Below are 55,048 nucleotides of genomic sequence, written 5' to 3'. Positions count from 1 at the left end.
TAATCGTTGCGCCAGGGGCAGGGGGTGCGCAGCCCTTCAGCCAGCCCAGGGCCGAGCGGCGGCCTGCTTCTTGGCGAAATAGGCCTCCACGGCATCCAGCAGTTGCTGCTGTGCGGGGCTGGCAGGCGGCGTGATCTGCGCAGCGCCCAGCATCACGGCGCGCAGCGTCTGCACGTGGTAGTCAGTGAATTTGTCCGCGCTGCGCTCCAGCACAGCGGGCACTTCGGCAGGTGCCAGTGCGCGGTTGCGCAGCATGTGGGAGCTGGCCACCCAGAGGCTGTTGGCATCGGAGTCCGCCAGCGCCAGGTGCTGGCGCAGCAGGGCCAGCACACCGTGCTTTTGCTCGACGGTCACGGCGCCGGTGGCTTGCACCATGGCCAGCGCCATCACGGCGACCACATCCACCGGGTGCTCCAGCGTGTACAGCGGCGGCGTTGTCACCTTCTTGGCCCAGGCGCGGCGGCGGAAAAACGCCAGCGGATTGAGCCAGCCCACGTCAATACCAAAACGGCGCAGCGCCTCCATCGCCATCGTGAAGGTAATGATCAGCCCCAGGATCTGCAGGATCACGCCCATGGTGGGTCTCCCTCTCTGTCGGTTGAACCGTTGTATTGACTGCCGTGGCTTGCTTCTTCTTGTTGTTGGCTCTTCTGCTTTTTTGTTCTTTTTTTCTTTGCGTGGCGCGGGCCGCGCCGCTATCTCTTCACGAAGGCTGCTTCGGCAAACGGAAACGGCGGCACCGCCAGGTAGCCGTCCATCATGCCCACGCTCAGGCGCGCGGCCTGCGCCAGCGCATGCCCCCATTCCAGCGCGGGGCGGCCAGCGGTCAGGAACTCATCATTGTTCTGGGTCCTGGGGCGCAGCAGGCGGTGATCCACCAGCGCGTCCACCACCACCAGGGCGCCCGCATCGGTGGCGTAGCGGTAGCTGAGGTGCGAATAGGGCTGGGCCCAGGAGATCTGCTGGGCATCCACCCAGCGGGCCAGGTCTGGCTGATTCTTCTGCAGCCACTGGTCGCTGCTGGCCCAGCGCTTGAAGCGCAGGCAATCTGCGCGCACCGGGCTCTCTTTGGCGGCGTCGTCCACCGTCACGTCCTGCGCACGCGGGCATTCGCCGGACCATGGCGCACCGCCGCTCAGGGTGGTGCCACGGTTGGTCTGCACCCGGAGCACTGCCAGCCACTCGCCTTGCGCCCCGCGCAGTCCTACTGAGCGGGTTTGCAGCGGCGCGCGGCCCACGGCCTCGTCGACACTGCCCAGGTCCTGCCATTGGCCTGGGGGCAACACCAGGCGCGCACGGCCGACGGGGTACTCCGCCTTGGGCGGGACGGTGAGGGGCGCGCACGCCACCATCATCACCGTCACGGCGCAGGGCAACAGGCACCGAAACTTCGAAATCATCAGAGTCATGGACAAAGGTTCAAACACTTTCTGCGGCACCCGCCCCGGGCAAACTGACCGCGAGCTTACATGAAGAATTTCTGCGCACTGTCGCGCAGGAGAGATGTAGAGGGAACTCCCCAGCCCTCGCACACCGCGGCCCACCGGGTAAACCCGGCCTTTGATGCTGCGGAGACGAAAAAGCCCGGGCGCTGCCGCGGCCGGGCTGGGACGTGAGCGAAATCCGCCGGTTCGGCCGACGGCAGGCGATCAGTTAACCACCTGCGCCAGTTCGCCGCGCGCGTACTTGGCGGCCACGACCTGCAGGCTTTCGCCCTTGATCTTTGCCGCCTGGCCTTCGCAGCCGAACTCCAGATAACGCGCCTTGCAGACCAGCTTGGCAGCCTCGCGGGCGGGCTTGAGCCATTCGCGCGCGTCGAACTTGTCGGGGTTCTCGGCCAGGAACTTGCGCACCGCGCCGGTCATGGCCAGGCGGATGTCGGTGTCGATGTTGATCTTGCGCACGCCGTGCTTGATGGCTTCCTGGATCTCCTTGACCGGCACGCCGTAGGTCTGCTTCATCTTGCCGCCGTACTGGTTGATGATGTCCAGCAGGTCTTGCGGCACGGACGACGAGCCGTGCATCACCAGGTGAGTGTTGGGGATGCGGGCATGGATTTCCTTCACGCGGCTGATGGCCAGGATGTCGCCCGTAGGCGGCCGGCTGAACTTGTAGGCACCGTGGCTGGTGCCGATGGCGATGGCCAGCGCGTCGAGCTGCGTGGCTTTGACAAACTGTGCGGCTTCTTCGGGGTCGGTCAGCATCTGGCTGTGGTCCAGCTTGCCTTCGGCGCCGATGCCGTCTTCCTCGCCGGCTTCCCCGGTTTCAAGGTTGCCCAGGCAGCCCAGCTCGCCTTCCACCGTCACACCCACCTTGTGGGCCATCTCCACCACCTTGCGGGTCACCTCGACGTTGTATTCAAACGATGCAGGGGTTTTGCCATCTTCCATCAGCGAGCCGTCCATCATCACCGAGCCGAAGCCCAGATGAATGGCGCCCGCGCAGACCTTCGGCGATGTGCCATGGTCCTGGTGCATGACCAGCGGAATGTGGGGGAAGGCTTCCACGGCCGCCTGGATCAGGTGCTTGATGAAGGGCTCGCCCGCGTACTTGCGCGCACCGGCGCTGGCCTGCAGGATGACGGGGGCGCCCACTTCATCGGCGGCGGCCATCACGGCCTGCACCTGTTCCAGGTTGTTGACGTTGAAAGCGGGGATGCCGTAGCTGTTGGCAGCGGCATGGTCGAGCAGTTCGCGCATCGAAACGAGGGGCATGGTCGTAGGGTCCGTTGAGGGTTGAGGAGGCGCTCTGTAGGCCTGGTCGAGGCCGGCGTGGCGGCGGTAACCGCTTGGTAACTCGCAATTTTAACCGGCGCGTGTGTCCGCAGGCAGCGGTAAATCCAAGCGGTAGCAGGTGGTAAACGACGCTGGCGCCCCCGCAGTTCCAAAGCGGCCCCCATGGATGTCGGCCACGCGCCGCAGGATTTCATGGCCCAGGTGCAGGCTGTCCACCGGTGCCGAGCCGCTTTCGTGTGCCTGGTCCTGGGCGTCGGCTGCACCCCGCGCCCCGTCGTCGCAGACCAGCAGCCAACAGGCCCCGCCCTCCCGCGCCACCCCCAGCTGCACCGTGATGCGTGTGCCGGGTGGTGTGTGCTTGAGCGCGTTTTCCACCAGGTTGCGCGCCGCCAGGTCCAGCAGCACCGCGTGGCCCAGTATGGTGATGGAGGACGGGGCTTCCACGGCCAGCTCGTACCCCCGCTGCCATGCCGCCTGGGCGTAGTCGGCGCACACGGTGCGCGCGATTTCGCACAGGTCCACGGCGGTCTTGGCCCCATGCAGCTCGGCGCGGCTTGCGCGCGCCAGCGCCAGCAGCTGGCTGAGCACGTGGCCTGCGCGCAGCGCGTCCTGCCCGATGCGCTGCACTGCCTGCGCACGCGCCTCGGCATCCAGTCCGCCAGCCAGGGCGCTGGCCTGCAGCGCTATTGACGACAGCGGAGTGCGCAGCTCGTGCGCCACTTCATTGGCCAGGCGCCGCTCGCGCACCAGGGCCTCATGCTGCCGGTCCCGCAGCGTGTTGATGGCGTCAACCACTGACTCGAATTCCCCCCAGGCATGGCGCGACGCCAGGCGCTGCGTGCTGGCAGGGTCCAGCGCGGCCACATCGGCAGACAGCGCATACAGGGGCCGCAGGCCGCGCCACAATGCCAGCCCGAGTGCAAGGGCCACCACGGGCAGCAACCACAAGCCGGGCTCGATCATCTGCTCCGCAATGTCTTCCGCCAAGACATCGCGCTCGCTCAGCGCGAGCAGCACCATCACCTTGCGGGTTCTGCCTGCGTCCCACTGTGAAAAGCTGCGCCACACCGCAGCCTCCGGCCCCAGCGCCAGGTTCGCAAAACCCTCAGCTGCCGAGAAGGCGGGAACAGGCGCGGCGCCAATGGATGCCAGGAGCCGGCCCTGGGCATCCCACTGCACCACGCTCAGCGACTGCTGGTAGTCGTGCGACTTGAGCCAGGGGGTGGGTGCGCGCAGCGTCAGCTCCGCACCCGCTACAGGCTCTGCGGCGCGCAGGTTCAGCAGCAGGGCGGCCACGCTCGCCAGATGCCCGTCGGTCAGCTCGTCGGCCTCGTGCACGCCCGTCTGGTAGCCAATGACCACAAAACTGGCCCACACCACCACCAGCGCGCCCAGGGACCAGAGCAGCAGTTGGCGGGTCAGCGAGGGGCGGCGCAGGGCAGCCACGGCAGTGGGCGCCCCGCTCATCGCGCCTCCGTGGGCATGAAGTAGCCCACGCCCCTCATGGTCTGGATGCAAGCGCCGCCCAGCTTGCGGCGCAGGTGGTGGATGTGGACCTCGATGGCGTTGCTCTCGATGGCCGCGTCCCAGCTGTAGAGACGCTCCTCGATCTGCTGGCGTGAGAGCACGCGCCCGCGCGCCTCCATCAGCACCAGCAACACCGAGAACTCACGCGGGGACACATCCACCAGTTTCCCGCCCTGTCGCACGGTGCGCGCCGCGGGGTCCAGCTCGATGTCGCCTTGACGGAGCGTGGGTGAGGTACGCCCGGCTGCACGGCGCAGCAGAGCGCGCAAGCGGGCGTCCAGCTCGTCCACGTCAAACGGCTTGGTAAGGTAGTCGTCGGCACCCAAATCGAGTCCGGCCACCCGCTGGTGTACCTGGTCACGCGCGGTGAGGATGAGCACCGGCGTGGCCGGGTCCGGCAGCGGCGGCTGCGCGGTGTCGCCCGCGCCAGGGCTCAGGCGCAGGCGGCGCAGCAGCTCGCTGCCATCGCCATCGGCCAACCCCAGGTCCAGCAGAACGGCGTCAAACCGCTCAGCGCGCAGTGCGCTCCAGGCACCGGACACGCCATCGCACAGGTCCACCGCATATCCGCGCTGCTGCAGCGTTGTGCGCAGGCCTACAGCAATGCCCGCATCGTCTTCCACCACAAGGATTCGCATGTACGGCATTGTCGCCTTGCAACGAGCAAGGTGCGCATGGAGCCGCTTGCAGGCAGAGCAGCCGGCGGAACGCCATAGCGTCCTGACCGACGCATTAAGACGGCGTTAAGGGCTGCCACCTAAGGTCCGTACCCATGCCCGCACACGCCGCGCCCGGGGCGCCCCTCCCCGCTTTTCGCTACAGCACCTTGTTCTGGACGCTGACCGGTCTGGTATGCCTCATCGCCTGGGACGTTTCCGGCAGAGATTTGACACTGGCCCACCTCTTCGGCGACGCCCGAGGCTTTCCCATGCGAGACCATTGGTTCTTTGTGCAGGTGCTGCACGAAGGTGCTCGCCGCCTTGGATGGGTGCTGGTACTGCTGTTGGCGCTGGGCGTCTGGTGGCCTCTGGGCGTGCTGCGGCGGCTGGACACCGTAGGGCGTCTACAGATGGCCTTGAGCGCCTTGCTGGCCCTGGCCGCCATCAGCATCACAAAGAACCTCAGCACCACGAGCTGCCCGTGGGACCTGGCGGAGTTCGGTGGCGTGGCACGCTACGCGTCGCACTGGGCGCTGGGCATGCTGGATGGGGGAAGTGGGCGGTGCTTTCCAGCAGGCCATGCGTCGGCCGGCTTTGCTTTCGTCGGCGGCTATTTCGCGCTGCGCCGCCACGAGCCCACCGCCGCGCGCTGGTGGTTGGTGACAGCGCTGCTGTCCGGCTTGGTGCTGGGGGCTGCGCAACAGGTGCGCGGGGCTCATTTCATGAGCCACACGCTCTGGACGGGGTGGATCTGCTGGACCACGGGCGCGCTGTGCAATACAGCTGTGGAACATCTGCGGACAAGGGCCCCTTACTTGCTGGCCACCCGGCGCATCACCACCGGCAACGCGGCAGTCAGCCCGCCACGCAGATCTTGAGCATGTTCGTGCCGCCGGGCGCGCCCATGGGTTCGCCGCAAGTAATGGCGTACACGTCGCCCTTGGCCACAATATTGCGGCTCTTGAGGTGGCCCTCGGCCTGCTCCAGCGCGGTGTCACGGTCGGCGCTGGTGTCCATGAGGAGGGGGCGCACATTGCGGTACATGGCCATCTTGCGCTGCGTGGCCACCTTCGGTGTCAGCGCGTAGATGGGGATGTCGATGCTGTGGCGGCTCATCCACAACGCGGTGGCGCCGCTGTCGGTCATGGCCACGATGGCCTTGGCGCCCAGGTGGTGGGCCGTGAACAGCGCCCCCATGGCGATGGACTGGTCGATGCGGCCAAAGGTCTGGCCGGTGAAGTCAGCGTCCAGCTGGTGGTCTTCGGCGGCCTCGGCGGCGGCGCAGATGGTGGCCATTTCTTCGACGGTCTCCAGCGGGTAGCGGCCCGCGGCCGTCTCGGCGCTCAGCATTACGGCGTCGGTGCCGTCCAGCACGGCGTTGGCCACGTCGCTCACCTCGGCCCGCGTGGGCACGGGGTTGGTGATCATGCTTTCCATCATCTGCGTGGCGGTGATCACCACCTTGTCCATGTCGCGCGCCATGCGGATCATCTTTTTCTGCAGCGCGGGCACGGCGGCGTTGCCGACCTCCACGGCCAGGTCGCCCCGGGCCACCATGATGCCGTCCGACACGCGCAGGATGGATTCCAGGTGCGGGATGGCTTCGGCCCGCTCGATCTTGGCGATCAGCCCCGGCTTGTGGCGGAACTCGGACGCAGCCACATTGCACAACTGGCGCGCCATTTCCATGTCGGTCGCGTTCTTGGGAAAACTCACGGCCACATAGTCGGCCTGGAAGCTCATCGCCGTGCGGATGTCCTCCATATCCTTGGCCGTGAGGGCCGGTGCTGTGAGGCCGCCGCCCTTCTTGTTGATGCCCTTATTGTTCGACAGCTCGCCGCCGACTTTCACGGTGGTGTGCACTGCTTCACCTCGAACGGCATCCACGGTCAGGACGATCAGTCCGTCATTGAGCAGCAGAACGTCGCCCGCCTTCACGTCGCGCGGCAGTTCTTTGTAATCCAGGCCCACGCCTTCAATGTCACCCAACTCGGTGCGCGATGCGTCCAGCACGAATTGGGCGCCCGACTCCAGCATGACCTTGCCCTCGGCGAACTTGCCCACGCGGATCTTGGGACCCTGCAGGTCGGCCATGATGGCCACCTCGCGGCCCGCGCGCTGGGCTGCAGCGCGCACCGTGGCCGCGCGGTCGATGTGGTCCTGCGCCTTGCCGTGGCTGAAGTTCAGCCGCACCACATTCACGCCCGCGCGGATCATCGCCTCCAGCAGCGCCGGGTCGCTGGAAGCGGGGCCGAGGGTGGCGACGATCTTGGTGGCGCGGCGCGTGGGCATGGGGAGGTCTCCTGGTTTCATTCGAGGCAATCGGTTCATGTAATTGAATTTCAATTCTCACATGAAGCGGTTACACCCCAGTTACCCACCCTCGCCGCGGCGCCGCGCAGCACGCGGCTATCTTTCATGCGTCGAAGTGAAAGACCTTGCTCACGATCTGCCACCGCCCCTCCACCTGCACCAGTGTGAGGAAATCGGTGAAATGCCGGGGTGCGATCGAGCACTGCACGCAGGCAAAGGCCGTGACTGGCCCCGCGAACGCGATGGACAGGATGCGGTCGGTGCGTGCCTGGCCTGTGCCTGCGGGCGACGGGCGCTGGTCCACCACCGCAAAGTAGTGCTTCATGTCCCAGACCAGCAGATTCCCACCCGAAGCGGTGCAGTAGCGGGCCAGCGGATGAAACACCTGGGCCAGCCGGACCGTGTCGCTGTGGTACAGGCCGTCGAAGTAGGTCTGCAGCACCGCGCTCACGCCGGCAAAGTCGGACGCGGCCGTCATGACGCCGCCTGCTTTCTGAACTCGGGCACGGGCAGGCCGCCCACGCCCCAGTTGTCCAGTTCGATTTCCTGGATCACCACGTGCGTAGTGGCGGGCTGCTTGTCCAGCACGCGCACCAGCAATTGCGTGACGCCGGCAATGAGTTCGGCTTTTTGCGCCGGGGTCACGCCTTCGCGGGTGACCTGGATGTTGACGTAGGGCATGTGCGGTCCTTCAGCCCAGGCGGCGCACGGCCTGGGCGATGCGCTCGCCGAACAGCCTGGCGGTGGCCAGGTCGCCCGGCGCCATTTCATCGGGCGAGGCGTCGGCCGGCGTGGTGGCCATGAGGCCCGCGAACGAGGCCAGGTAGTTGATGTCGTCGCGCCCGGAGGCTTTGGTGTTGCTGGGCGGAAGCGCTGTGCCGGCCCAAAGCATGCCGTGCTGCTGGGAGAGCGAGAACAGGGTGTACAGCGTCGTGAGCTTGTCGCCGTTCATGCCTGCGCTGTTGGTGAAGCCGGCGGCCAGCTTGTCCTTCCAGCCCTGCCGCGCCCACACGGACGCGCTGGCATCGGCAAAGCGCTTGAACTGCCAACTCACGTTGGCCATGTACGTGGGCGAGCCGAACACGATGGCCCGAGCAGCGCCCAGCTGCGCCCAGCCGGCGTCGGACAACTGGCCTTGATCATCCAACGCCAGCAGCGCGCCGCCGCTGCCCTCGGCAATGGCTTGCGCGACTCGCTGTGTGTGGCCGTAGCCGCTGTGGAAGACGATGGCAATGGACGGGGATGGGGAGGATGGGGAAGCGAGCGAAGCCATGGGTTTCCTTTGAGCAAAAACGAAGAACAACGAGGAAACCGCAGGTTATGGAATACCCATGCATGGGTAAACTCATTCGAACGCACTTCATTTTTTACCCCATGTAATTTATGGCACGCGATTTTGGCGATGTGATGCTGGGCAGCATTGAGCTGTTCTGCCTGGCGGCGGAAGCCGAGAGCTTTACCGAGGCGGCCCTGCAGGCCGGCATCACGCCGGCTGCGGTCAGCCGCTCGGTGGGGCGGCTGGAAGAGCGGCTGCAGGTGCGCCTGTTTGTGCGGAGCACCCGCAAGATCCGGCTCACCGACAGCGGCCGTACGTACTTTGACCACTGCCGCCAGGCGCTGAGCCGCCTGAGCGAAGCCGAGCGCGAACTGACGGGCACACAGGCCGAGCCCGCAGGCACGGTGCGCATGAGCGTGCCTACCACGCTGGGGCACTACCGCGTGCTGCCCGCGCTGGTGCCGTTTCGCGCGCGATACCCCAAGGTGCAGGTGGAGGTGGAGTTGAGCAACCGGAATGTCGACTTCACCGCCGAAGGCTTTGACCTGGCCGTGCGTGCACGGGTGCAAGCCGACTCTGGCCTGGTCGCGCGCAAGCTGCTGGATGCGGAATTGGTGGTGGTGGCCACACCGGACTACCTTCGGCGCGCCGGCCGCCCTGCATCCCCCGACGACCTGGCTGCGCACGAGTGCATCCAGTTCCGGCTGCCCAGCACGGGCCAAGCGGTGGATTGGGTCTTTCGCCGGGACGGGCGGGACTTTGAGGTCCGCACGCCGGGCGGCCTGCACTGCGCGGGTGATGTGCTCGGGGCGGCAACCCTCGCGCGCCACGGCGCGGGGCTGGTGCAGACCTACCGCTTCCTGGTGGAGCAGGACCTGGCCGAGGGCCGACTGGTGGAGGTGCTGCAGCCGTTTGCCGGCCCGTCACGGCCGTTCTCCATCATCTACCCGGCGGCGCGGCACATGCCGCTGCGCGTGCGGGCGCTGATCGACCATCTGGTCGCGCACGTGGGCGCGCCCCACACCATTGCCAGGGCCGCTGCACGCGCGCTGATCGCGACCACGACAAAACCGAAGAGGAAAAAGAGTTGAGTTGAACGGTGTGCGCTCGCCCCACAGCTACAGCCAGAGGTGAGACAGCGCATGCGCCAGCACGTGGGCCAGCATGGCCGCTTCGAGCCCCCAGCGCGCAAACAGAGCACCGGCCACCAGGCCGAACGCGGTATTGCCAACCAGCACAAAGACCAGCACCTCAGGCGTCAAGGCTCCGGCCATGGCCCGCGCTGCGGGCAGGTGCCCTACGGCAAACAAGAGCGCACTCAGCACCACCGCCAGCACCACCCACGACAGCCGGGGCACACCCTGTCCGCGCTGCAGAATGCGCCACGCCAGCCACAGCACCAGACTCATGGCGCCCCAGCGCACCAGCAGCTCTTCGGTGATGCCACCGTACAGCAGCTTGACCAGCAACGGCATGGCGCTGGCGGGGTCGGCGGGGCGAAGCACGGCCGGGGCGGTATTTGACAGCAGGACCAGCCAGACGGCACCTGCCGCGCCGCCCACAAAACCCGGCACCCACTGCGGCCGCAACGCGGCAGCCACAGGCTGTCCGGCCACCCATGCAGACAGTGCGGGTGCGCACAACCCCACCCGGGGCGCCAGCACCGTGCCCACAGCAACGGCAGCGGCCAGCAAGACAGCCGTCTGCAGTCCGCTGAGCAGCACCACCGCCCAAAGGGGCAGCGGAAGCAGCGCCTCGTTGGCGGCCAGCGGCGGCAGCAGTGACCACACCACGGCCACCACACCAGGCAGGCCCAGCAGCCACAGCCACACCCCCAGTCGCCATCCCGCCCGCGAACCGGGCGCCGCGAGGGCCGTCATCGCATCAGCGCCTCGATCTCATCGGCCTTCACCGGCACGCCGCGCGTGATCAGCTCGCAGCCAGTGTCGGTGACGATGGCGTCGTCTTCAATGCGAATGCCGATGTTGTGGAACTGCTCGGGCACACCGTCGGCCGGTCGCACGTAGATGCCGGGCTCTATGGTCAGCACCATGCCAGGGCGCAGCACGCGGCTGGGGCGGTTGGTAATGGTCTCGCCAGAGAGTGGGTCCTTGCGCTCGCTGGCCAGCCCCACCTCGCCGGGCTCCACATAGCTGCCGCAATCGTGCACATCCATGCCCAGCCAGTGGCCGGTGCGGTGCATGTAGAACTGGAAGTAGGCGCGCTTTTCGACCACGTCCTGCGCTGTGCCCACCTTGTTCTTGTCGAGCAGCCCCAGGTCCAGCATGCCTTGCGCCAGCACGGCCACGGTGGCGTCGTGAGGGTCGTTGAAGCGGGCTCCCGACTTGGTGGCCGCCACGGCGGCGTCCTGGCTGGCCAGCACCAGGTCGTACAGCGCGCGCTGGGGGCCGGTAAAGCGGCCGTTGGCCGGGAAGGTCCGCGTGATGTCGCTGGCATAGCCATGCAGCTCGCAGCCCGCGTCAATCAGCACCAGGTCGCCGTTGCGCACCGGCGCTGCATCCGCCTGGTAGTGCAGCACGCAGGCGTTGGCACCGGCCGCCACGATGGAGCCGTAGGCCGGGTACTGCGAGCCGGCTTCGCGAAACGCGTGCAGCAGCTCGGCGTCCAGGTGGTATTCGCGCACATCTTCGCCCGCGCGCAGCATGCGGGCCGAGCGCTGCATGGCGCGGATGTGGGCCTGCGCGCTGATGGCGCCAGCGCGGCGCATGATGTCCTGCTCGTGCGCGTCCTTGATGAGGCGCATCTCGTCGAGCAGCGTGCACAGATCGTTCTGTTGCGCGGGGCACAGCGCGCCGTAGCGAACGCGGGCGCGCACGGCATTGAGCCAGCCTTCCACACGCGCTGCCAGGCCGCTGTGGATGGCAAAGGGGTACCACACGCTGCTGCGGTTTTCGAGCAGACGGGGCAACTGGGTGTCCAGCTCCGCCGCCGAGTGCGCGGCATCCACGCCCAGGGCCGCAGGGGCTGCGGCCGGGCCCAGGCGGTAGCCGTCCCAGATTTCGCGCTCCAGGTCCTTGGGCTGGCAGAACAGGGTGCTGCGGCCGTCGTGCGCCACCACCAGGCAGGCGCCGGGCTCGGTGAAGCCAGTCAGGTAGTAGAAGTAGCTGTCGTGGCGGTACAGGAAGTCGGTGTCACGGTTGCGCGGACGCGCAGGCGCAGTGGGGATGATGGCAATGCCACCTTCGCCAAGCAGGGAGGCTAGGCGGGCGCGGCGCTGGGCATAAAGGGGGTTGGGTTGGCTCATCCGCGCATTTTGGGGCCATCGGCTGGCGCCGGTGCGCGCCGGGGGCAATCTTGTGGATCTTGCTGGTATGTGGTGCGTGCGCCGCGCCCCGGCTGCGGACCTGCGGGCCCTCCCCCGAGCCGTGGCAGACTCTGGCCACCTTGGGGCCCGCCCGGCGACCCCTTTGCCATCCTTTCACCCGCCCGCGCCATGCCGCTATTTCTGTCCACACTGCTGAACTTCATCTTCGCAACGTTCATACCCATGGTGGGGCTGGTGTTGACCGGCGCCCTGCTGGTGTATGCCGTCTATGTGCGGTGGATCGATATTCCACAGAAGTGGCTGCTCACCACACGCGCCCTGCAGGTGCTGATTGCCGTTGCCGTGGTATGCAATGCCTGGCTGGGAGTGCGGATGTACCTGACCCACAGCACGCAGCAGGCCCGGGTGGACGGCGCGAGCGTGCGCGCCAGCCGCGAGCGTTTTGTGCTGCCGCAGGATTTCCAGTATGGCGAGCTGCTGATCCCTGCAGGCAGCCTGATCAACCGCCGCGACCCTTTTGACAAGGGCGAACCCAACCGCCCCCTGGCGCTACATGGGCTGGAGGCCGTGCGCTTTGCGCAGCCTGTGGAGCTGGCGGGCGTGCAGGCCACTGCGCTGCAGGTGCTGCCTGCGCGGGTGGAGCTGGCCCAGGACCAGCGCCTGGGCCCCGTATACCGCTACGACAGCGCCACCCAGAGCTGGGTGCCCAACAAGCTGATCTCCGGGCTGGCGTGCCGCAAGGGCCAGATCGCCGTCTTCCAGGTGCCGCCCATCGAATACGACGTGCAGGCCGAGGTGGGCAAGCCCGCGCCCGACGGGCCGGATGCCCGGTTTGCCCCCAGCCAGTGGCTGCTGCGCGCGTGCGAGAACGGGCCCGCCATCACGGTCGAGCCGGCCTTTCAGCCTGCTGCGGGCTGACGCGCGCTCTGCGCCTCTACCGCGCGGCCCCGTCAGCGGTTGAGTTCGGCCAGCCTCTCGGGCGTGCCCACGTCCGTCCAGCGGCCGGTGTACAGCGATGCGGACACCCGGCCCGCATCCATGGCACGGCGCAGCACGGGCGCCAGGGGTGCCTTCACGCCGGTCGGGTTGCCCGGGGGGATGTCGCACCAGGGCGGCGCAAACAACTCGGCACGCAGCAGGGCGATGGTGCTGTACGTATAGCGCGGCGCGGGGTCGTCTGGGGGCAGGTTCAGCGCCAGGCCGTCGGCCGAAAGGCCGAAGTCTCCCCGCGGGTTGTGCGCCGGATTGGGCACCAGCCACAGGTGCGCCAGGCTGTGGCTGCGTTCAAACGCCTGCACGGCCGCCATGTCGAAGACAAAGTCCGGCGCAAACACGTCACCCGCCGCCAGCCAGAACACCTGGCCCAGCTGCGGCAGCGCGCGGGCAATGCCGCCCGCCGTCTCCAGCGCCCCGCCAAAATCAACGCCCTCGTGCGAGTATGAAATTGATAGCTGCTGGCGTTTTCCAGATAAGCGCTGGAGGCCAAAAACACTTGAAAAACGGTCGCTGATCTGCTCCCCCAGCCAGGCGGTGTTGATGACCACCCGCGTCACCCCCCCGTCCTGCAGCGCCTGCAGGTGCCACTGCAGCAGGGGCAGGCCTTGCACCGGCAGCAAGGGTTTGGGGGTGGTGTCCGTCAGGGGCCGCATGCGTTCGCCGCGGCCAGCGGCAAGCAGGAGGGCAGGAGGTGCGTCTGTCTTCATGCCCGCAGTGTAGGTCTGGGCTGTCCGCTGTAAGCTACAGCGCCACGCTCGATGCCCGCCATGAAGATCCTTCTTGCCGATGACCATGCGCTGTTCCGCGAAGGGGTGCAATACCTGCTGTCCTCGCTGCACGCGGACGCCACAGTGCTCCACGCGGGAGATTACGCCAGCGCAGCAACGCTGATCAAAGAGCATCCGGACGCCGCGCTGGCACTGATCGACTTGGACATGCCGGGCCAGGCGCAGGCAGGCGGCATTGCGCCGCTGCTGAGGCTGGCGCCCACACTGCCCGTGGTGGTGCTGTCGGCGTGCGAAGACCCCGTCGCCATCCGCAGCGTTCTCGACGCAGGCGCAATGGGCTTCATCCCCAAGCGCGAACAGGGCGCCGTGATGCTGAGTGCACTGCGCCTGGTGCTCGCCGGTGGCGTCTATGTGCCGCCGCTGCTGCTCGCGGCACCGGCGAGCCCGGCCAGCGGCGGCACGCCGCTCACACCACGCCAGACGGAGGTGCTGCAAGCGTTGGCGCAGGGAAAGCCCAACAAACTGATCGCACGCGCCCTGGGCATGACGGAGGCCACGGTAAAGGCGCACACCGGTGCCATTTTCCGTGCGCTGGAAGTGGACAGCCGCGCTCAGGCCGTCCTGGCGGGGCGCCAGCGGGGCTTGCTGGCGCCGGACTAAACGCCGCCTCGCCCCGCGTGCCGCAAGAATGCACGCAGACGCGCGGGCGACGCCGGCTTGTGCAGCACCGGATGACCGCTGGCCGCCGCCTCCCGCAAACGGTCGGGCGCCGTATCCCCCGTGACGATGAGCGCCGGGATGGCCTGGCCCCAGACGGCGCGCACGGCAGCGATGGCCTCGCCGCCTGTCTCTCCCGCGCGTAAGCGGTAGTCGGCCACGATGGCTTGCGGCGGTTGCGCCAACTGGTCCAGTGCGTCCCGTGCGCCGGCCGATGCGACCACCTCGTAGCCCCAACCGCGCAGCAACAGGGCCATGGCGGCGCGCACCTCCGCTTCGTCATCCATCACCAGCACGGGCGGCGCGGGTGCCCCGACCGCCAATTCCTCGCCCAATGTGGAGGGATCGGCCGGCTGCTGCGGCAACGGCATCTGCTGCAAACTCAGCGTGAAAGTGCTGCCCTGGCCCGGCACCGAACGCATCTCCAGCCCGTGGTCCAGCAAGCGCGCCAGCCGATCGACCACCGCGAGCCCAAGTCCCAAGCCCTTGGCCCGGTCCCGCTCGGAGTTGTGCAACTGCACAAACTCCTTGAACACATCCTGCTGGTGCTCCGGCGCAATGCCGATGCCGGTATCACAGACCGAAAGCGCAACCCTGCGCGCAGTGCCTTCCTGTGTGTCGGCATGCCAGAGCAGCGCCACTTCGCCGTGCGGGGTATAGCGCACGGCGTTGGAGAGCAGGTTGCGCAGCAGCGTTTCCAGCAGGGCCGGGTCGGACAGCACGGCCACATCCGGGCCTTCACAGCGCCATGCCAGCCCTTGCGCCTGTGCCAGCGGCCCGAACTCCGCGCCCAGGCGGTGCGCCAGCGCGTGCAAGAGCACGGGCGCGCATTGCGGATGCAGCACGCCCGCGTCCAAACGCGACACATCGAGCAGCGCGTTCAGCAGCCCCTCCAACGCCGCGACACTGGCGCCGATGCGCTCGGCCAGTGGCTGCAACGGGGTGGCGACCGCGCGCTCGTGCAGTGCCTGCGCAAACAGTCCCAGCGCGTGCAGGGGCTGGCGCAGGTCGTGGCTTGCAGCAGCCAGAAACCGGGACTTGTCTGTGTTGGCCTGCACTGCCACTTCCTTCTGGCGCTGGAGATCGGCCAAAAGCGCGTCCTTCTCAAAGCGCAGACGGATGGTTTCGGTGGTCGCCGCATGGGCCTGCACCATGATGCCGTGCAGGATGCCCAGGTAAACCAGCAGCCCCAATGCCAGGCCCCAGCCGCTCTCGCCCCCGCGCAACGCAAGCCCCAAGGCGGTGAGCCCCACCGACGGCAGCGCAAAGGCGTACTCGGTGCGCGGCCAGAACGAGGTCACGAACACCGACCCAGCCGAAATGCCGACTATCAGGGTCAGCAGCAGCATCTGCAGCGCGGGCGAATCGGTGGCAAGGAAGAAAAAACCCGCAACACCCCAGGCCAGCCCGTCGACAGCTGAAGACACCGTCACCTCGTTGGCCCAGCGCACGGCCTGGGCCTGGTGGGTCACGCTGGCCCGGTAGCGCCGCACCAGCAGCCCGCGCAGCGCAGGCGCGAGCAACGCTGCCGTAAGCCACAGCCCCAGCCGCCAACCGCCGTGAACCGGCCACAGCGCAGCCGCCGCAATGCACGGCAGAACCGGCATGAGCGGCAGCGCGCCCACCAGCATGGACTTCATGCGGCGGATGGCTTCCATCTCGATCTGCGGACCGGCAGTCATGGCACGGAAGCGGGTCGTACGACGCGTGCCGCCGGGTCGTACACCTTCAGTCGAATGTTCAACAACCGGGCGGCTCCACAGAATTCGCGGCAACCTTTTTCACGGGAGCCTTGCGTATGTTTTTGGGTACGTTCACACCTTTCAACGCGCCGCGCCATGCGGCGCTGGCCACCTTGTTCAGCCTGGCGCTTGCCGCCTGTGGCGGCAGCAGCAATGGCGATGGCGGCGGAGGCGGCAGCGAGGCTCCGCCGCCGCCAGCCTCCTCGGGCGGCGTGCCCACCGCCACCGGCAACGCCGCCGGCACGGCCGTCAGCCAAACCATGGGAGCGGCCGGCGGGCGGCTGGAGCTGGAGGGCGGCCGGGTCACCCTCGACGTGCCCGCTGGCGCGCTCACCCAGGACACCACGATCACCGCGCAACCCATCACCAACCACGCGCATGGCGGAACCGGCCAGGCTTGGCGCTTCAGTCCTGAAAACGTGCGCTTCGCCAAACCCGTGGTGCTCAGCTTCCGCTATGGCGACAGCGAGCTGGAAGGCTCCGCGCCCGAAGCGCTGGGTATCGCTTTCCAACGCCCGGGCGGCGTGTGGGAATGGGTGGGAAGCCCGCGGATCAACACCACCGCCCGCACGGTGAGCATCAGCACGGACCACTTCAGCGACTGGTCTCTCGTGCAAGGCATGCAACTTCGCCCTGTCAAAGCCAACGTGGCCGCAGGGAAGACGCTGGCTCTTCAGGTCATGAACTGCTTCACTGACTACGATGATCTCCTGGCCCCCATCGTGGGTCACCCATGCAGGCCCGAGCCACCCACTGGAGGGAAGATCAAGGAGTGGGCCGTGAACGGCCAGCCGGGAGGCAGCGCAGGCGTGGGCACCATCGGCGGGGACCAGCAGGGCGCGACCTACACCGCGCCCGGCGTGCCGCCCAGCCCCCACACCGTGACGGCCAGCGCGCGCGTGGATCTCAAACGCAGCGGCCAGATGCTGCTGCTGTCGCACATCACGATCACTCCGGAAGCCGACTACGTGGGTACGGTGACCTTCGACCACATCAGCCTGGGCGGCAGCATCAAGGGCACCGCGAATGTGTCTTGGAAGTTGCTCGAAACGATGTCGTCCGGTCAGACCGCGATTCGGTACTACGCCCCCAGCGGAACAACCGACCTGGATCTGCAGCTGGAAGGCTGCGACCCACGGAAGTTGTCCCTGCCCATCGACGGCAGCTTTGCAGCCAGCCAGTCGCAGGGCGCCCCCTTCCTGCGGGTGAATACCGTGGACAAGGTGTACCAGTTCACGCTTCGCCATGCGGGCACGGTCACCCTGCAATGTGGTGAGCCACGCGAGCCGTTCGAACTGGCGGGTTCGGACATCGCGCTGGCCATGGGCTTCGCAGGGGCCGGCTCGTGCGAGAACACGCTGCCACCCTTCCCCTTCACAAACCTCGACGAACTGTCCGGCCAGGGCGTCTGCCCCGACACCGTGAGCGCAAACTGGCGGTTCCTGGCGGGGAAATAGCTGTTCGAAAATCGGCCTTCGTGCCCCATGGCGCCAGAGCACCGCGCGCACCCGCTCTGGCACCGCCCCGCCGCCGTGCGGCACCAGCCTTTGCCACGCGCCTGCCCTGCGCCGCGGCGGCCCGCTCTGCGAGGCTCCTCTTAACTTCCCGCTTCGGCGTTCCCACGCATCAGGGCATTTCTGTGCACCGCCGCCGGCTGGAACAGCGCCAGCAGCGCATCCATCAGCCCACGGGCCTTGTCCGAATGGTCCGCCCCGAAGTTGCACACATACACGTCGAGCGTGACGGCAGCGCGCTCGGGCCAGGTGTGTACACACAGGTGGGACTCGGCCAGGAGCACCGTGGCGGTCACGCCGCCCGGCCCGTGCTGCGACGCCGGAAACTGATGGAACAACTGCCCCACCGGCTGCAGCCCCGCCGCGTGCACCGCCGCCACGCAGGCCTGGCCCAGGGCGGCGGCGTCCAGCAGCCACACGGGGGCGCAACGGCAGCCATGGAGATCGGCGGTGAGGTGCAGTCCTTGCATGGGGCTGCACTGTAGTACACCGCGCCAAGCCCGGGGCTTCCGTCGGCCAGCCCGACCTCATCGGTTCGCCAGGCATTCCTGCAGGTCGCGGCGGGTGGCCACGCCCAGCGCTGCGTAGAGCTGGCGCCGGTGGTACACCACGGTGTTCGCGCTGATGCCCATGTGGTCGGCAATGAGCGATTCCGGGAGGCCGCGCGCAAGCCAGTAGGCCAGCTCGCGCTGGCGAGGCGGCAGGGCGGTCTCGGCCAGGGCCTCCAGCAGCCGCACGCTGTGGGCCAGGCGCTGGGTGATGTGCAGTGCGACCGCGTCGCCATGCCCGGCGCAGGCGGCCAGACGGCGGGCGCGCAGCTCAAACGCTCCGTGTGCGTTGCGCAACGCCATGTGGTGCGCAGGCGCACCGGGCAGCTCCAACTGCTGTATCAGCAACTGCAGCGCGTGCGGCAGCGGCGCGCTGCCCAGGCTGCGGCCGTGCGCGCGCCAGCGCCAGCCCAAAGCGTGGGCGAGCAGAGCTTCAGCCTCGGGCGACGCCCACAGCGGCTGGCCCCGGGGCGACACGATCAGCAGCCCTTCCCGCACTACGTCGCCACAGTCCTGAGCGTCAGCGCCTGGGGCCCACAGCGCGCGGGTCAGGCCGGGCTGCAGCCGTGCCAACATAGCCAGTTCGTCGGCACTGAAAGGCCGCGATCGCGCGGGCCGGAACAGAAACAGCATGCCCACGGCCTGCCCTTGCGGCGCGCGCAGCGGCAGGCTCAACCAGTCCGCCACACCGGCGGGCCGCATGACAACGTTGTAGTAGTCGCTGCGCAGCAGTTCGGCCGGGGGCACGCGCAGCATCTGCGCCAGCGTCTGCGGGCCGCTGGGGTGGTGGGCGATGTCGCCCGGGTGCTGCAGCACGTTGCGGAACACACGCGCCTCGCTCGCCAGAATGCGCGGGTCGAAGTGGTCGGGCACGGCAGCCTGCACGGTGGGATGCTCCATGTGCACGTCCAGTTCGCCTGCCGCGCCCGGGTAGAAGTAGCCGCTGGAGTCGAAGCCGATCAGCGCACGGAGTGATTCGAGCACCGGGCCGATCAGCTCGGGGCCGCTGGCGTCCAGCCGGGCCAGGTGGCGCAGATGGGCAAGTGCATTTGTCGCTTGTCGGTGGAGGGCCATGGACGGCCGAATCTATCGGCCATCCTCCCCCGTCGGCCTACCCCTGGGGGGTAGTTGGCAGGGGCGGCAGCAGCCTCTGGGCCAGGTCGCCACGGCCCTGCACGCCCAGGGCTGCGTAGAGCTGGCGGCGGTGGTAAGCCACCGTGTTGATGCTCACGCCCATGCGCTCGGCGACCTGCGCCTCGGGCAGGCCGCGCACCAGCCAGTAGGCCAGTTCGGCCTGTCGCCGGGGCAGGCCCAGCGCCTGCAGGCGCTCCAGCACACGCGCTCCCCGGGGTCTGCGGTGGGTGATGTGGATGGCTGCGGCCTCTGGCGCGCCTGCGCCATCCGCCACACTGGCCAGGCGCGTGGCACGCAGCGCGAACGATCCGTGCGCATTGCGCAACACCAGCTCCGGCAAAGGGGCCGGGGCGCCAGGTGCAGGCCAGAAAAGCCGCTGCACCAGCAGCCGCAGCGCGTCCGGCAGCTCGCTGTCCCCCGCACGCCAGCGCGTGCCCATGGCCAGCGCCAGCAGCGCCTGCGCCTCCGGCGAGACCCACTGCAGTTGCCCGGCAGGGGACACGACCAGCAGGCCCTGGCCGCACACCTCGGCCTCGTCGGTGTCGTGCGTGTCAGCGCCAGCGGGCTGCAGCGCGCGCGCCAGCAAGGGCTCCAGCCGCCCCAGCGCGGCAGCCTCGGCCGGGGTGAAGAGCGGGTCGGCCACGCGGCGGAACAGCCACAGCACCCCCACCCCGTGGCCCGCCGCCGTGCGCAGCGGCAGCTTGAGTCCATCGCCCACGTCGCCGGGCCGCAGCACCACGTTGAAGAAGTCGCTGCGCACCAGCTCGGGCAGGGTCACCTTGACCATCTGGGGCAGCATCTGCGCCCCCTTTTCCACCCGCAGGGCTTCGGCAAAGTGGCGCGCGCCCCGGCGCATCACGCGTGCCTCGCTGTGCTGGATGCGGGGGTCGAAATAGTCGGGCATGGCGGCTTGCAGCGCAGGGTTCTCCATGAACACCTCCATCTCGCCCTGCGCACCGGCGTGGATGAGGCAGCCCGCGTCGAAGCCGATCAGCCGGTGCAGTTGCGCCAGCACGGGGGCAATGGCCTGCGGCCCGGTGGCATCCAGGCAGGCCAGCTGACGCAGGCGGGCGGTGGCGGCCTGGACGTCGCGGCGAAGCAAGGGTGCGGATGCGGGCATGACTTATTTCACGAAAACGCGACTGTAGCGCGCACTGCGGCCACACGACTACCCCGCAGGGGTGGGGCGGCGCAGGCGCCGGGCTTCTAGCCTAGGCCGCACCTTGACCACCACCAGCACAGGCCATTTGCCAACTTCGAAATTGATAGCTGACAGCGCTTATCCATCAAGCGCTAGAGGCACTTTTTATTCAACAACTGACGCTTGAAGACTGTCATGCCCACACCTCTGACCCGCACCCTGGCCGGTTTCACCTTGGCCGCCACGGCGCTGATTGCCACCACGACCAGCGCTTGGTCCGCAGGTGCTGCCGATCCGGCGCGCCTGCGCCTCACCCCGACCCTGATGGACCGCATGGAAGCCGCCGCCGCCGATCTGCGCAAGCTGCCCCGAAACGAGAAGAAGGACGATGCGGACGACACCGAGGACGCCGAGTCGGTGGAAGACATCGCCCGCAAGCTCGACGCCCTGCCCCAGGTGCGCGCCACGCTGGCGCGCCATGGCCTGACAAGCCGCGAATACGCCGCCGCCACGTTGGCCGCGCTACACGCCGGCATGGTGCTGGCCGTGGAAAAGGCACCGGGCGCCAAACCCGCCCACGGATTGACGCCCGAGCAGCGCGCCAACGTCGAGGTGATGCGCGCGCGCCAAACCACGAAGCCCGCCCGGTGACGCCGCCGCGCCGCGGTACTGACGAAACCCGCGCCCCTCGGCGGCAGTCCGCCACGCGACCACTCCAGCGCTATGCGCGCCGCTCCGCGCTGCTTCGCCCCGCATTCCCCACAACAACACTGAAGAGGAGTTCTTTCCATGCCCCTGTCACCCCCGCGCATGCGCCGCAGCGGCGCCGCGCTGCGCTCGTTCGCCGCGTCCCTGATCCTGCTGGGCGGCGGCTCGGCCGCGCACGCGGTGCAATGCCAAAGCGGCCAATGGCTGGCCGAATACTTTCCCAACACCACGCTGTCAGGCACCCCGGCGCTGCAGCGCTGCGAGACGGGGCCCGTCGACCACTACTGGGCGGGCGCCCAGGGCAGCCCCGATCCGGCGCGCCTGCCGGTGGACAGCTTCTCCGCGCGCTGGACGGCGCAGTTGGCATTCAACGGCGGCACCGCCCGCTTCGTCACCTTCACGGACGATGGCGTGCGTGTCTTCGTCAATGACCGCAAGGTGATCGACAACTGGACCGTGCACGGCATCACCATGGACGAAGCGCGCGTGCCACTGAACGCGGGGCGCCACACCGTGCGCATGGAGTATTTCGAAGCGGGTGGCGAGGGCCTGGCGCAGCTGGTGGTGGAGGACGATCCCGCCACGCCGCCGCCGCCCGCGCGCCCGCAGATCCAGGCTTTCACCGCCCAGCCACCCACCGTGGACGCAGGCGGCACCAGCATACTGACCTGGAGCACGGCCAACACGGTGGCCTGCACCGCCACCGGCGGCTGGATGGGCGAACAATCCCCCAACGGCAGCGCCACCGTACGCCCGCAAGCCACCACCACGTACGGGCTGACCTGCCGCAACGCAGAAGGCGATGCCACCAGTGCATCGACCACCGTGGCCGTGCGCAACGGCCCGCCGCCTGCGCCTCCAGCCATCGCACGCTTCAGCGCCGCCCCATCGCGCGTGCAGCCAGGCGACAGCGCACGCCTGTCGTGGCAGGCCACAGGCGCGGCGGCTTGCACAGCGTCCGGCGGCTGGAGCGGCCAGCGCGCCCCCGAAGGCGAAGAGGCGGTGCGCCCCGTAACCAGCACCTCGTACACGCTGACCTGCAGTAACAGCGTCGGCCAGACAGCCACCGCCACCACGCAGGTCGCCCTGGATGCCGTGAACCCGCTGCCCTCCGTGGGGGGCCTGAACGGCACCGCGACACCCCAGGGCGTGCGCCTGGGCTGGAACCCCGTGACCCAGAGTGGCAAGTGGGTGACGGGCTACTACGCCGGCTGGTACTGGACCATGTACCCGCCCGAGTCCGTGGACATGAGCACCATGACGCACTTCGTCTTTGGCCGCTATGCGCCCGCGTTGGGCTCGCTGCCCGGCGGCAGCGCCGGCGACCTGCTCGAAGGCGCTGGCAACGCGCATGCCGAGGTCGAAGGCACGCTGATCGCCAAGGCCCACGCCGCAGGCGTGAAGGCCATGATGATGATCGGCGGCGAGAACGATGGCCCCGGCTTCCTGGCCGCCACGGCCAACCCCACCGTGCGGGCGCGCTTCATCCAGAACATTCTGGACAAGGCAGAGCACAAGGGCTACGACGGGGTGGACATCGATTGGGAAGAGAACCTCGACACGCCGCAAGCCCGCGCCCAGGCCCTGGCCCTGCTGCGCGAACTGCGCGCAGCGTCCCAACAGCGTCCCCGCTACCAGGCCGCGCCGCTGGTGCTCAGCTGGCCGGGCTTCTGGGTGAACAAGAACCACCCGGACGTAACGCCCTGGCATGCCGAGGTGGCGGCCGCCGTGGACCAATTCAACCTGATGACCTACAGCATGGCGGGCGACTGGGGCTGGCTGTCGTGGCACCACTCGCCGCTGTTCGGCGCGGGCGACCTGCATCCCACATCCATTGAATCGACCGTGCAAGCCTACCTTGCGGCCGGCGTGCCACGCGCCAAGCTGGGCATCGGCATCGGCCTGTACGGGGCTTACTACAACAACCCCGTCACCGGCCCGCGCCAGAGCCTGGCGGGCATGCAGGGCTGGATGAACAACGGCGACTGGATGAACTACACCCAGCGCCTGGTGGCCGACAACGCCTTCGGCCAGCCCGGCGCCACCTATCACTGGGACGACGTGGCCAAGCAAAGCTACATCACCTACGCCCAGCCCTGGTGGCGATCCAGCGATACGCCCGTGACCTACCTGAGCTACGAGGACGAGCGCTCCATCGCCGCCAAGGGGCAGTGGGTGCGCGAGCAGGGCCTGGGCGGCACGCTGGTGTGGACCGTGAACTACGGCTGGCTGCCGCAACAGAGCGCCAACCCGCAGATGCAGGCAGTGAAGCAGTCGTTCATCGCTGCCAGCGCGTCTGGCTACCGGGTGTACCGCAACGGCGTGGCGATTGCCACCGTGACCTCGGGCACCGCTTACACCGACAGCAGCGCAGCGCGCGGCGGCAGCTACAGCTACCAGGTGGCGCTGCTGGACGCTGAAGGCAATGAAGGGCCGCTGTCAGCGCCCATCGTGGTAGCAGTGCCTTGAGGCGCCGGACATCGCTCCGGGGGAGGACCGGCTGACAATCACTGCAATTTTGATAGCTACCAGCGCTTTCCAAGCAAGCGCTGGAGCCACTTTTTCTTTAAATTTGGGCATACGACCAGCCACGGGCGTCCCTGCAACGCCGGGTTAGCCGCACCGCCGCGCGGCGGGCATGCGCCTGCGCCCGGAGACAGCGGCGACGCGGCGAGCCCTCCCGGGGCCGCAGCAACACCTGGGCGAGAGGGTGGCGCGCAGCAGGCCGCGCGCATCCCCGGCCGGCCAGCCCCGGTAAAATGCCGGGTTTCCCCCGAACCACCCCCACCCAATCCCCTCCCCCATGGCCAACACCCAGCAATCCCAACAGATGGCAAATGCAATCCGCGCATTGGCCATGGACGCCGTTCAACAAGCCAATTCAGGCCACCCCGGCGCCCCCATGGGCATGGCCGACATGGCCGTGGCGCTGTGGAGCCGGCACCTCAAGCACAACCCTGCCAATCCGCAGTGGTTTGACCGCGACCGTTTTGTGCTGAGCAACGGCCACGGCTCGATGCTGATCTATGCGCTGCTGCACCTCACGGGCTACGACTTGCCAATGCAAGAGCTCAAGAACTTCCGCCAGCTGCACAGCAAGACCCCTGGCCACCCTGAAGTAGGCTACACGCCAGGCGTCGAGACCACCACCGGTCCTCTGGGCCAGGGCATCACCAACGCCGTCGGCTTTGCGCTGGCCGAGAAGCTGCTGGCCGCCGAGTTCAACCGCGAAGGCCATGCCGTGGTGGACCACCACACCTACGCCTTCCTGGGCGACGGCTGTCTGATGGAGGGCATCAGCCACGAGGCAATTGCCTTGGCGGGGGCCTGGAAGCTCAACAAACTGATCGCGCTGTATGACGACAACGGCATCAGCATCGACGGCCAAGTGCAGCCCTGGTTCATCGACAACACGGCCCTGCGCTTTGTGGCCTGCGGCTGGAACGTGATCGGCCCCATCGATGGCCACGACGCCGACAAGGTGGCGGCCGCCATCGAAGAAGCCAAGAAGCAGACCGAACGCCCCAGCCTCATCGTGTGCAAGACACACATCGGCAAGGGCAGCCCCAACCGCGCCAACACGGCCAAAGCCCACGGCGAGCCACTGGGTGCCGAAGAGATTGTGCTGACCCGCGAAGCGCTGGGCTGGACCAGCGAGCCATTCGTGATCCCCGAAGACGTGTACGCGGGCTGGGACGCCAAGGCCCAGGGCCAAAGCGCCGAAGCCGCGTGGAACGAACGCTTTGACGCTTATCGCAAGGCCTTCCCCGAACTGGCGGCCGAGCTGACCCGCCGCATGAACGGCGACCTGCCCGCCAACTTTGCCCAGGTGGCCGTGGACACCGTGGTGGCCGCGCACACCAAGGGCGAAACCGTGGCCAGCCGCAAGGCCAGCCAACTGGCGCTGGAAGCCTTCACCGCCGCCCTGCCCGAACTGCTGGGCGGCAGCGCCGACCTGACGGGATCCAACCTCACCAACACCAAGAGCACGCCCAACCTGCGCTTTGACATGCAGGGCGCTGTGGTCAAGACCGAAGCCGCGAATGGCGACAAGGTAGGCGGCCGCCACATCAACTACGGCGTGCGCGAATTCGGCATGGCCGCGATCATGAACGGCGTGGCGCTGCACGGTGGCTTCATCCCCTACGGCGGCACCTTCCTGACGTTCAGCGACTACAGCCGCAACGCCATCCGCATGGCCGCGCTGATGAAGCAGCGCGTGATCCACGTGTTCACGCACGACTCCATCGGCCTGGGCGAAGACGGCCCCACGCACCAGTCCATCGAACACGTGGCCAGCCTGCGCCTGATCCCCAACCTGGATGTGTGGCGCCCTGCCGATACTGCCGAAACCGCCGTGGCCTGGAGCGTGGCCCTGTCCAACCGCAACAAGCCCACCGTGCTGGCCCTGTCGCGCCAGAACCTTCCGTACGCGCCCAAGCGCGACCTGGGCGACATCTCGCGCGGCGCCTATGTGCTGAGCGAGCCCGCCGACGTGGGCATCAAGAAGAAGCCCGTGGCCGTGATCATTGCCACCGGCTCGGAAGTGCAGCTGGCCCTGAAGGCCCAGCGCCTGCTGGCCGACAAGAAGGTGCCGGTGCGCGTGGTCTCCATGCCCAGCACCACCACCTTCGACCGTGAAGACGCCAAGTACAAGAGCAGCGTGCTGCCTGCCGGCGTGCCGCGCGTGGCCGTGGAAATGGGCGTGACCGACGGCTGGTGGAAGTACGGCTGCGCCGCCGTGGTCGGCATCGACACCTACGGCGAATCGGCCCCCGCGCCCGTGCTGTTCAAGCACTTCGGCTTCACTGAAGAGAACGTGGCGGCCACGGTACTCGCGGCACTTCGAAGCTAAATCGTTTACTACGCCCCAAGCATAATCATTAGCATGCGACGTAAAACAGCTTTTCGGCTACTAATCATTCCCGCATTGGTTTTTCCGATTGTCGGCATTTTTTTTATGCTCTGGGCTTGGTCAAGCTTTGATGCTAGTGATGTTAGAGGCGACTCTATTAAATTTTCATTTCTCGCACCAGATTACCTAAAGTCGGTGAAAATAATTGAAAAATGCAGCGAGCCCCTATTTCGTTGGAAAGGGCGCGACGGGGAAGGGTCACCTTTTAGCTCAATAAGATATGGGAGTTTTGCCTCACCCAACCAGCTTGCAAAATACTATACTCTCGAACTTAAAAAAAATGGTTGCAAAGTAGCCAAGCTTCACACCATCTCCCATAATGATCGAGCGATAGATTTTATTTGCACAAATAATCAATTTCACGAGATTCAAATTCAATTTCATGAAAAAAATGACTGCGCCGATGTAGCCATTTTTTTTACAGAGAAAGATTGAGCAGCAAATGAGCAAGCGGGAAGATATTATTAATGAGAGATACGCAGCGACTGCAAATTACGGCCTTGTCTATACACGGCACTTAGGTTGGCTCGACCTCGGACACATGAACCCAAAATCGGACCGTCCACATACGGGTGCCGCAACTTTGTGGAGAGAAATAAACGCGGGAGGTCCAGACGTTCGGTGGTGTAAAGGTGCCCACAGGCAAATTTGCACCACGCCGTCTCGATCCAACGATTTCCCCGCTGTAGGTTTTTCTGATAATGCCACTGGATTCAAGGTGGTCTACAGGCAACAGCAATTCGCGTTAAGAAAAAGAATATCTTCTGGAATTAATCGAGAATACATTGTTCGCCATAAATTATCCAATGAAGATAAGAAATCTGTTGCTCTTGCCATTTTCATGGAAGTCAGCTTGGAATTCGAAGAGCACCAAGAAGCGTTTCCTAAATTCATCACTGACAGTGGTTTTAGCCAAGAGGATCTCGTCTCGAATCTAATTAGTTTCCACATTGCGATTGGAACAGTGACGCAGGCTCAAGTTATGGCACTAGCTGAGCCCGTCTCTCAAGCCACTGCTTTTCAAATTTGGGATCGCTATGGCTCGGTCGGCTCCAACAAAAATCGCGGGTTTAGACCTTTATTTCCACCGAATACAGCGATGATCACCGATAAATGCAGAATAGATGAGTGCGTTAGCGTCGCGCCTCGCATTCCTGAATTTTTAGGGAGCGTCACGCCAGCAAAAAAGGGAATATTGTTTGCGAACAATATACTTGGTAGCTCTTGATCGCAAACGAGCAGATATTCCAGGATTAAATTGTCAAAGCCTTCTTCTAGCGCGCGATGAGAGCAGCCTGTTGCGTTATCTGCGGCATGTGTGCGACACACGAGCAGGGACTGGCGAAGGGCAAATGGGTAGCGTTTGCTGACTGCCAGCGGGAAGGCGCTGCAGCGCTGACACACCCACGAGGGTTCGAATACTTTTGCTCAGCTCACCTGCCCAAAGCAATCGAGTTCAGTCAACTTGCGACAGAGGAAGCGATAGCTCAATTGCTAGGCGTGAAAGATCCGAATTCAAACACCCCTGCTGCCGAGCAGGCACCAACCGGGCTCAAGCGGGTCATCCAGTGGCTGAAGCCATGACCAGCTTGTGCGGTTAGCACGCCCCTTGGAAGCGAACTCATTTCATCAACGTGGAGAAAAGTATGACGATCAAGATTGGTATCAACGGCTTCGGCCGCATCGGCCGCAACGTGCTGCGCTCGGCCATCCAGAACTTCAGCGACATCGAAGTCGTGGGCATCAACGACCTGCTGGAGCCCGAGTACCTCGCCTACATGCTGCAGTACGACTCGGTGCACGGCCGCTTCCAGGGCACCGTGGCGGTCGAGGGCAACACGCTGATCGTCAACGGCAAGAAGATCCGCCTGACGCAAGAGCGCGACCCCGCCAACCTGAAGTGGAACGAAGTCGGTGCCGACGTGGTGATCGAATCCACCGGCCTGTTCCTGGACAAGGTCACCGCGCAAAAGCACATCGATGCCGGCGCCAAGAAGGTCATCCTGTCGGCCCCCTCCAAGGATGACACCCCCATGTTCGTGTTCGGCGTGAACCACGACACCTACGCGGGCCAGGCCATCATCTCCAACGCATCGTGCACCACCAACTGCCTGGCCCCCGTGGCCAAGGTGCTGAACGACAAGTGGGGCATCAAGCGCGGCCTGATGACCACGGTGCACGCCGCCACCGCTACGCAGAAGACCGTGGACGGCCCTTCGAACAAAGACTGGCGCGGCGGCCGCGGCATTCTGGAAAACATCATTCCCTCCAGCACTGGCGCTGCCAAGGCCGTGGGCGTGGTGATCCCTGCGCTGAACAAGAAGCTGACCGGCATGTCTTTCCGCGTGCCCACCTCCGACGTGTCGGTGGTGGACCTGACGGTGGAGCTGGACAAGGCTGCCACCTACGACGAAATCAAGGCCGAGATGAAGGCCCAGTCCGAAGGCGCCCTGAAGGGCATTCTGGGCTACACCGAAGACAAGGTGGTGGCCACCGACTTCCGTGGCGACACCCGCACGTCGATCTTTGACGCAGACGCTGGCATTGCACTGGACGGCACCTTCGTGAAGGTCGTGAGCTGGTATGACAACGAGTGGGGCTACTCGAACAAGTGCCTGGAAATGGTGCGCGTGGTGGCCAAGTAAGCCCTCCCAGAGATTAAAAAAAGTGAACAGCGTCCGCTGACAAAGCCTGCAACTACCGTTGTGGCCGGCCCTCCGCAAGGAGTGGCCGGCTTTTTTTTGGTCCGCGCTTGGCAACACTGCAAGGACTACCGCCGCACCCGTCTGACTCCTACACGGCAGCCATCAACAGCCACCTAGCATGGGCACACCGCGCGTGAGGTGAGCTCAGCTTTGGAGCAAAGACGCACTCGCAGACACCTGGCGCGCACATCCATTGCCACAGGTCCCCCCGTGGGCCATCCACAGAAAGGGGGACATCCATGCCGCACACTCCACGCCCTTCTGCCTTCGCGCGCGCCATGGGCTGGCTTCTGCTGATCGCAGGGCTAGCCATTGCTGCGGGTGGGGCATGGCTCGCCATGCTGGGCGGGTCCTGGTACTACATGGCGGCGGGACTGGCCTGGCTGGGCACCGGGGGGTTGCTGCTGCGCGGGCATCGTGCAGCCCTGTGGATCTTCACCGCGTATTTCCTCGGGACATTGGCGTGGGGAATCTGGGAAGCGGGTCTGGATTGGTGGCCGCTGGCCGCGCGCCTGGGCGTGCCCTTTCTGGCCGGGGCCCTGCTCCTCGCACCCTGGGTGCGCAACGGTATGCGCCGTCCACCCCTGACGCAGGCCTCCATGCACCTCCGGACCGGCGATGCTTCTGCGCTCGAAACACCCGAGGAGCTGCGTGCAGCGCGGCCCATGCGGGCTGCGAAGGATCCCGGAAGCATCGCACTCGCCACATCACTGGCGCTGTTTGCCGCGGTCGCGGTGGCATCCTGGTTTTACGACCCCCATCGCATCCGGGGTGCCTTGCCCGAGCTGGCGCGTACCGGGCCGCCACCCGCGGTCCACGACCCCTTGCCCAACGGAGAATGGCATGCCTATGGCCGCACGCCCTTCGGACAACGCTATTCACCACTGGACCAGATCCACGCAGGCAACATCTCTCAGCTGCAGGTGGCGTGGCAATACCGAACGGGCGATGTGCGCGGCCAGCCCGGCGATCCGGAGGAGACCACGTTCCAGGTCACGCCGCTGAAGATTGGCAACCGCCTGTTCCTCTGCACACCACACCAGTCCGTGATCGCCCTCAATGCGACCACCGGCGCCGAGCTGTGGCGCTACGACCCGAAGATTCAGGGACAGCTTGCGCTGCAGCATCTGACCTGCCGGGGCCTTTCTTACCGACCGGCACACGCCGTGCAGGGAATTGCGCCCGCACCCGAACCATTGGCGTCCGCGCCGGCACCCGATGCTGCAGCAGCGGTGTCCGCGGCGCCTCCCATCGCCGGGCAGCCCGTGGCGGCGCAGTCGGCGTCTGCCACGCGTGCTGACTGTGCCGCCAAGCTCTACATGCCCACGGCCGACGGTCGCATTCTGGCGCTCGACCCCGAGTCCGGCGCCATATGCACCAACTTCGGCAACGGCACGGGCCAGATCGACCTGTGGGCGAACATGCCGAACGTCAAGCCGGGCTCGTACTATTCCACTTCGCCCGTGGTGGCCACGCAGCAATTGCTGATCGTTGGGGGGACGGTGCTGGACAACGTATCGACGCAAGAAGCATCGGGCGTGATCCGCGCGTTTGACGCCGACACGGGTGCGCTGGTGTGGAACTGGGACTCGGGCAACCCCGACAACACCGCCCCCTTGGCGCCGGGCCAGCAGTACACGCCCAACTCGCCCAACAGCTGGTCCATTGCCAGCGCCGACGAGCGCCTGGGGCTGGTCTACATCCCCATGGGCAACCAGCCGCCCGACCAGTGGGGCGGCCACCGCAGCGAGGCCGCCGAGCGGTTCTCGTCCTCGGTGGTGGCACTGGACATCGCCACAGGCCAGGTCCGCTGGGTGTACCAGACCGTGCGGCACGACCTGTGGGACTACGACGTGCCGTCCCAGCCCAGCCTGGTGGACCTGACAGTCAATGGCGAAACCGTGCCGGCCCTGGTGCAGCCCACCAAGCAGGGAGACCTGTTTGTGCTGGATCGGCGCACTGGCGAGCCCATCCTGCCGGTGCACGAGGTGCCCGCGCCGCAAGGCGCCGCCGAGGGCGACTACACCGCGCTGACGCAGCCCAAGTCCGCGTTGTCCTTCGACCCGCCGCCGCTGGCCGAGCGCGACATGTGGGGGGCCACCCTGTTCGACCAGCTGGCCTGCCGCATCGCCTTCCGCAAGCTCCGCTACGAGGGTCAGTACACGCCGCCGTCCGAGGGGGGCTCCCTGGTCTACCCCGGCAACTTCGGCGTGTTCAATTGGGGTGGCATCGCGGTCGATCCGGAGCGGCAGGTGGCCTTCACCACGCCGACCTACCTGGCCTTCACCTCCCAACTGGTGCGCCGCAAGGACGCCACTACCCACTATGTGCAGAACAACGGCGCCCCGCAAGGCAGTCTGCCGGCATTGAACGAAAACCTGGGCGCACCTTTCGCAGTGAAGCTCGCGCCTTTCACGTCGCCACTGGGTCTGCCCTGCCAGGAGCCTCCGTGGGGGTATGTGGCTGCGGCAGACCTCACCACCGGCAAGGTGGTGTGGATGCACCGCAACGGCACGGTGCGGGACCGCGCCCCGGTGCCCCTGCCCTTCCGCATGGGCGTGCCCAACCTGGGCGGGCCCGTCATGACCGCTGGCGGCGTGGCGTTTCTGTCAGGCACGCTGGACTACTACGTGCGCGGTTACGACGTGCGCAATGGCGACGAGATCTGGCGCAGCCGCTTGCCCGCAGGTGGCCAGGCCACCCCCATGACCTACCTGGGCGATGATGGCCGCCAATATCTGCTGGTCGTCGCAGGGGGGCACGGGTCGCTGGGCACGAAGGCGGGGGACCACGTCATTGCGTATGCGCTACCGGGCTCCTGAGCTGGCGGTACAGCACGGCGCAGGTCATGCGCGTACCGCCTGCTGCGTGGGCTCCAGGGCGTCCACCGGCGCCCCGCCTACCGGCATGGGGCGGGCCGGTGCCGGCTTGCCCATGCCGTCCGGCACGCTGGCCACGTGCACCGTGCGGGTGGGGAGCGCAAACTGCACATCCATCGCGGCAAACTCGCGCATCAACCCCAGGTTGATGGACTGCTGCATGTCCATGTACACGCCAAACGCCGGGTCCTTGACGATGTAGACGACCTCGTAATCGAGCGAGCTGGCGCCAAACGCTTTGAAGTGCGCCCGGTCAAAGCGCAGTTGTTCGTGGGACTCGATGAGCTTGCGCACCACGCCCGGGATGGCCTCGGCCTTTTCAATAGGCGTGTCATACGTCACTCCAAACGTGAACACGATGCGGCGCTCCTGCATGGGCCGGTAGTTGCTAATGGTCTGCTTGAGCAGGTCGGTGTTGGACATCACCACCTCTTCGCCCTGCAGGCTGCGGATGCGCGTGGTCTTGAGACCGATCATCTGCACCGTGCCCGCCACACTCCCCACGACTACAAAGTCGCCCACCTGGAAGGGCTTGTCCACCGCGATGGCCAGCGACGCAAACAGGTCGCCCAGAATGTTTTGCACAGCCAGCGCCACCGCAATGCCGCCCACGCCCAGGCTGGCAATGAAGGCGGTGATGTTGACGCCCAGGTTGGAGAGCACGGCGAGGAAAATGACGCTCCAGAGCAGTGTGCGCAGGCCCCAGGACATCAGCGTCGCCGAAGCGCTGATCTGCGTCATGCCCTTGGACGAGTGCCGCTCTACATAGCGGCGCGCACCGATGCCGATGGCGCGCATGCCCCACAGGCCCATCTGCAGCGCCACGGCCACAAACCACAGCTGGCTCAGGCGCGCCTCCCACCGCCCAGGCAAGTCCAGCATGGCCGCCCCCACCAACAGCGCCACCACCAGCATCAGGGTGCGGCTGGTGCCTTCCAGAACATCAACAGCAGCGGTGGCGACGCTGCTGTGCGATTGCGCAGACCACGCCTTTGCGCGCCCCGTCAGCACACGCAATGCCACCAGGATGACGGCATAGGCGACCACTGCGGCGGTCACCGCGATCAGCAGGCTCCACAGCGGGATACCCGCCAGGGTGGTCTCCTGGACCCAGGTGATGAAAGGGGATGGGGACATGCAGGAACTCCTCAATGTTGGTCGGTCAGATTTCACGGCTTGGGGGGGTAGCACCCTTTTCGGGTGCAAGCACCCGCCGCGCAAATTGCATGGCGTCTCGTTGCGATCGCGCCGCTCACAGGCACCTTGGTCGAGGCCCTCACAGCACCAGAGTTCCCGTGGCGCGCCGCCCCCGTCGCCGAATGCAAGCATTCGTAAGACACGCCCCACAGCAATACAGAAGCGGTGCCTACGCCCTCGGGATAGCACCCACAACAAGAATCAGGCCACGCCAGTTCAACACTGGCCGCCCGCGCCCTCAAGCATGAGTCTTGGCATGACGCGGCGCATCACACAACCTTCAGAGGAGTCCACCACACCATGTGCTCATCCCCCTTGATCCGAACCACTGCTGCACTGGCCTTGCTGGGTACGCTGGCCGCGTGCTCGTCCACCCCCGCGCCCACCGAACAGATGGCCGTGACGCGCACTACGGTGGACCGCGTGGCCGCCGCACCCGCCGTCGCTACCAACGCCCCCGTGGAGTTGCAAAAAGCCCGCGAAAAACTCATGCAGGCAGAACGCGCCATGGCCACCGAGGACTACACCGCAGCGCGCCGCCTGGCGGCAGAAGCCGAGGTGGACGCCCGCGTCGCGGAAACCCGGGCAGATGCAGCCCGCAACGCGACCAACCTGGCACAGGTGCAGGACAGCATCCGCGCGCTGCAGGAAGAAATCCAACGCCGTTCACCACGTTGACCCGCAGCGGTCCGCATTGATCCGCGTTGGATCCACTTTGATCCGATCCGGATTGCGGACCGACCTTTCCCATTCCTCCTTCTTCCATTCACTGCGTCCACAGCGTTGTCCCGCACCTCTCTGTTCGTCTGCTGAGACTGACCTGAATTTGCGCCGAGCGCAACGCATCCCGACGCACGAAATCACAGGAAACAACCCATGCGATCCTTTCTCCACCGAACCACCGTTTTGTGCTCCAGCCTCATTGCCGTCGGCCTGCTGGCCGCCTGCGCCAGCACCACGCCCTCGCCCGCGCTGGAAGAAGCCCGCACTGCCGTCAGCACCGCAGCAGGAGACCCGGCCGTCAACCAATACGCCCAACTGGAGCTGAAAGAAGCCACGGACGCACTGACCCGTGCTGACCGCGTTTGGGCAGACGACCGGGACACCTCCGAAACCAATCATCTGGCCTACCTGGCTCGCCAGCGCGCTGAAGTGGCAGTGAACGCTGCGCGCGCCCGGCAGCTGGAAGCCAACATCCAGCAGGCTGGCACCGACGCCGACCGCATCCGTCTGCAAGCCCGCACGCAGGAGGCCGACGCCGCGCGCCTGCGCGCAGAAGCCCAGGCCCGCAACGCGCAGATCGCGCAGCAACAGGCCTTGAGCGCCGAACAGCGCGCTGCACAGCAACAGGCCCAGGCCAACGCCGCCCTGGCACAGGCCAGCGCCGCACAAGACCGCGTTCGGGCACTGGAAGCACAACTGCGTGAGATGGAAGCCCAGCAAACCGAACGGGGCCTGCTGGTGACGCTGGGTGACGTGCTGTTTGCCTTCAACAAAGCGGAGCTGACGGCGCAGGCAGCGCCGCGCCTGGACAAGCTGGCGAGCTTTCTGAAGCAGTTTCCGGATCGCAGGCTGCTGATTGAGGGTTACACCGACAGCGTGGGCGGCGACGCCTACAACCAGACTCTGTCCGAACGCCGCGCCCAGGCCGTGCGCGATGCGCTGGTGCAGCGCGGCGTGGACAGCAGCCGCATCACTGCGCGCGGCTACGGCAAGGCCCACCCGGTGGCTGATAACGCATCTCCTGAGGGTCGCGCAATGAACCGGCGCGTGGAGATCGTGATCGCCGATGAGCAGGGGAACCTGCGCGGAAGGTAAGGGCACGCCCGAGGCCCAGTGGGCCTTCCCCCCGCTCTCGCGCTGCTGCGCGCTGCGCGCTGCGGGCGGGGGACGCCGCCAGCGCACGCAAGCGACGCGCCGCCCATGCGGCTCGGCGGCCCTTGCGCGGTGGCCCTTGCTTAGGCCGCGCTGCCCTCAAACGTTTCGGTGTCCACTTCACTCGCGTTCTGCGCGTTGTAGCGGCTGCCGACCACGGTGCGCTGGTTGATCAGCGCATCCAGCTGCGCCATGGTGGACGCATCCAGACGCACGTTCACGGCACCCAGATCGTCCTGCAGGTGGGGGACCCTGGTGGTGCCCGGAATGGGGATGATGTGCTCACCCCGGTGCAGCAGCCAGGCCAGGGCCAGTTGCGCTGGCGTGCAACCCGCCTCACGTGCGACCTGCAGGCAGCCATCGAGCAGCTTCAGGTTGGCGGCATAAGCCTCGGGCGCAAAACGCGGCATGGCGCGGCGGATGTCCTTAGCGTCCAATGTGTTCACGTCACGCAGCTCGCCGCACAAAAAGCCTCGTGCCACGGGGCTGAAGGCCACAAAGGCAACGCCGAGTTCGCGGCAGGCGTCCAGCACCGCAATCTCGGGGTTGCGCGTCCACAGCGAATACTCTGTCTGTACGGCGGCGATGGGGTGTACGGCGTGCGCGCGGCGCAGCGTGGCGGCCGAGACTTCTGACAGACCAATGCTGCGGATCTTTCCTGCACGCACCAGGTCGGCCAACGCGCCCACGCTGTCTTCGATGGGCACCTTCTTGTCCCAGCGGTGCAGGTAGTACAGGTCGATCACATCGGTCTGCAATCGGCGCAGGCTGTCCTCGCAGGTCTGACGCAGGGTGGCTGGGCGGCCGTCGATCACCCGCACCAGCTTGCCGTCGCCGTTCACGTCCACGCCCTGCATACCGCACTTGCTGGCCAGGGTGAAGCGGTGGCGGTGCGGCTTCATCACCCGGCCCACCAGGGTTTCGTTGGCGCCAAAGCCATATAGCGTTGCGGTGTCGAACAGCGTCACGCCGGCATCGAGCGCGGCCAGCAGCACGCGCTCGCCCTGTTCAGGCGACACCGGTGCACCGTAGGCGTGTGACAGGTTCATGCAGCCCAGGCCTATGGCCGAGACGGAGAAGGGTCCAAGGGTTCGTTGTTGCATGGGCGAAGCTTACGCCAAGCGTTCGTGTGCTAGCGCACTGCGTCGCCACGGGCGCCCTTGCGCCTGACCGCGGGCACATCGGCGGCAAGAGCGTGGCGCTGCAATGCGCTGCGCAGCAGCGCTGCGGCCGCACGCAGCGGCTCGTCGGTGCGGCGGGCCAGGTAGGTGGCGGTGTGGGCCAACCCGGCCGGCCCCAGGGCGCTGGCTGCCAAGGACACCAGATGCTTGTCCGCCAGCTCCCGCTCCACCGCCCAGCGCGGCAGGCGCCCCCAGCCCACGCCAGCCAGAATCAGTGCGCGCTTGGCGTCCTGCGTGCCCACCCGCAGGGTTTCGGGCGACAGCACGCCAAAGTCGCGGCCTTGAGACAGTGGCGTGGGGTCTTCCAGGACCACCTGCAGATGGTCGGCCAAGTCCCGGCTGGACAGCGAGGCCTTGTGGCGGCGCGCCAGCGGATGGCCCCTGGCGGCCACCGCGACGATGGCCACAGGCTGCAGCGCTTCGGTTTCGATGCGTGGGTCCAGAAAATCCTCGCCCGCCAGGATGGCCAGGTCGCAGCGTTTGTCACGCAGGGCCTGCAGCGGGCCGCCCAGGGGCTCGGTGGTCACGCGCAGGCGCACGGCGGGCAGCGCATCGCGCAGATCCTTCAGTGCGGCGGCGACAACGGGCAACGGGTACAGCGTATCCACCACCAACGACAGCTCGGTCTCCACGCCCTCGCCCAGCCCGCGTGCCCGGGCTTTCATGAAATCGACCTTGAGCAGCACGGCGCGCGCGTCCTCCAGCAGAGCCAGTCCCGCCGCCGTGAGCACCGGGCGGTGGCCGCTGCGGTCAAACAGCGCAATGCCCAGTTGGGTTTCCAGGTTGGCGATGGCGTGGCTCACGGCCGATTGAGCACGCAGCAGGCGGCTGGCGCCCGAGCGAAAGCTGCCCGCCTCGGCCACGGTGACAAACATGCGTATCTGGTCGAGGGTCAGCGCGTCGAGCATGGAAAAAAGCGGGGGTTAGATGGTGGCGATGGTCGGCGTCAGACTGATCTATTACATCGATCATGATCAGCAAAATTTTAAGCCTTCCGCAGATCATTCCGACTCCCCATACTCTGGCCATGTTCACACGAAAGGTGCAGCCCATGACCCAGGTTCTGGTTCTTTACTACTCGTCCTACGGACACATCGCCGCCATGGCGTCCGCCGTGGCAGAAGGCGCGCGCAACGCCGGGGCCGACGCCGTCGTCAAGCGGGTGCCCGAACTGGTGCCCGAGCCGGCCGCACGCAAGGCGGGCTACCTGCTCACGCCAGACGTGCCCGTCGCCACGGTGAACGAGCTGGCCGACTACGACGCCATCATCCTCGGCACGCCCACACGCTTTGGCAACATGGCCGCGCAGATGAAGAACTTTCTGGATCAGGCGGGCGGCCTGTGGGCGCGCGACGCGCTGGTGGGCAAGGTGGGAAGCGTCTTCACCTCCACAGGCAGCCAGCATGGCGGGCAGGAGTCCACCCTGTTGTCCACGCACACGGTGCTGCTGCATCTGGGGATGGTGGTGGTGGGACTGCCTTACACATTCAAAGGCCAGCTGCGCATGGACGAGATTACGGGCGGCTCGCCCTATGGCGCATCGACACTGGCCGACGACGGGCACGGCGGCGACCGCCAGCCCAGCGCCAACGAACTGGCAGCCGCGCGCTTTCAAGGCCGCCATGTGGCACGCGTTGCCCGCGCACTGGCGGGCGCCGAACAACTGGCGCAGGTGGTAGCGTGACGCGCGAAGGCGACATCGCGCCCGTGCAGCCGACCACTGACTGGCGCGCCGTCGCGGCCATCGTGGCGGCCGGGGTGGTGTCGGCCTACCACCTGGGCAAGGTGCCGATTGCTGCCATGCAGCTGCAGGCAGGCCTGGGACTGAGCCTGGGCATGCTGGGTGCGCTGGGTGCCACCTTCGCATTGCTGGGTGCGGTGGGGGGCGTGTTGGCCGGCACCGTGGTGGCGCGCATGGGCGACCGGCGGATGCTGGTGGCGGGCCTTGCGGCCACGGTGCTGGGTACCGCTGTGGCGCTGGCGCAGCAGGGCAGCTTTGCCATGCTGCTGGCGTCGCGTGTGGTGGAGGGATTGGGCTTTTTGCTCATCACCGTATCGGGCCCCGCCGTCATCGCGCGGGTGGTGCTGCTGCGCGATCGCAACCGTGCCATGGCGTTGTGGAGCTGCTTCATGCCCGGGGGCATTGCGCTGGCCATGTTGACGGGGCCGTGGCTCGGAGGCTGGCGGTGGCTGTGGGTGGCAGCGGCCCTGGCATCGGGCGTGATCGCGGCGCTGGTGTGCTGGCGGGTGCCCGCCGCTGGACGGGCAGGCGCATCCACATCTGCAGGCACCGGCGACGCCGCCGCGCTTCGCTCGCGCCTGTCGGATGTGCTGCGGTCCGAACCGCTGGCCCTGGCCGCCACCTTTGCGCTGTACAGCCTCATGTTCTTTGCGCTGTTCAGCTTTCTGCCCGTGCTGCTGCAAGAGCGCATGCACGCCAGCCCCGCTGCCGTGGGCTTGCTGACAGCCATCGCCAGCGCGGCCAACATTGCGGGCAATCTGGCAGCGGGCGTCTGGCTGAAGAAAGTGGGCCGCGCGGTGTTGGTACGCACCGCAGCCGCTGCCATGGCGGTGTGCGCGCTCGGCATTTTCCTGCCGGGACTGGATCCGGTGGCTTCTTTCGGGTTGTGCCTGCTGTTTTCAGCGGCCGGCGGGCTGGTGCCCTCCAGTCTGCTCGCGTCTGTGCCGCAGGTCACGGCCACACCCGCCCATGCGACGCTGGCGGTGGGGCTGCTCATGCAGGGCAGCAACCTGGGCCAGGCGCTAGGGCCTGTGCTGGTAGGCACCGCGGTAGCCCGCCACGGGTGGCCGGCCGCAGCGGCATGGGTGGTGGCTGCGGCACTGCTGATGGCATGGGTCGTGCGGTGGCGCGAAGGCGGCGCGATCCCACAGCGAACCCGCTGAGGAACAAGCAGGTCTGCAAACGCCTAAACCCCCTTCAGCGGTAACAAGCCACACAGAATAGGGCGATGGCGCTAGCTAGCCCGCCACCGGCTCGCCCACCTGCTCGGCATGCGGCCCCAGCGGCACCACACACAACAGCACCCCGTCCAGCGTGAGGACCAGCCCCAGTTGCCCACCCATCTGCACTACGCCACTCACGGTGGTGCCAGCGCACGGGGCACAGGGGCGCCCGGGCCGCGTGACCTGCACAGTAGTGCCGCGCAGGGCAAGCGCGCTGACGGGCGGCTGGCGCATCAGGGCCCACAGGTTTTGCGGATCTCGCGATCGCAGCGACTGCAGGTAAAGGCGAAGCAAGGCAGAGTCTGTAACGCTGGGTTCATCGCGCCCGTCGCCTTCTTCGCCCCCAACGCGGTTGCGGGCCTCATGCTCCACCTGCCGCAGACGCTGCAACGCGCGGCGAAGTTGCTGGCGGCTGGCCGCTTCAGTGCGGCCACTGGCCTTCGCGAGTTCGGCATGGCTGGCATCGAACACCGCATGCAACAACACTGCAGCGCCCTCCGCAGGCGCCACACAGGCCGCCAGCCGCCGCAGCGCCAAAGTGGCCTGCTGCGCCAGGGCCGCATCGGCCTCCGCCGAAGGTGCGACGCTGCCAGCGGCGTTTCCCCGCGCCGTGTGCGCTGCTTCGGCCAGCCACTGCGCCATCCACTGGCGCCGCCGCAGGCGATCAATGGCCAGGTTGCGCACTACCGTCAGCAGCCAGGCTTGCGCCACGTTGAGCGCAGGGGCGTTGGCCTCCAATGCACGCACGTAGGCGTCCTGCACAGCATCTTCCGCATCGGCAGGACCCAGCAGGCGCGTGGCGGCGCGGACCAGGGCACTGCGGCTGGCACCCAGGAGCGCCACGGAGTGTTCGTCGTCTTGCATCCGGGCATGGTGCCACATACAGGCGGGATGCGTACTGAGGCACGAGTTGGTGATGAGTTCGCTAGCAGCCTTGGGGTGAGAGACGGGATTGAACCCAAAGCCGCCGTTGAGAAGCGCCGCCCGGCAGCCGCCCGGAAGCTCTCAGTGCATTGCTGCACCCTGTTTTGGAAATCCAGCTGTCTGCCTACTGCAAGCTATAGTTTGCCGAGTTGACGCCTGACGGGTAGCGGATTTTGATACCTGGACGTTTGATCAAACCATCGCTCGCAAACGCAGGCAGCAAGCCGCTTCCAGAAGAAATCACGTTAGGCCGGGCGTCGTGGAGGTCACTATGAACGAAGCACTTGATCGCCTCGCCAAGCAGCTGCAACTCGACGCTCCGCGCAATGAGCACCTACGCCTCGAATTCGGCAATGCCTGCACGCTCAGAGTGAAGCACCTGTTGGAGGAACCGGCGGCGCTGGCGTGCCTCGCGGCGCTCGGCCACTACCTTGATGGCACTCTCAGTCGCGCGCAGTTGGAAAGCACGGCCACCGATGCTGTTCGGCTTGCGAATCAGCACCAAGGTTCCAGGTCCATCGACGGCTGCGGGCATGCGGCAGTATCCGCCACGTATGCAGTTGCCAACGCGCTGTGCGGCAAGGCATTGCAGGCGGCGGAGTATGCGGCGTACGCCTCGGTCTATGGTCAGGGCGGCTACGGCGCAGTCTCTGACCTTGAGTCGTTCCAACCTGAGTTCTCCTGGCAAGTCAGCTGCCTCGCGTCGCTTGCTGCTCGGCATGCGCCGTGTGAGGGCGCATCCTCTTACCTCAATGGCGCTAAGTAGTTGATCTGACCGATCGTTCTCACCCCAAAGCGCTGCCCAGCGACCGCCAGACTACCCGCCCGTCCGCGACTCCCCTCGCCAGCCATTGCATGGACAATCCCGGCATGTCTGGCATCCCCACTTCTCCAAACCCCTCTTCCCCCCGCCCCGTGCTGATCGCCGGTGGCGGCATCGGTGGCATGGCCACTGCCCTCACCCTGCATCAGATCGGCGTGCCCTGCGTCGTCTTTGAAGCGGTGCCCGAGCTGCAGCCGCTGGGCGTGGGCATCAACCTGCAGCCTAACGCCGTGCGCGAACTGCACGACCTGGGCTTTGGCAATGAGGTGCTGGACACCATTGGCCTACAGGCGCGCGAGTGGGCGCTGGTGGGGCGCAACGGGAACGACGTGTATGCCGAGCCGCGCGGCCTCGCGGCGGGCTACCACTGGCCGCAGTATTCGGTGCACCGGGGGCAGCTGCAGATGATGCTGTTCAACGCCGTGCGAGAGCGCGTGGGCGACGATGCCGTGCAATTGGGACAGCGGGTGGTGGGCTACCGGCAAGATGCCGATGGTGTGACGGCGATCATCGAAACACGCGACGGTGAACGCCGGGAAGTGGACGGATCGCTGCTAATAGCCGCCGATGGCCTGCACTCGGCCGTGCGGGCGCAGATGCACCCCACGCAGCCGCCCATCCAGTGGGGCGGCGCCATCATGTGGCGGGGCACCACGCCGGGGGTGCCGGTGCGCACCGGTGCGTCTTTTGTGGGCGTGGGCTCGCTGCGGCACCGCGTGGTGTTCTACCCCATCACGCCGCCCGACCCGGCCACGGGCCTCGCCACCATCAACTGGATCGCCGAGATCACGGTGGACAACCAGGGCGGCTGGCAGCAGGGCGACTGGAACCGGCGCGTGGCGCTGGAGGAATTCGCGCACCACTTTGAGGGCTGGAACTACAGCTGGCTGGACGTGCCCGCCATGCTGCGCGGCGCCAAGGACATTTTTGAGTACCCCATGATCGACCGCGACCCCGTGCCCACCTGGGTGGACGGCCGCGTGGCGCTGCTGGGCGATGCGGCGCACGTGATGTACCCCGTGGGCTCCAACGGCGCCAGCCAGGCCATCGTGGATGCGCGCGTGCTGGGCGCACAGTTCATCGCGCATAGCGTGGGCCCGCAGGCGCTGCGCGCCTATGACGACAAGCTGTGCAAGGACATCTCGGCGCTGGTGCTGCGCAACCGGGGCTCCGGCCCCTTTGGCCTGCTGGGGCTGGTGGACGAGCGCTGCGGCGGTGTCTTCGACCACATTGACGACGTGCTACCGCGCGAGGAGCGCGAGGGCTTCATGGCCCGGTACAAGGCGGCGGCGGGGTTTGCCATCGAGACGCTGAATGCCGCGCCGCAAACCATTGCGCCGGGGAAGCGCGTCGCGTTAGGCTGACAGGCACTTGTCACGCGCGGCGCGTCTCGTTCGTCATGGCAGTCCTATCACTCTCTGCAAGGACTTACCACTCATGGACACGCCAGACCACCCCGCTCCGCCCTCCGGCCCCACGCTCAGCACCGAGCCGCGGACCTCGTACCTGGAAGAGAAAGCCTTCAAGGCGCGCACCCTGCTCGTCTTCGGCACCATCACCGACACCCTGGCCGCCGACGTGGCGCGGCGGCTGATTGCGCTGGACGCCGACAGCGCCGAGCCCATCGATGTGCTGGTCAGCTCACCCGGCGGACACCTGGAGTCGGGCGACACCCTGCACGACCTGGTGCGCTTCATCACCGCGCCGGTCAACATGATCGGCACCGGCTGGGTGGGCAGCGCCGCCGCGCACCTGTACCTGGCGGCGCCGCGCGAGCGGCGGGTGTGCCTGCCCAACACCCGCTTTCTGATCCACCAGCCCAGCGGCGGTGCGGGCGGCCCGGCCAGCGACATTGCCATCCAGGCGCGCGAGATCGTGAAGGCGCGTGAGCGCATTGCACGCACCATCGCCCGCGAGACCGGCAAGCCGCTGGAGGTGGTGCTGGCCGACATCGAGCGGGACCGCTGGCTGTCGGCCGAGGAGGCGGTGGACTATGGACTGGTGTCGCGCATCATCGAGCACAAGGCGCAGCTGCGAGGATGACGTGACGCCCGCCAAAAACTATTAAATTGATAGCTGCCAGCGCTTTATGGATAAGCGCTAGCAGCCTATTTGGCTTGAAATCAGCCTGCGTTGAGCTGCTGCTCCAGCTGGTGCAGCACCTGGTAGCAAGGCAGCACCTGCGCCACGCTGGCGTTGGGCTCGCGGCCTTCCTGGATGGCGGCGAAGAACTCGCGGTCCTGCAGCTCGATGCCGTTCATCGACACATCCACCTTGCTCACATCGATCTTCTCTTCCTTGCCGTTCACCAGGTCGTCGTAGCGCGCGATGTAGGTGGCCGTGTCGCCGATGTAGCGGAAGAAGGTGCCCAGCGGGCCATCGTTGTTGAAGCTCAAGGAGAGCGTGCAGATGGCGCCGTTGGCCGCCTGGAGCTGGATGCTCATGTCCATGGCGATGCCCAGGTCCTTGTGGATGGGGCCCTGGATGGCGTTGGCCTTCACGATGGGGCTGCCCGCCTGGTAGGCGAACAGGTCCACGGTGTGCGCAGCGTGGTGCCACAGCAGGTGGTCCGTCCAGCTGCGGGGCTGGCCCAGGGCGTTCATGTTCGTGCGGCGGAAGAAGTAGGTCTGCACGTCCATTTGCTGGATGTTGAATTCGCCCGCTTGGATCTTTTGGTGCACGTACTGGTGGCTGGGGTTGAAGCGGCGGGTGTGGCCGCACATGGCGACCAGGCCGGTCTGCTTTTGCAGGGCGACGACCTTCTCGCCATCGGCCAGCACGTCGCACAGCGGGATCTCGACCTGCACGTGCTTGCCCGCTTCCAGGCAGGCGATGGTCTGGCCGGCGTGCATCTGCGTGGGCGTGCACAGGATCACGGCGTCCACTTCCTTGATGGCCAGGCTGTCGGCCAGGTCGGTGGTGACGTGCTTGATCCCGTACTTGTCGGCCACTTCCTGGGTCTTGGCCAAGTCGCGGCTGATGAGGGAGACGACTTCGACGCCGTCGATGTTTTGGATGCCGTCCAGGTGCTTGATGCCGAAGGCACCAGCGCCAGCGAGAGCGACTTTGATGGTCATGGTGAAGGTTCCTTTACTGGTTTTCGAGGATCAGGTGCCCCACCGCCGTATTGCTGGCGGGCACGTGGAAGAAGCGGTGCACCACCTTGGGCGCGGGGCCGGTGCCCGCCACGTCGCTCATGGCGCCGCGGGCGATCAGCCACATCACCAGCTCGATGCCTTCGCTGCCGGCTTCGCGCACGTATTCGATGTGCGGCACCTTGGCCAGCTCGGCGGGCTCGGCGATGAGACGGTCGAGGAACTTGTTGTCCCATTCCTTGTTGATGAGGCCGGCGCGCGGGCCCTGCAGCTGGTGGCTCATGCCGCCCGTGCCCCAGATCTGCACCTTGAGCGGCGCATCGAACGACTCGATGGCGCGGCGGATGGCCTGGCCGAGTGCAAAGCAGCGCGCACCCGAGGGCACGGGGTACTGCACCACGTTGACGGCGAACGGGATGACCTTGACGGGCCAAGCCTCGGGCGAACCGAAGAGCAGGTTCATGGGCACGGTGAGGCCGTGGTCCACCTGCAGTTCGTTGACGATGGTGAGGTCAAAGTCCTGCTGGATGACCGACTGCGCGATGTGCGAAGCCAGCTCGGGGTGCCCCATCACCTTGGGCACGGGGCGCGGGCCGTAGCCTTCGTCGGCGGGCTCGAACTCGGCGGCGGTGCCGATGGCAAAAGTGGGAATCATCCCCAGGTCAAAGCTGGTGGCGTGGTCGTTGTAGACCAGGAAGACCACGTCGGGGCGGTTGGCCTCCATCCACTTCTTGGACGGCTCGTAGCCCGCGAACAGCGGCTGCCAATACGGTTCGCCGGTCTTGCCCAGGTCGATGGCGGCGCCAATGGCGGGCACGTGCGAGGTGTAGACGGAGGCGGTGATTCGCGCGTGGCCCGCGCCTGCGGCACCGTCGGTAGCGGCTGTCTGGCGCGCGGCGTGGTCGCCCAGGATCTGCGCGGCCAGGGCTTCCTGGTGCGTCAGCTCCCAGGCTTTCCACGCCTCGGATTGCGCGGCGGGGCCCTGCGCGTTGCCGCCTTCGCCCAGGTAGCGGTTGCCTTCGGGGCTGCGGCCGCCGGCAATCATCATGTCGCGGTATTGCTGCTCGCTCATGCCGGTCATGCTGCCCGCCATCTGCTGGAACGACAGGCCGTCCGTCGCGCCCAGCTTGGCCAGGAAGTAGATGTTGCCGCCGGTGCGCATGGCCCAGTTCAGGTCGCGCGCACGCACCGCCGCCTTCTGCTCGTCGGTCATGGGCCATTCGGCCAGGTAGGCGTCTTCGTCGGCCTTGAAGCGCGCGCGGTTCTCGGCCTTCATCAGGCTCATGCAGAACTGGTTGAGCCAGTAGCCCTTGCGGCTCTGGTCGGCGTCGAAGATGGTCGTGCCGGGCACGTCCTTGTAGGGTTTGTCGAGTGGCATGTCAGACCTCTTCTGGCCAGTAAAGCTTCATGGGGTTGGTGACCAGCAGCTTGCGCTGCAGCTCCGCCGTGGGCGCGATGTGGGGGATGAAGTCCACCAGCAGGCCATCGTCGGGCATGTGGTCCTTGAGGTTGGGGTGCGGCCAGTCGGTGCCCCACAGCACGCGGTCGGGGAATTCCTCGACCACCTTGCGGGCGAACGGCACCACGTCCTGGTAGGCGTTCTGCTCGCCGTTCAGCGCCTTGGGGCCGGTGGCGGACAGGCGCTCGGGGCAGCTGACCTTGCTCCACACATTGGTGTGCTCGCGCATGAATTTCAGGAACAGCTGGAACTCCGGCCCGTCGATGGGCTTGCTCACGTCCGGGCGGCCCATATGGTCCACCACCACGGTGGTGGGCAGGCTGGTGAAGAAGTCCCACAGCTCGGGCAGGTCCACCGCCTCGAAGTAGATGACCACGTGCCAGCCCAGCTTGGCGATGCGGCCGGCAATCTCCATCAGCTCGTCCCTGGGTGTGAAGTCCACCAGGCGCTTGACGAAGTTGAAGCGCACGCCGCGCACGCCGGCCGCGTGCAGCTGCTGCAGTTCGTCGTCGGTGACGGACCGGCGCACCGTGGCCACGCCGCGCGCCATGCCGCCACTGGCCAGGCACGCATCCACCATGGCGCGGTTGTCGGCGCCGTGGCAGGTGGCCTGCACGATCACGTTGCGGGCAAAACCCAGGTGGTCGCGCAGCGCAAAGAGCTGCTGCTTGCTGGCATCGCAGGGCGTGTACTTGCGCTCGGGCGCGTAGGGGAACTCGGCGCCGGGGCCAAACACGTGGCAGTGCGCGTCCACCGCACCGGCGGGCACCTGGAAGCGGGGCTTGGCGGGGCTGACGTACCAGTCGAGCCAGCCGGGGGTTTTGGTGAATTCGCTCATGACTTATGAACTATGAATTTGATAGCTGCCAGCGCCTGATGGATAGGCGCTGGCGGTCAATTTGGCTTGAAAATTCCGTTTTCAATCGATGTACCTGAGCCCCGCGGCCGCCAGCGGCTCGCGCATCTTGTACATGTCGAGGCCCAGCACACCGCTGGCCAGCCTGGCGCGCTTTTCGCCTTCAAAGCTTTCGCGTTTTTGCGCGGCTTCCAGCGTCTGCACTGCACGGGCGGCGGGCACGCACACGATGCCGTCGTCGTCGGCCACGATCACATCGCCGGGCGTGACGAGCTGGCCCGCGCACACCACGGGGATGTTGACCGAGCCGATGGTGGCCTTGATGCAGCCCTTGCTGGAGATGCACTTGCTCCACACCGGGAAGTTCATCTCGTTCAGCGTCTTCACATCGCGCACGCCCGCGTCGATGATGAGTGCCCGTGCGCCGCGCGCCTGGAAGGACGTGGCCAGCAGATCGCCAAAGTAGCCGTCGGTGCACTCGGCCGTGATGGCCGCCACCACGATGTCGCCGGGCTGGATCTGCTCGGCCACCACGTGCATCATCCAGTTGTCGCCCGGATGCAGCAGCACGGTGACGGCCGTGCCGCTGACCTGCACGCCGCTCTGGATGGGACGCATATAAGGCTTGAGCAGGCCCACGCGGCCCATGGCCTCGTGCACGGTGGCCGAGCCGAGGGCTGCAAGCCCATCGGCGGCTGCGCGGTCGGCGCGGGTGATGTTGCGGTAGACAACGCCTAGCTCGTACATGTCAGAGCCCCTTTGCCTTCAGGCGTGAATCGAGTCGGGAGAACACGCGGCGCGTGTTGGCTTCGTAGATCTGGTGCTTGTCGTCGGCGCTCAGGATGGTGGAGGCCTCGATGTAGCGCTTGGTGTCGTCGTAGTAGTGTCCGGTGGTGGGGTCGATGCCGCGCACCGCGCCGATCATCTCGCTGGCAAACAGCACGTTCTTCACCGGGATCACGGTGTTGAGCAGGTCGATGCCCGGCTGGTGGTACACGCAGGTGTCAAAGAACACGTTGTTCAGCAGGTGCTCCTGCAGCAGGGGCTTCTTCATCTCCTGCGCCAGACCCCGGAAGCGGCCCCAGTGGTAAGGCACCGCGCCACCGCCATGCGGAATCAAAAACTTGAGCGTGGGGAAGTCCTTGAACAGGTCGCCCTGGATGAGCTGCATGAAGGCCGTGGTGTCGGCGTTCAGGTAGTGCGCGCCGGTGGTGTGGAAGCACGCATTGCAGCTGGTGCTCACGTGGATCATGGCGGGCAGGTCGTACTCCACCATCTTTTCGTAGATGGGGTACCAGTGCCTGTCGGTCAGCGGCGGGCTGGTCCAGTGGCCGCCAGAGGGGTCGGGGTTCAGGTTGATGCCCACGGCGCCGTATACGTGCACGCACTTTTCCAGCTCAGGGATGCAGGTGGCGGGATCCACGCCGGGGCTTTGCGGCAGCATCGCCACGGGCACAAAGTGGTCGGGGAACAGCGTGGAGACGCGGTAGCAGAGTTCGTTGCAGATGGCCGCCCAGGTGCTCGATACATTGAAGTCGCCAATGTGGTGGGCCATGAAGCTCGCGCGCGGGCTGAACAGCGTGATGTCGCTGCCGCGCTCTTTCATCAGCTTGAGCTGGTTGGTCTCGATGGATTCGCGCAGTTCGTCATCGCTGATATGCAGGTCGGCCACTTTAGGCATGGCCGATGGGTCTTTGATGCCGGCGATCTGCGCATTGCGCCAGTTCTCCAGCGCCTTGGGGGCCGTGGTGTAGTGGCCGTGGCAGTCGATGATGAGGCTCATGGGATGTTCTCCTCGGAAGTGTTGTAGTGTCGGGGTCATGCGGCGTCCATGCCCTGCTTGCGTTTGGCTTGGGCGGCGGCGGGAGATGCCAGGTAGGCCAGCAGCGCACGCGCCGCATCGACCTGCTGCGACAACGCGCCGATGCCCGCGGAAAACGTGGTGGTGATCTGGATGGCCGGTGGCAGCGGGCCCGCGACCTGGATGCCCTGCACATGCAGCAGCTCGCTCAGCTGCTGAAAGCCCAGCGCCACTTCGCCCTTGGCCACCAGCGAGCCCACGGGCACGCCGGGCGGCGCCTGCACCATGCGCGGTGCGATCTGCTCGGCAATGCCCCAGCGCTCAAACAGCTTGGCCAGCGCCACGCCGCTGGGTCCGGTGGACAGGCTGATGCTGGGCGCAGCCAGCACGGCATCGCGCACAGCGTCTTCGGTGCTGAGGTCGGGCAGCGGTGCCCCCGCAGGCACGGCCACGGCCACGCCGGAGTGCACCCAGTCCACCTTGCTGCCGGGCAGCAGGTGGCCCGCGGCCATGAGCTTGTCGATGGCGTCCGAAGCAAGGATGACCACGTCGAAGGCTTCACCGCCGGCCACGCGCTTGGCGGCGTCCACACCGCCCACCGATTCGATCTGCACCGGGCCCGCCCCGGGGGCGCTGGCGGCGTAGGCCGCCGTCAGATCGGCCAGCACCTGGCGGGTGGCCATGGAAGAGATGCCGCGCAGCGGCGGGGGGGTGGTCATGGGTGGTTGTCTCCTGCCGTGCCTGCCCGGTCTCGTCGGCAAGGGACGGCACAGGCAGGCGGCTTGGGCTTTCTATGGCACCGATTGTGGAGAGCGGGGCCGGGTTCATGAAGTCGGCACCTGCACTACCAGCTATATCATTCCGCGATTGTTGAACCAGAGTTATTGCAATTAAGGCCGGCGGATGGACCTCAAGCAGATCGAATACTTTGTGCGCGTGGCCGAGCTGGGCAGCTTCACGCGTGCCTCGGTGGTGCTGGACGTGGCCCAGCCCGCGCTGAGCCGCCAGGTGCGCCTGCTGGAGGTTGAACTGCGCCAGAACCTGCTGGTGCGCAACGGCCGGGGCGCCACGCCCACCGAGGCGGGCAAGCTGCTGCTGGAACACGGCCGCGGCATCCTCCACCAGGTGGACCGCGCGCGCGAAGAACTGGGCCGTGTGCGCGGTGCGCTGGCCGGACGCGTGGCCATTGGCCTGCCGCCCAGCATCGCCAAGGTGCTGACCGTGCCGCTCACCCGCGCCTTCCGCGTGAAGCTGCCCGATGCGGCGCTGGCCATCAGCGAGGGGCTGTCGGTGGCCATGCGAGAGTCGCTGACCACCGGCCTTTTGGACATTGCGCTGCTGTACAACACAGCGCCCGCGCCGGGCATCGAGATCACCGCGCTGCTAGAGGAAGACCTGATCTTGGTGCAGCGGCGCGCCGCGGGCCAGGAAGATGCCGACACGGAAGCGCCCGTGCCATTGGGCGAGCTGCCGCGTTTTCCGCTTGTCATTCCCACGCGGCCCAACTCCATCCGCATGCTGGTCGAGTCGGAACTGGCTGCGCGCGGAAAGCGCCCGCAGATCAATCTTGAGATCGACGGTGTGGCTGCCATCCTGGACCTGGTGGCGGATGGCGCGGGCTGTGCAGTGCTGCCGATGAACGCCGTCACCACGTCCGGCAAGGCCGAGGTTTTCAGCACCCGGCCCATCCACGGCGCCAGTGGTGACGGGGAAGGCGTGGGCGACAACACCACCCGCCTGCGCAGCAAGCTCTATCTGGCGGTGAGCTCGCAGCGCCCGGCCACGCTGACACAGCAGGCGATGGCGGAGTTGATTCGGACAACGTTGCTGGCGTTGTACAAGGCGCCGGGCTGAGGCCCTGTACACGCGGTGCTCGCGCAGCAGGGGTAGGTCGGGTTAGCCCAAAGGGCGTAACCCGACAGCGTGCAAGCTCGCGGCGTTTGCGTCGGCTCACGCTGCGCTAACCCGACCTACGGGCTCAGGGTGAACCGCGGGAGACCTTGGTATCGGATGGCGGCAAACTGCCCAGAAGCCGGTCCGCATAGTCCTGCCACAGTGCGTCCTTCGGCAAATCTGCAAACACCCGGGTGCGCGCCAGGTTGGCCACCCATTGCTGTTTGTCCGCAATGGCCGAGGCCATCAACGGGGCCATGCCGGCCTCTTGCACCGTGCGGGCGGATTCGCGCATCTCTTCGGCGCGGCGCTGGCCATGCTGCACCACGCGGCTGAAGAAGTAACGGCCCTGCGCGTGCCAGTCGATGGAGGGGAAGGTCTCGGCCAGTGTTGGCAGCACGTGGTCTTCCACCCCGTACTGGCGGGCGGTGGCATAGCTTTCGATCACCAACGCCTCCAGACCCTTGATCATGATGCTGCGACACATCTTGATGGCGCTGGCTACGCCCAACTCGTCGCTGACGGGGGTAGCGTCCATGCCCCAGGCCTGCAGCACGGGCGCCAACGCCTGCGCGTGCGGGCCACTCAGCAGCATGGGAACGGCAATGCCGTAGGGCGGCACCGAAGTCATCACGCCGGCCTCCACATAGCGACCGCCCGCGGCTTCGATGCATTGCGCAGCGTGCTGCTTGGTGCCCGGCGACGCGGAATTGAGGTCGAGGAAGAAAGTGCCCGGCGCGATGTGCAGCGCCACTGCCTCGGCCACAGCGAGGGTGTTGCTGGCCGTGACGGCCGACACGATGAGCTGGCGTCCGCTGCACAGGCCGCCCACGTTATCGGCAGCGCGCACGCCGGCATCCCGCGCGTGGGCCACCGGTTCGGACTGCTGCGCAGGTGCAGCGAATTTCAGGTCCCACGCTGCCACAGCGTTCACGCCGCGTGCAAGCAGCCCAGCCGCAAAAATGCGGCCGACTTCGCCGTAGCCCACGATGCCCAGGCGTTCTACAACGGGGTGATGCTGGTCTTGTCGCTCAGGAGTCTGCATGGCGCGGTCGGGTTTATTGAAGGGGAATGCCCGCGCGCTCGATCACGGCACGCCAGCGGCCGATGTCGGCCTTGAGCAGTGCGCTGGTTTCCTCCGGCGTGGAGGTGCGCGGCACGACGTTGAGCGCGCGCAGCTGCTGCTGCACCGCCGGGCTGGCCACCGCGGCGGCGATCTCGCGTTGCAGCCGGTCGACCACGGCACGTGGGGTGCGCGCTGGGGCGGCCAGTGCGTTCCACGAGGTGGCTACAAAGCCCTTCACACCCTGCTCCACCGCGGTGGGCACGTCGGGCAACATGTCGGAGCGGCGCTCGCCCGTGACGGCCAGGACGCGCAGCGCGCCCGCGCGCACCTGCGGCAATGCGGGTCCCAGGATCTCCACCCCCACGTCCACCTGGCGACCACGCAGTGCCGTGATGAGCGCTGGCGTTCCGTTGAACGGCACCACCAGGGCGTCGATGCCTGCACTGCTCTTGAACAGTTCGGCCGCCAGGTGCTGGGAGCTGCCCATGTTGATGCTGCCGATGTTGACGCTGCCCGGTTGCGCGCGCGCATGCGCCAGCAACTGCGACAGGGTGCGGTGCGGCGAGTCCGCCGGCACCAGTACCGCGATGTCAAACACACCCAGCGTGCTGATGGGCGCAAAGTCAGCCACCGTGTCGTAAGGCAAGGTCTTGAAAAGGCCGGCCGAGACGGCCGTGCCGTTGGACATGAGGAACAGCGTGTGCCCGTCGGGCTCGGCGCGGGCTATGGTGTCGGCCGCCACCACACCGCCCGCACCGGGGCGGTTGTCAATGACAACGGGCTGGCCCAGCCGCTCGGCCAGGGCGCTGGCCACGGCGCGCGCAGTCAGGTCGCCGACGCCGCCGGCTGCAAAAGGCACCACGATGCGCACCGGCTTGGCCGGATAGGCCGGCTGCGCCTTCGCTGCGGCAGGCCAGGCAGCCCCCGCCGCCAGCGCCATGCTGGCGGCGCCCAGCATCAGGGCGCTGCGGCGGCGCATGTCAGAACCTCAGTACAAACACCACGATGCTGGGGAACGCCACCAGAATGGCCGTGCGGATGAAATCGCTGGCCACAAAGGGCAGCACGGCGCGGTAGGTGGCCATGATGGGCACGTCCTTGGCCATGCTGTTGATGACGAACAGGTTCATGCCCACGGGCGGAGTGATAAGGCCCACTTCCACCACGATGAGCACCAGGATGCCAAACCAGATGGCGAACTCCTCAGGCGTCATGCCAAAGTCGAGCGCGGTGACGATCGGGAAGAACACCGGAATGGTCAGCAGGATCATGGACAGCGAATCCATGAAGCAGCCCAGCACCACGTAGATGACCAGGATGCCGACCAGCACCACCATGGGACTCAGGCCCGAGCCAGCCACCATCTGCGCGGCCTCCTGCGGCAGCTGCGACAGCGCGAGGAAGGTGTTGTACACCCCTGCACCCAGCACGATCATGAAGATCATGCCCGTGGCCACGGCCGTGCCCATCACCGCGCCGACCAGCGTCTTGCGGTTGAGGCCGCCTGACAGCCAGGCCGCCAGGCCTGTACCAAACGCGCCCACGGCCGCGCCCTCCGTAGGCGTGAAAAAGCCCAGGTAGATGCCGCCCACCACCGCCACAAAGATCAGCAGCACGGGCCAGACTTTGGCCGTGGCCTTCCAGCGCTCGGCCATGGGCAGCGGGGCCACCGTGCCCATCTCCTGCGGGCGCATGCGTGCATAGATCGCGATCACGATGACATAGCCGATGGCCGCCAGGATGCCGGGCACAAAGGCGGCAAGGAAAAGCTTGGCGATGTTCTGCTCGGTGAGGATGGCGTAGATCACCAGCACCACCGAGGGCGGGATCAGGATGCCCAGCGTGCCACCTGCGGCCAGCGTGGCGGTGGAGATGCCGCCCGCGTACCCTGCCTTCTTCAGTTCAGGCAGGGCCACCTGGCCCATGGTGGCAGCCGTGGCCAGCGACGAGCCGCAGATGGCACCAAAGCCTGCGCACGCGCCCACGGCTGCCATGGCCACACCGCCCTTGCGGTGGCCAATCCAGGCCTCGGCCGCCTTGAACAGCGCCTGCGACAGGCCGCCCAGCGCTGCAAACTGCCCCATCAACAGGAAGAGCGGGATGACCGATAGCGAGTAGTTGGAAAAAGTGCTGTACGTGACCTGCTTGAGCTGGTTGAGGACCGGCGCCGTGTTGCCGTAAATCAGCCAAGCGCCTACCAGGCCGCAGACCAGCATGGCCAGGCCGATGGGAATGCGCACAAAGATTAGCAGCAGCAGGATCGGGAACGACCATGCGGCAAGTTCAAAACCACTCATCAATGCGCTCCCGCTTCCGTTGTCCAGCCCGCAGGCTCCTTGCCCAGGCCCAGTAGCGTGGCGGTGCGCGCCAGGTAGGCCAGGCACCCGATCACCGCGCCCACCAGGCAGGCCGCGTAGCCCCACCACAGCGGCATCTGCACGATGAAGGTGGTTTCCATGTACTGCTTCTTTTCCAGCATGCCTTCGTACAGCTTCCAGGTCAGCAGCAGCCAGACGGCGAGCATGAGCAGGTCGGCCATCAGCACCACGGCGCGCTGGGCCCATGCAGGCAGGTGGGAGTAGAGCAGGTCCACCGTGGCGTGGCCGCCTTTCAGGTAGGTCCAGGGCAGGAAGAACAGCACGGCCACGGCCGTGCCCATTTCAACCAGCTCGAAGTCGCCGGGCACGGGCCCGAGGCCCATTCCGATGAGCGCGCGGCCCGTGATGCTGGCCACGCTCATGAGGGTGAGCGCAACCAGCACGAGGCCGCCCACAATGGCCGACCAACGGGCCAGCCGGTAGATGAATGCAATCATGCGCAGGTCTTCCTGGAGGGGGCTGGTGTGACGGGCATTGTGAACCCATGCCGCCGCACCGGCGCAGTAAAAAGCCGCCCCTGGAAAGCATGTTCACAAGGACGGCCGATGGGGCCCAGGGGCCGGGGGTTTACTTGGTGTGCTTGGCGATCAGCGCACGGGCTTCGGCCGCCAGCTTGGCGCCGTCAATGCCCTTGGGCTTGACTTCGTTGATCCAGTCAGTTTCCACGGCCGCAGCCGTACGGCGCCAGCGCTGCGTCTCGGCGATGTCCAGGGCCACGATGTTGTTCTTGGCCTTCTCGGCGATCTCGCGGCCGACCTTGTCGCCCTCGTCCATCACGCGGCCGAACATGGCGGCGGTCTCAATGCCCGAGTTCTTGTCGATCACGGCCTTGAGGTCGGCGGGCAGCTTGTCGTAGGCAGCCTTGTTCATCGAGAACGCGAACGTCTGGGTGTACAGGCCTTCCTTGCCGGCAAACGTGGTGTGGTTCTTCACCAGCTCGGTCACCTTGAGCGAGGGCGTCACTTCCCATGGGATCGTGGTGCCGTCGATCACGCCCTTGGACAAGGCTTCGGTCACGGCTGGCACTGGCATGCCCACGGGCGTGGCGCCCAGCTTGGTGAGCATGTTGTTGATGATGCGCGAGCCGCCGCGCACCTTCATGCCACGCAGGCTTTCCAGTCCCGTGACGGGGTTCTTGGTGTGGAACAGGCCGGGGCCATGGGTGTGCACGGCGATCAGCTTCACGTCCTTGAATTCGTCAGCCGCGAACTTCTCGACGTATTCATGGATGGCGCGCGAGGACGCCTCAGCGCTGCCGCTCATGAAGGGCAGTTCGAACACTTCGGTCTTGGGGAAGCGGCCGGGCGTGTAGCCCAGCACCGTCCAGGTGAAGTCCACCACGCCGTCGCGGGCCTGGTCGAACAGCTGCGGTGGCGCGCCGCCCAGCTGCATGGCGTGGAACAGCTGCACCTTGATCTTGCCGCCGGATTCGGCTTCAACCTTCTGGGCCCAGGGCACCAGGGCCTTGGCGGGAATGGTGGCCTGCGGCGGCAGCATCTGGTGCAGGCGCAGGGTGACGGTCTGGGCCGCTGCGGTGGTGGCCAAGGTGGCCAGGGCCACGGCCCCCATCGCCGCGAGGGCGGTGCGTCGCTTGAGGAAGGTCATTTTTGTCTCCGATCTGTCGGTATGCGTCCGTGCCGCGGTGCGGGGGTGCCTGCGGGCACGGCTCAGGAAATCATCATCAGGCCCCTCACTGTGCATGGGCTCGCGCCTGCATGCCAGTTCTATGGCGGACTTTCAGCTATGCCGTAATGTTATGAAACCGGTGAAACCCTCAGAACCACGCAATGCTGTGCCCGATCCATGCCGATTCAACGGCGAATGAGGGTAAGCGGCGGCATGTCCGCATGCACCCGCCCACTGCCCGTGCCCGACAGCGCCTCGCGCAGCTTGCGCTGTGCCAGCCGCGAGTGCTCCCGCATGATGGCCTCGGCGCGCGCGCCTTCGCGGTGCTCGATCGCGTCCAGCAGTTGGCGGTGCTGGTCCTGCGCCACCACCAGCAGGTCGCGCGCC

52 protein-coding genes and 1 pseudogene (1 of these 53 only partly in view) are annotated in these 55,048 nt (G+C 66.6%); 20 read left to right on the top strand and 33 right to left on the bottom strand.

What is annotated here, in order from left to right; translation table 11 throughout:
- Positions 1-36: 36 nt before the first annotated feature.
- From ACK4HJ_RS04200 to ACK4HJ_RS04180, 5 genes are all read right to left on the bottom strand, one after another.
- Entirely contained in the window at positions 37-576 is a 540-nt protein-coding gene (locus ACK4HJ_RS04200) for a phenylacetic acid degradation protein (protein WP_409827983.1), read from the bottom strand.
- Positions 577-695: 119 nt separating this feature from the next.
- Positions 696-1,400 (bottom strand): hypothetical protein, encoded by a 705-nt coding sequence (locus ACK4HJ_RS04195; protein WP_409827981.1) that lies wholly within the window; start codon positions 1,398-1,400, stop codon positions 696-698.
- A gap of 249 nt (positions 1,401-1,649) precedes the next feature.
- Positions 1,650-2,714, bottom strand: a complete 1,065-nt coding sequence (gene fba / locus ACK4HJ_RS04190) for a class II fructose-bisphosphate aldolase (protein ID WP_409827980.1) — start codon at positions 2,712-2,714, stop codon at positions 1,650-1,652.
- A gap of 90 nt (positions 2,715-2,804) precedes the next feature.
- Positions 2,805-4,202, bottom strand: a complete 1,398-nt coding sequence (locus ACK4HJ_RS04185) for a histidine kinase dimerization/phospho-acceptor domain-containing protein (protein WP_409827978.1) — start codon at positions 4,200-4,202, stop codon at positions 2,805-2,807.
- A complete protein-coding gene (locus ACK4HJ_RS04180) occupies positions 4,199-4,900 on the bottom strand; it encodes a response regulator (RefSeq protein ID WP_409827977.1) in 702 nt (233 codons plus the stop codon). The genes ACK4HJ_RS04185 and ACK4HJ_RS04180 overlap by 4 nt, the downstream gene beginning before the upstream one ends.
- 134 nt (positions 4,901-5,034) lie before the next feature.
- Between ACK4HJ_RS04180 and ACK4HJ_RS04175 the strand changes: the two genes are divergently transcribed.
- A complete protein-coding gene (locus tag ACK4HJ_RS04175) occupies positions 5,035-5,799 on the top strand; it encodes a phosphatase PAP2 family protein (protein WP_409827975.1) in 765 nt (254 codons plus the stop codon).
- Here ACK4HJ_RS04175 and pyk read toward each other — a convergent pair.
- From pyk to ACK4HJ_RS04155, 4 genes are all read right to left on the bottom strand, one after another.
- Complete coding sequence (gene pyk / locus ACK4HJ_RS04170; RefSeq protein WP_409827973.1) at positions 5,777-7,213, bottom strand: pyruvate kinase; 1,437 nt, start codon at positions 7,211-7,213, stop codon at positions 5,777-5,779. The genes ACK4HJ_RS04175 and pyk overlap by 23 nt on opposite strands.
- A gap of 124 nt (positions 7,214-7,337) precedes the next feature.
- A complete protein-coding gene (locus ACK4HJ_RS04165) occupies positions 7,338-7,712 on the bottom strand; it encodes a nuclear transport factor 2 family protein (RefSeq protein WP_409827972.1) in 375 nt (124 codons plus the stop codon).
- Entirely contained in the window at positions 7,709-7,915 is a 207-nt protein-coding gene (locus tag ACK4HJ_RS04160) for a tautomerase family protein (protein WP_409827970.1), read from the bottom strand. The genes ACK4HJ_RS04165 and ACK4HJ_RS04160 overlap by 4 nt, the downstream gene beginning before the upstream one ends.
- Before the next feature lie 10 nt (positions 7,916-7,925).
- The gene (locus ACK4HJ_RS04155; protein WP_409827968.1) at positions 7,926-8,507 is read right to left on the bottom strand and encodes a flavodoxin family protein; all 582 of its coding nucleotides are present in this window, start codon (positions 8,505-8,507) and stop codon (positions 7,926-7,928) included.
- Between the two features lie 110 nt (positions 8,508-8,617).
- On the opposite strand from ACK4HJ_RS04155, the gene ACK4HJ_RS04150 reads away from it, so the two are divergent.
- Positions 8,618-9,601, top strand: coding sequence for a LysR family transcriptional regulator (locus ACK4HJ_RS04150; RefSeq protein WP_409827966.1), 984 nt, complete (start codon positions 8,618-8,620; stop codon positions 9,599-9,601).
- A gap of 27 nt (positions 9,602-9,628) precedes the next feature.
- On the opposite strand, the gene ACK4HJ_RS04145 is transcribed toward ACK4HJ_RS04150, so the two are convergent.
- Complete coding sequence (locus ACK4HJ_RS04145; protein WP_409827965.1) at positions 9,629-10,390, bottom strand: type II CAAX prenyl endopeptidase Rce1 family protein; 762 nt, start codon at positions 10,388-10,390, stop codon at positions 9,629-9,631.
- Complete coding sequence (locus tag ACK4HJ_RS04140) at positions 10,387-11,775, bottom strand: aminopeptidase P N-terminal domain-containing protein (RefSeq protein ID WP_409827963.1); 1,389 nt, start codon at positions 11,773-11,775, stop codon at positions 10,387-10,389. Before ACK4HJ_RS04140 ends, ACK4HJ_RS04145 begins: the two co-directional genes overlap by 4 nt.
- 189 nt (positions 11,776-11,964) lie before the next feature.
- Here ACK4HJ_RS04140 and ACK4HJ_RS04135 point away from each other — a divergent pair, with 189 nt between their 5' ends.
- Complete coding sequence (locus ACK4HJ_RS04135; RefSeq protein ID WP_409827961.1) at positions 11,965-12,714, top strand: hypothetical protein; 750 nt, start codon at positions 11,965-11,967, stop codon at positions 12,712-12,714.
- Between the two features lie 32 nt (positions 12,715-12,746).
- On the opposite strand, the gene ACK4HJ_RS04130 is transcribed toward ACK4HJ_RS04135, so the two are convergent.
- Positions 12,747-13,499: a nucleotidyltransferase family protein gene (locus ACK4HJ_RS04130; protein ID WP_409827960.1), complete on the bottom strand. Its 753-nt coding sequence runs from the start codon at positions 13,497-13,499 to the stop codon at positions 12,747-12,749.
- 60 nt (positions 13,500-13,559) lie between these two features.
- Here ACK4HJ_RS04130 and ACK4HJ_RS04125 point away from each other — a divergent pair, with 60 nt between their 5' ends.
- Entirely contained in the window at positions 13,560-14,180 is a 621-nt protein-coding gene (locus ACK4HJ_RS04125; protein ID WP_409827958.1) for a LuxR C-terminal-related transcriptional regulator, read from the top strand.
- Here ACK4HJ_RS04125 and ACK4HJ_RS04120 read toward each other — a convergent pair.
- A complete protein-coding gene (locus tag ACK4HJ_RS04120) occupies positions 14,177-15,919 on the bottom strand; it encodes a hybrid sensor histidine kinase/response regulator (protein WP_409827956.1) in 1,743 nt (580 codons plus the stop codon). The genes ACK4HJ_RS04125 and ACK4HJ_RS04120 overlap by 4 nt on opposite strands.
- 116 nt (positions 15,920-16,035) lie before the next feature.
- Here ACK4HJ_RS04120 and ACK4HJ_RS04115 point away from each other — a divergent pair, with 116 nt between their 5' ends.
- A complete protein-coding gene (locus ACK4HJ_RS04115) occupies positions 16,036-17,436 on the top strand; it encodes a hypothetical protein (protein WP_409827954.1) in 1,401 nt (466 codons plus the stop codon).
- Between the two features lie 140 nt (positions 17,437-17,576).
- Here ACK4HJ_RS04115 and ACK4HJ_RS04110 read toward each other — a convergent pair whose 3' ends face one another.
- Genes ACK4HJ_RS04110 through ACK4HJ_RS04100 form a run of 3 tightly spaced genes read right to left on the bottom strand, consistent with a single transcriptional unit; the run spans position 17,577 to position 20,295 of the window.
- The gene (locus ACK4HJ_RS04110; RefSeq protein ID WP_409827952.1) at positions 17,577-17,963 is read right to left on the bottom strand and encodes an S-adenosylmethionine decarboxylase family protein; all 387 of its coding nucleotides are present in this window, start codon (positions 17,961-17,963) and stop codon (positions 17,577-17,579) included.
- Positions 17,964-18,020: 57 nt separating this feature from the next.
- Entirely contained in the window at positions 18,021-19,115 is a 1,095-nt protein-coding gene (locus tag ACK4HJ_RS04105) for a helix-turn-helix transcriptional regulator (RefSeq protein WP_409827950.1), read from the bottom strand.
- 37 nt (positions 19,116-19,152) lie between these two features.
- Positions 19,153-20,295, bottom strand: coding sequence for a helix-turn-helix transcriptional regulator (locus tag ACK4HJ_RS04100; RefSeq protein ID WP_409827948.1), 1,143 nt, complete (start codon positions 20,293-20,295; stop codon positions 19,153-19,155).
- A 216-nt stretch (positions 20,296-20,511) separates the two neighbouring features.
- Between ACK4HJ_RS04100 and ACK4HJ_RS04095 the strand changes: the two genes are divergently transcribed.
- The 7 genes from ACK4HJ_RS04095 (at position 20,512) to ACK4HJ_RS04065 (ending at position 31,466) form a co-directional block, all read left to right on the top strand.
- A complete protein-coding gene (locus ACK4HJ_RS04095) occupies positions 20,512-20,967 on the top strand; it encodes a hypothetical protein (RefSeq protein ID WP_409827946.1) in 456 nt (151 codons plus the stop codon).
- Positions 20,968-21,105: 138 nt separating this feature from the next.
- Positions 21,106-23,493, top strand: a complete 2,388-nt coding sequence (locus tag ACK4HJ_RS04090) for a glycosyl hydrolase family 18 protein (RefSeq protein WP_409827945.1) — start codon at positions 21,106-21,108, stop codon at positions 23,491-23,493.
- 334 nt (positions 23,494-23,827) lie between these two features.
- Positions 23,828-25,879 (top strand): transketolase, encoded by a 2,052-nt coding sequence (gene tkt, locus ACK4HJ_RS04085; RefSeq protein WP_409827943.1) that lies wholly within the window; start codon positions 23,828-23,830, stop codon positions 25,877-25,879.
- A gap of 33 nt (positions 25,880-25,912) precedes the next feature.
- Entirely contained in the window at positions 25,913-26,374 is a 462-nt protein-coding gene (locus ACK4HJ_RS04080; RefSeq protein WP_409827941.1) for a hypothetical protein, read from the top strand.
- A gap of 7 nt (positions 26,375-26,381) precedes the next feature.
- On the top strand, positions 26,382-27,167 hold the full coding sequence (locus tag ACK4HJ_RS04075; RefSeq protein WP_409827939.1) for a hypothetical protein: 786 nt from the start codon (positions 26,382-26,384) through the stop codon (positions 27,165-27,167).
- Positions 27,168-27,585: 418 nt separating this feature from the next.
- Positions 27,586-28,584: a type I glyceraldehyde-3-phosphate dehydrogenase gene (gene gap / locus ACK4HJ_RS04070; protein WP_409827938.1), complete on the top strand. Its 999-nt coding sequence runs from the start codon at positions 27,586-27,588 to the stop codon at positions 28,582-28,584.
- A gap of 299 nt (positions 28,585-28,883) precedes the next feature.
- Positions 28,884-31,466: a membrane-bound PQQ-dependent dehydrogenase, glucose/quinate/shikimate family gene (locus ACK4HJ_RS04065; protein ID WP_409827937.1), complete on the top strand. Its 2,583-nt coding sequence runs from the start codon at positions 28,884-28,886 to the stop codon at positions 31,464-31,466.
- Positions 31,467-31,490: 24 nt separating this feature from the next.
- On the opposite strand, the gene ACK4HJ_RS04060 is transcribed toward ACK4HJ_RS04065, so the two are convergent.
- A complete protein-coding gene (locus ACK4HJ_RS04060; protein ID WP_409827935.1) occupies positions 31,491-32,660 on the bottom strand; it encodes a mechanosensitive ion channel family protein in 1,170 nt (389 codons plus the stop codon).
- Positions 32,661-33,020: 360 nt separating this feature from the next.
- Between ACK4HJ_RS04060 and ACK4HJ_RS04055 the strand changes: the two genes are divergently transcribed.
- Positions 33,021-33,398 carry a DUF4398 domain-containing protein gene (locus ACK4HJ_RS04055; RefSeq protein ID WP_409827934.1) on the top strand — a complete coding sequence of 126 codons (378 nt, stop codon included), beginning with the start codon at positions 33,021-33,023 and terminating at the stop codon, positions 33,396-33,398.
- 198 nt (positions 33,399-33,596) lie between these two features.
- The gene (locus ACK4HJ_RS04050; RefSeq protein ID WP_409827933.1) at positions 33,597-34,538 is read left to right on the top strand and encodes an OmpA family protein; all 942 of its coding nucleotides are present in this window, start codon (positions 33,597-33,599) and stop codon (positions 34,536-34,538) included.
- A 140-nt stretch (positions 34,539-34,678) separates the two neighbouring features.
- Here the strand turns inward: ACK4HJ_RS04050 and ACK4HJ_RS04045 are convergent, their stop codons facing one another.
- Positions 34,679-35,698, bottom strand: coding sequence for an aldo/keto reductase (locus tag ACK4HJ_RS04045; protein ID WP_409827932.1), 1,020 nt, complete (start codon positions 35,696-35,698; stop codon positions 34,679-34,681).
- 29 nt (positions 35,699-35,727) lie between these two features.
- Complete coding sequence (locus tag ACK4HJ_RS04040; RefSeq protein WP_409827930.1) at positions 35,728-36,684, bottom strand: LysR family transcriptional regulator; 957 nt, start codon at positions 36,682-36,684, stop codon at positions 35,728-35,730.
- Between the two features lie 143 nt (positions 36,685-36,827).
- On the opposite strand from ACK4HJ_RS04040, the gene wrbA reads away from it, so the two are divergent.
- Both wrbA and ACK4HJ_RS04030 read left to right on the top strand, forming a co-directional pair.
- The gene (wrbA, locus tag ACK4HJ_RS04035) at positions 36,828-37,460 is read left to right on the top strand and encodes an NAD(P)H:quinone oxidoreductase (RefSeq protein WP_409828094.1); all 633 of its coding nucleotides are present in this window, start codon (positions 36,828-36,830) and stop codon (positions 37,458-37,460) included.
- Positions 37,457-38,680, top strand: a complete 1,224-nt coding sequence (locus ACK4HJ_RS04030; RefSeq protein WP_409827929.1) for a CynX/NimT family MFS transporter — start codon at positions 37,457-37,459, stop codon at positions 38,678-38,680. The genes wrbA and ACK4HJ_RS04030 overlap by 4 nt, the downstream gene beginning before the upstream one ends.
- A gap of 75 nt (positions 38,681-38,755) precedes the next feature.
- Here the strand turns inward: ACK4HJ_RS04030 and ACK4HJ_RS04025 are convergent, their stop codons facing one another.
- On the bottom strand, positions 38,756-39,604 hold the full coding sequence (locus tag ACK4HJ_RS04025) for an RNA polymerase sigma factor (RefSeq protein ID WP_409827927.1): 849 nt from the start codon (positions 39,602-39,604) through the stop codon (positions 38,756-38,758).
- A 331-nt stretch (positions 39,605-39,935) separates the two neighbouring features.
- Between ACK4HJ_RS04025 and ACK4HJ_RS04020 the strand changes: the two genes are divergently transcribed.
- The 3 genes from ACK4HJ_RS04020 to ACK4HJ_RS04010 all read left to right on the top strand — a co-directional run bounded on the left by ACK4HJ_RS04020 (position 39,936) and on the right by ACK4HJ_RS04010 (position 42,530).
- Complete coding sequence (locus ACK4HJ_RS04020; protein WP_409827925.1) at positions 39,936-40,430, top strand: hypothetical protein; 495 nt, start codon at positions 39,936-39,938, stop codon at positions 40,428-40,430.
- A 104-nt stretch (positions 40,431-40,534) separates the two neighbouring features.
- On the top strand, positions 40,535-41,851 hold the full coding sequence (locus tag ACK4HJ_RS04015; RefSeq protein ID WP_409827923.1) for a flavin-dependent oxidoreductase: 1,317 nt from the start codon (positions 40,535-40,537) through the stop codon (positions 41,849-41,851).
- Positions 41,852-41,924: 73 nt separating this feature from the next.
- A complete protein-coding gene (locus ACK4HJ_RS04010) occupies positions 41,925-42,530 on the top strand; it encodes an ATP-dependent Clp protease proteolytic subunit (protein WP_409827922.1) in 606 nt (201 codons plus the stop codon).
- A gap of 80 nt (positions 42,531-42,610) precedes the next feature.
- Here ACK4HJ_RS04010 and ACK4HJ_RS04005 read toward each other — a convergent pair whose 3' ends face one another.
- The 7 genes and pseudogenes from ACK4HJ_RS04005 to ACK4HJ_RS03975 form a co-directional block, all read right to left on the bottom strand.
- Entirely contained in the window at positions 42,611-43,564 is a 954-nt protein-coding gene (locus tag ACK4HJ_RS04005) for a Gfo/Idh/MocA family oxidoreductase (protein WP_409827920.1), read from the bottom strand.
- A 13-nt stretch (positions 43,565-43,577) separates the two neighbouring features.
- Positions 43,578-44,492 (bottom strand): class III extradiol dioxygenase subunit beta, encoded by a 915-nt coding sequence (locus ACK4HJ_RS04000; RefSeq protein ID WP_409828092.1) that lies wholly within the window; start codon positions 44,490-44,492, stop codon positions 43,578-43,580.
- A 99-nt stretch (positions 44,493-44,591) separates the two neighbouring features.
- A pseudogene (ligA, locus tag ACK4HJ_RS03995) lies at positions 44,592-44,960 on the bottom strand (protocatechuate 4,5-dioxygenase subunit alpha); the annotation flags it as partial.
- Between the two features lies 1 nt (position 44,961).
- The gene (locus ACK4HJ_RS03990) at positions 44,962-45,879 is read right to left on the bottom strand and encodes an amidohydrolase family protein (protein ID WP_409827918.1); all 918 of its coding nucleotides are present in this window, start codon (positions 45,877-45,879) and stop codon (positions 44,962-44,964) included.
- A gap of 81 nt (positions 45,880-45,960) precedes the next feature.
- Positions 45,961-46,644: a 4-carboxy-4-hydroxy-2-oxoadipate aldolase/oxaloacetate decarboxylase gene (gene ligK / locus ACK4HJ_RS03985; protein WP_409827916.1), complete on the bottom strand. Its 684-nt coding sequence runs from the start codon at positions 46,642-46,644 to the stop codon at positions 45,961-45,963.
- 1 nt (position 46,645) lies between these two features.
- Entirely contained in the window at positions 46,646-47,680 is a 1,035-nt protein-coding gene (locus tag ACK4HJ_RS03980; RefSeq protein WP_409827914.1) for an amidohydrolase family protein, read from the bottom strand.
- A 35-nt stretch (positions 47,681-47,715) separates the two neighbouring features.
- A complete protein-coding gene (locus ACK4HJ_RS03975; RefSeq protein ID WP_409827912.1) occupies positions 47,716-48,417 on the bottom strand; it encodes a substrate-binding domain-containing protein in 702 nt (233 codons plus the stop codon).
- Between the two features lie 184 nt (positions 48,418-48,601).
- On the opposite strand from ACK4HJ_RS03975, the gene ACK4HJ_RS03970 reads away from it, so the two are divergent.
- Entirely contained in the window at positions 48,602-49,552 is a 951-nt protein-coding gene (locus tag ACK4HJ_RS03970) for a LysR substrate-binding domain-containing protein (RefSeq protein ID WP_409827910.1), read from the top strand.
- 124 nt (positions 49,553-49,676) lie between these two features.
- On the opposite strand, the gene ACK4HJ_RS03965 is transcribed toward ACK4HJ_RS03970, so the two are convergent.
- The 6 genes from ACK4HJ_RS03965 to ACK4HJ_RS03940 form a co-directional block, all read right to left on the bottom strand.
- On the bottom strand, positions 49,677-50,636 hold the full coding sequence (locus ACK4HJ_RS03965; RefSeq protein ID WP_409827908.1) for a DUF1932 domain-containing protein: 960 nt from the start codon (positions 50,634-50,636) through the stop codon (positions 49,677-49,679).
- A gap of 13 nt (positions 50,637-50,649) precedes the next feature.
- Entirely contained in the window at positions 50,650-51,636 is a 987-nt protein-coding gene (locus ACK4HJ_RS03960) for a Bug family tripartite tricarboxylate transporter substrate binding protein (RefSeq protein WP_409827906.1), read from the bottom strand.
- A gap of 1 nt (position 51,637) precedes the next feature.
- Positions 51,638-52,954 (bottom strand): TRAP transporter large permease, encoded by a 1,317-nt coding sequence (locus tag ACK4HJ_RS03955; RefSeq protein WP_409827905.1) that lies wholly within the window; start codon positions 52,952-52,954, stop codon positions 51,638-51,640.
- The gene (locus ACK4HJ_RS03950; protein ID WP_409827903.1) at positions 52,954-53,472 is read right to left on the bottom strand and encodes a TRAP transporter small permease; all 519 of its coding nucleotides are present in this window, start codon (positions 53,470-53,472) and stop codon (positions 52,954-52,956) included. Before ACK4HJ_RS03950 ends, ACK4HJ_RS03955 begins: the two co-directional genes overlap by 1 nt.
- A gap of 130 nt (positions 53,473-53,602) precedes the next feature.
- Positions 53,603-54,640 (bottom strand): TRAP transporter substrate-binding protein, encoded by a 1,038-nt coding sequence (locus ACK4HJ_RS03945; protein WP_409827901.1) that lies wholly within the window; start codon positions 54,638-54,640, stop codon positions 53,603-53,605.
- A 206-nt stretch (positions 54,641-54,846) separates the two neighbouring features.
- Positions 54,847-55,048 carry the 3' portion of a GntR family transcriptional regulator gene (locus ACK4HJ_RS03940; RefSeq protein ID WP_409827899.1) on the bottom strand. 605 nt of this gene lie beyond the right edge of the window, so only the last 202 of its 807 coding nucleotides appear in the window; its start codon lies beyond the right edge, outside the window; the stop codon is at positions 54,847-54,849.

It is taken from the genome of Acidovorax sp. (assembly GCF_046294525.1).
Classification (GTDB): domain Bacteria; phylum Pseudomonadota; class Gammaproteobacteria; order Burkholderiales; family Burkholderiaceae_C; genus Acidovorax.
Note: the sequence above shows the minus strand (reverse complement) of the source record. Positions and strands in the feature narration are given on the sequence as shown.

What these genes read in the sequence shown, in the direction of transcription:
- ACK4HJ_RS04090 (WP_409827945.1), top strand. Translation starts at nt 21,106, where the DNA reads ATGCCCCTGTCACCCCCGCGCATGCGCCGCAGCGGCGCCGCGCTGCGC.
- tkt (WP_409827943.1), top strand. Translation starts at nt 23,828, where the DNA reads ATGGCCAACACCCAGCAATCCCAACAGATGGCAAATGCAATCCGCGCA.
- ACK4HJ_RS04185 (WP_409827978.1), bottom strand. Translation starts at nt 4,202, where the DNA reads ATGAGCGGGGCGCCCACTGCCGTGGCTGCCCTGCGCCGCCCCTCGCTG.
- fba (WP_409827980.1), bottom strand. Translation starts at nt 2,714, where the DNA reads ATGCCCCTCGTTTCGATGCGCGAACTGCTCGACCATGCCGCTGCCAAC.
- ACK4HJ_RS04080 (WP_409827941.1), top strand. Translation starts at nt 25,913, where the DNA reads ATGCGACGTAAAACAGCTTTTCGGCTACTAATCATTCCCGCATTGGTT.
- ACK4HJ_RS04160 (WP_409827970.1), bottom strand. Translation starts at nt 7,915, where the DNA reads ATGCCCTACGTCAACATCCAGGTCACCCGCGAAGGCGTGACCCCGGCG.
- ACK4HJ_RS04130 (WP_409827960.1), bottom strand. Translation starts at nt 13,499, where the DNA reads ATGAAGACAGACGCACCTCCTGCCCTCCTGCTTGCCGCTGGCCGCGGC.
- ACK4HJ_RS04195 (WP_409827981.1), bottom strand. Translation starts at nt 1,400, where the DNA reads ATGATTTCGAAGTTTCGGTGCCTGTTGCCCTGCGCCGTGACGGTGATG.
- ACK4HJ_RS04040 (WP_409827930.1), bottom strand. Translation starts at nt 36,684, where the DNA reads ATGCTCGACGCGCTGACCCTCGACCAGATACGCATGTTTGTCACCGTG.
- ACK4HJ_RS03960 (WP_409827906.1), bottom strand. Translation starts at nt 51,636, where the DNA reads ATGCGCCGCCGCAGCGCCCTGATGCTGGGCGCCGCCAGCATGGCGCTG.
- ACK4HJ_RS04120 (WP_409827956.1), bottom strand. Translation starts at nt 15,919, where the DNA reads ATGACTGCCGGTCCGCAGATCGAGATGGAAGCCATCCGCCGCATGAAG.
- ACK4HJ_RS04180 (WP_409827977.1), bottom strand. Translation starts at nt 4,900, where the DNA reads ATGCGAATCCTTGTGGTGGAAGACGATGCGGGCATTGCTGTAGGCCTG.
- ACK4HJ_RS03980 (WP_409827914.1), bottom strand. Translation starts at nt 47,680, where the DNA reads ATGAGCCTCATCATCGACTGCCACGGCCACTACACCACGGCCCCCAAG.
- pyk (WP_409827973.1), bottom strand. Translation starts at nt 7,213, where the DNA reads ATGCCCACGCGCCGCGCCACCAAGATCGTCGCCACCCTCGGCCCCGCT.
- ACK4HJ_RS04125 (WP_409827958.1), top strand. Translation starts at nt 13,560, where the DNA reads ATGAAGATCCTTCTTGCCGATGACCATGCGCTGTTCCGCGAAGGGGTG.
- ACK4HJ_RS04200 (WP_409827983.1), bottom strand. Translation starts at nt 576, where the DNA reads ATGGGCGTGATCCTGCAGATCCTGGGGCTGATCATTACCTTCACGATG.
- ACK4HJ_RS04095 (WP_409827946.1), top strand. Translation starts at nt 20,512, where the DNA reads ATGCCCACACCTCTGACCCGCACCCTGGCCGGTTTCACCTTGGCCGCC.
- ACK4HJ_RS03950 (WP_409827903.1), bottom strand. Translation starts at nt 53,472, where the DNA reads ATGATTGCATTCATCTACCGGCTGGCCCGTTGGTCGGCCATTGTGGGC.
- ACK4HJ_RS04060 (WP_409827935.1), bottom strand. Translation starts at nt 32,660, where the DNA reads ATGTCCCCATCCCCTTTCATCACCTGGGTCCAGGAGACCACCCTGGCG.
- ACK4HJ_RS04015 (WP_409827923.1), top strand. Translation starts at nt 40,535, where the DNA reads ATGTCTGGCATCCCCACTTCTCCAAACCCCTCTTCCCCCCGCCCCGTG.
- ACK4HJ_RS03990 (WP_409827918.1), bottom strand. Translation starts at nt 45,879, where the DNA reads ATGAGCGAATTCACCAAAACCCCCGGCTGGCTCGACTGGTACGTCAGC.
- ACK4HJ_RS04165 (WP_409827972.1), bottom strand. Translation starts at nt 7,712, where the DNA reads ATGACGGCCGCGTCCGACTTTGCCGGCGTGAGCGCGGTGCTGCAGACC.
- ACK4HJ_RS04100 (WP_409827948.1), bottom strand. Translation starts at nt 20,295, where the DNA reads ATGCCCGCATCCGCACCCTTGCTTCGCCGCGACGTCCAGGCCGCCACC.
- ACK4HJ_RS04010 (WP_409827922.1), top strand. Translation starts at nt 41,925, where the DNA reads ATGGACACGCCAGACCACCCCGCTCCGCCCTCCGGCCCCACGCTCAGC.
- ACK4HJ_RS03975 (WP_409827912.1), bottom strand. Translation starts at nt 48,417, where the DNA reads ATGACCACCCCCCCGCCGCTGCGCGGCATCTCTTCCATGGCCACCCGC.
- ACK4HJ_RS04175 (WP_409827975.1), top strand. Translation starts at nt 5,035, where the DNA reads ATGCCCGCACACGCCGCGCCCGGGGCGCCCCTCCCCGCTTTTCGCTAC.
- ACK4HJ_RS04055 (WP_409827934.1), top strand. Translation starts at nt 33,021, where the DNA reads ATGTGCTCATCCCCCTTGATCCGAACCACTGCTGCACTGGCCTTGCTG.
- ACK4HJ_RS04105 (WP_409827950.1), bottom strand. Translation starts at nt 19,115, where the DNA reads ATGGCCCTCCACCGACAAGCGACAAATGCACTTGCCCATCTGCGCCAC.
- ligK (WP_409827916.1), bottom strand. Translation starts at nt 46,644, where the DNA reads ATGTACGAGCTAGGCGTTGTCTACCGCAACATCACCCGCGCCGACCGC.
- ACK4HJ_RS04050 (WP_409827933.1), top strand. Translation starts at nt 33,597, where the DNA reads ATGCGATCCTTTCTCCACCGAACCACCGTTTTGTGCTCCAGCCTCATT.
- wrbA (WP_409828094.1), top strand. Translation starts at nt 36,828, where the DNA reads ATGACCCAGGTTCTGGTTCTTTACTACTCGTCCTACGGACACATCGCC.
- ACK4HJ_RS04115 (WP_409827954.1), top strand. Translation starts at nt 16,036, where the DNA reads ATGTTTTTGGGTACGTTCACACCTTTCAACGCGCCGCGCCATGCGGCG.
- ACK4HJ_RS03955 (WP_409827905.1), bottom strand. Translation starts at nt 52,954, where the DNA reads ATGAGTGGTTTTGAACTTGCCGCATGGTCGTTCCCGATCCTGCTGCTG.
- ACK4HJ_RS04025 (WP_409827927.1), bottom strand. Translation starts at nt 39,604, where the DNA reads ATGCAAGACGACGAACACTCCGTGGCGCTCCTGGGTGCCAGCCGCAGT.
- ACK4HJ_RS04020 (WP_409827925.1), top strand. Translation starts at nt 39,936, where the DNA reads ATGAACGAAGCACTTGATCGCCTCGCCAAGCAGCTGCAACTCGACGCT.
- ACK4HJ_RS04140 (WP_409827963.1), bottom strand. Translation starts at nt 11,775, where the DNA reads ATGAGCCAACCCAACCCCCTTTATGCCCAGCGCCGCGCCCGCCTAGCC.
- ACK4HJ_RS04110 (WP_409827952.1), bottom strand. Translation starts at nt 17,963, where the DNA reads ATGCAAGGACTGCACCTCACCGCCGATCTCCATGGCTGCCGTTGCGCC.
- ACK4HJ_RS04150 (WP_409827966.1), top strand. Translation starts at nt 8,618, where the DNA reads ATGGCACGCGATTTTGGCGATGTGATGCTGGGCAGCATTGAGCTGTTC.
- ACK4HJ_RS04005 (WP_409827920.1), bottom strand. Translation starts at nt 43,564, where the DNA reads ATGACCATCAAAGTCGCTCTCGCTGGCGCTGGTGCCTTCGGCATCAAG.
- ACK4HJ_RS03970 (WP_409827910.1), top strand. Translation starts at nt 48,602, where the DNA reads ATGGACCTCAAGCAGATCGAATACTTTGTGCGCGTGGCCGAGCTGGGC.
- ACK4HJ_RS03945 (WP_409827901.1), bottom strand. Translation starts at nt 54,640, where the DNA reads ATGACCTTCCTCAAGCGACGCACCGCCCTCGCGGCGATGGGGGCCGTG.
- ACK4HJ_RS04145 (WP_409827965.1), bottom strand. Translation starts at nt 10,390, where the DNA reads ATGACGGCCCTCGCGGCGCCCGGTTCGCGGGCGGGATGGCGACTGGGG.
- ACK4HJ_RS04135 (WP_409827961.1), top strand. Translation starts at nt 11,965, where the DNA reads ATGCCGCTATTTCTGTCCACACTGCTGAACTTCATCTTCGCAACGTTC.
- ACK4HJ_RS04155 (WP_409827968.1), bottom strand. Translation starts at nt 8,507, where the DNA reads ATGGCTTCGCTCGCTTCCCCATCCTCCCCATCCCCGTCCATTGCCATC.
- ACK4HJ_RS04075 (WP_409827939.1), top strand. Translation starts at nt 26,382, where the DNA reads ATGAGCAAGCGGGAAGATATTATTAATGAGAGATACGCAGCGACTGCA.
- ACK4HJ_RS04065 (WP_409827937.1), top strand. Translation starts at nt 28,884, where the DNA reads ATGCCGCACACTCCACGCCCTTCTGCCTTCGCGCGCGCCATGGGCTGG.
- ACK4HJ_RS04045 (WP_409827932.1), bottom strand. Translation starts at nt 35,698, where the DNA reads ATGCAACAACGAACCCTTGGACCCTTCTCCGTCTCGGCCATAGGCCTG.
- gap (WP_409827938.1), top strand. Translation starts at nt 27,586, where the DNA reads ATGACGATCAAGATTGGTATCAACGGCTTCGGCCGCATCGGCCGCAAC.
- ACK4HJ_RS03965 (WP_409827908.1), bottom strand. Translation starts at nt 50,636, where the DNA reads ATGCAGACTCCTGAGCGACAAGACCAGCATCACCCCGTTGTAGAACGC.